At 49.3% G+C, this 57671-nt stretch carries 52 protein-coding genes, 2 tRNA genes and 1 riboswitch (1 of these 55 running past the window's edge); of the genes, 25 read left to right on the forward strand and 29 right to left on the reverse strand.

The window, feature by feature from the left end; genetic code table 11:
- From ACTHTU_RS05360 to ACTHTU_RS05405, 10 genes are all read right to left on the reverse strand, one after another.
- Nucleotides 1–2429 (reverse strand): ESPR-type extended signal peptide-containing protein (locus tag ACTHTU_RS05360; protein WP_440361986.1); only part of this gene is annotated, 2429 nt, incomplete at its 3' end.
- Nucleotides 2430–3194: 765 nt separating this feature from the next.
- Complete coding sequence (locus ACTHTU_RS05365) at nt 3195–3323, reverse strand: hypothetical protein (RefSeq protein ID WP_440361987.1); 129 nt, start codon at nt 3321–3323, stop codon at nt 3195–3197.
- A gap of 197 nt (nt 3324–3520) precedes the next feature.
- Nucleotides 3521–5101, reverse strand: coding sequence for a bifunctional phosphoribosylaminoimidazolecarboxamide formyltransferase/IMP cyclohydrolase (gene purH, locus ACTHTU_RS05370; RefSeq protein WP_440361988.1), 1581 nt, complete (start codon nt 5099–5101; stop codon nt 3521–3523).
- Nucleotides 5102–5546: 445 nt separating this feature from the next.
- Complete coding sequence (locus tag ACTHTU_RS05375; RefSeq protein ID WP_440361989.1) at nt 5547–6422, reverse strand: DMT family transporter; 876 nt, start codon at nt 6420–6422, stop codon at nt 5547–5549.
- A 181-nt stretch (nt 6423–6603) separates the two neighbouring features.
- A complete protein-coding gene (locus ACTHTU_RS05380) occupies nt 6604–6852 on the reverse strand; it encodes a Fis family transcriptional regulator (protein WP_440361990.1) in 249 nt (82 codons plus the stop codon).
- A 53-nt stretch (nt 6853–6905) separates the two neighbouring features.
- Nucleotides 6906–7910: a tRNA dihydrouridine synthase DusB gene (gene dusB / locus ACTHTU_RS05385; protein WP_440361991.1), complete on the reverse strand. Its 1005-nt coding sequence runs from the start codon at nt 7908–7910 to the stop codon at nt 6906–6908.
- A gap of 131 nt (nt 7911–8041) precedes the next feature.
- The gene (locus tag ACTHTU_RS05390; protein ID WP_440361992.1) at nt 8042–8692 is read right to left on the reverse strand and encodes a site-2 protease family protein; all 651 of its coding nucleotides are present in this window, start codon (nt 8690–8692) and stop codon (nt 8042–8044) included.
- Nucleotides 8693–8763: 71 nt separating this feature from the next.
- Nucleotides 8764–10008, reverse strand: coding sequence for a hypothetical protein (locus ACTHTU_RS05395; protein WP_293203641.1), 1245 nt, complete (start codon nt 10006–10008; stop codon nt 8764–8766).
- A 210-nt stretch (nt 10009–10218) separates the two neighbouring features.
- Entirely contained in the window at nt 10219–11637 is a 1419-nt protein-coding gene (gene glnA / locus ACTHTU_RS05400; protein WP_293203640.1) for a type I glutamate--ammonia ligase, read from the reverse strand.
- A 238-nt stretch (nt 11638–11875) separates the two neighbouring features.
- On the reverse strand, nt 11876–12262 hold the full coding sequence (locus ACTHTU_RS05405) for a surface-adhesin E family protein (RefSeq protein WP_293203639.1): 387 nt from the start codon (nt 12260–12262) through the stop codon (nt 11876–11878).
- A 191-nt stretch (nt 12263–12453) separates the two neighbouring features.
- On the opposite strand from ACTHTU_RS05405, the gene aroE reads away from it, so the two are divergent.
- Both aroE and mtgA read left to right on the forward strand, forming a co-directional pair.
- The gene (aroE, locus tag ACTHTU_RS05410) at nt 12454–13263 is read left to right on the forward strand and encodes a shikimate dehydrogenase (RefSeq protein ID WP_440361993.1); all 810 of its coding nucleotides are present in this window, start codon (nt 12454–12456) and stop codon (nt 13261–13263) included.
- Nucleotides 13264–13265: 2 nt separating this feature from the next.
- Nucleotides 13266–13967 (forward strand): monofunctional biosynthetic peptidoglycan transglycosylase, encoded by a 702-nt coding sequence (gene mtgA, locus ACTHTU_RS05415; protein ID WP_003684244.1) that lies wholly within the window; start codon nt 13266–13268, stop codon nt 13965–13967.
- 41 nt (nt 13968–14008) lie between these two features.
- On the opposite strand, the gene pncB is transcribed toward mtgA, so the two are convergent.
- Nucleotides 14009–15229, reverse strand: a complete 1221-nt coding sequence (gene pncB / locus ACTHTU_RS05420) for a nicotinate phosphoribosyltransferase (RefSeq protein WP_049332299.1) — start codon at nt 15227–15229, stop codon at nt 14009–14011.
- 92 nt (nt 15230–15321) lie between these two features.
- On the reverse strand, nt 15322–16617 hold the full coding sequence (locus ACTHTU_RS05425; RefSeq protein ID WP_440361994.1) for a M23 family metallopeptidase: 1296 nt from the start codon (nt 16615–16617) through the stop codon (nt 15322–15324).
- A 363-nt stretch (nt 16618–16980) separates the two neighbouring features.
- Between ACTHTU_RS05425 and ACTHTU_RS05430 the strand changes: the two genes are divergently transcribed.
- A complete protein-coding gene (locus ACTHTU_RS05430; RefSeq protein WP_440361995.1) occupies nt 16981–17961 on the forward strand; it encodes a hypothetical protein in 981 nt (326 codons plus the stop codon).
- Nucleotides 17962–17967: 6 nt separating this feature from the next.
- Here the strand turns inward: ACTHTU_RS05430 and rfaQ are convergent, their stop codons facing one another.
- Nucleotides 17968–19050 (reverse strand): putative lipopolysaccharide heptosyltransferase III, encoded by a 1083-nt coding sequence (gene rfaQ / locus ACTHTU_RS05435; RefSeq protein WP_440361996.1) that lies wholly within the window; start codon nt 19048–19050, stop codon nt 17968–17970.
- A gap of 146 nt (nt 19051–19196) precedes the next feature.
- Nucleotides 19197–19241, forward strand: a riboswitch (PreQ1 riboswitch).
- Between the two features lie 3 nt (nt 19242–19244).
- On the opposite strand from rfaQ, the gene queF reads away from it, so the two are divergent.
- Nucleotides 19245–19718 (forward strand): preQ(1) synthase, encoded by a 474-nt coding sequence (gene queF, locus ACTHTU_RS05440; RefSeq protein WP_003748427.1) that lies wholly within the window; start codon nt 19245–19247, stop codon nt 19716–19718.
- Nucleotides 19719–19818: 100 nt separating this feature from the next.
- Complete coding sequence (locus ACTHTU_RS05445) at nt 19819–20496, forward strand: 7-cyano-7-deazaguanine/7-aminomethyl-7-deazaguanine transporter (RefSeq protein ID WP_440361997.1); 678 nt, start codon at nt 19819–19821, stop codon at nt 20494–20496.
- 67 nt (nt 20497–20563) lie between these two features.
- On the opposite strand, the gene ubiM is transcribed toward ACTHTU_RS05445, so the two are convergent.
- From ubiM to rplU, 3 genes are all read right to left on the reverse strand, one after another.
- On the reverse strand, nt 20564–21748 hold the full coding sequence (gene ubiM, locus ACTHTU_RS05450) for a 5-demethoxyubiquinol-8 5-hydroxylase UbiM (RefSeq protein WP_440361998.1): 1185 nt from the start codon (nt 21746–21748) through the stop codon (nt 20564–20566).
- Nucleotides 21749–22022: 274 nt separating this feature from the next.
- Entirely contained in the window at nt 22023–22295 is a 273-nt protein-coding gene (gene rpmA, locus ACTHTU_RS05455; protein ID WP_002212328.1) for a 50S ribosomal protein L27, read from the reverse strand.
- Nucleotides 22296–22322: 27 nt separating this feature from the next.
- Nucleotides 22323–22631: a 50S ribosomal protein L21 gene (gene rplU, locus ACTHTU_RS05460; RefSeq protein ID WP_002216394.1), complete on the reverse strand. Its 309-nt coding sequence runs from the start codon at nt 22629–22631 to the stop codon at nt 22323–22325.
- 262 nt (nt 22632–22893) lie between these two features.
- Here rplU and ispB point away from each other — a divergent pair, with 262 nt between their 5' ends.
- The 3 genes from ispB (at nt 22894) to ACTHTU_RS05475 (ending at nt 24412) form a co-directional block, all read left to right on the forward strand.
- Nucleotides 22894–23868, forward strand: a complete 975-nt coding sequence (gene ispB, locus ACTHTU_RS05465) for an octaprenyl diphosphate synthase (RefSeq protein WP_440361999.1) — start codon at nt 22894–22896, stop codon at nt 23866–23868.
- Nucleotides 23869–23872: 4 nt separating this feature from the next.
- Nucleotides 23873–24319: a DUF441 domain-containing protein gene (locus tag ACTHTU_RS05470; protein ID WP_004518807.1), complete on the forward strand. Its 447-nt coding sequence runs from the start codon at nt 23873–23875 to the stop codon at nt 24317–24319.
- A gap of 18 nt (nt 24320–24337) precedes the next feature.
- A tRNA-Arg gene (locus ACTHTU_RS05475) sits at nt 24338–24412 on the forward strand.
- Nucleotides 24413–24514: 102 nt separating this feature from the next.
- Here the strand turns inward: ACTHTU_RS05475 and ACTHTU_RS05480 are convergent.
- Nucleotides 24515–25672 (reverse strand): NnrS family protein, encoded by a 1158-nt coding sequence (locus tag ACTHTU_RS05480; protein ID WP_440362000.1) that lies wholly within the window; start codon nt 25670–25672, stop codon nt 24515–24517.
- A gap of 86 nt (nt 25673–25758) precedes the next feature.
- Nucleotides 25759–26139 carry a hemerythrin domain-containing protein gene (locus ACTHTU_RS05485; RefSeq protein WP_440362001.1) on the reverse strand — a complete coding sequence of 127 codons (381 nt, stop codon included), beginning with the start codon at nt 26137–26139 and terminating at the stop codon, nt 25759–25761.
- 146 nt (nt 26140–26285) lie between these two features.
- Here ACTHTU_RS05485 and ACTHTU_RS05490 point away from each other — a divergent pair, with 146 nt between their 5' ends.
- Entirely contained in the window at nt 26286–26744 is a 459-nt protein-coding gene (locus ACTHTU_RS05490) for an RrF2 family transcriptional regulator (protein WP_004518811.1), read from the forward strand.
- A 598-nt stretch (nt 26745–27342) separates the two neighbouring features.
- Here ACTHTU_RS05490 and ACTHTU_RS05495 read toward each other — a convergent pair.
- From ACTHTU_RS05495 to ACTHTU_RS05530, 8 genes are all read right to left on the reverse strand, one after another.
- Nucleotides 27343–27418: transfer RNA gene (locus ACTHTU_RS05495), tRNA-Ile, on the reverse strand.
- Nucleotides 27419–27511: 93 nt separating this feature from the next.
- Nucleotides 27512–28366, reverse strand: coding sequence for a dihydropteroate synthase (gene folP / locus ACTHTU_RS05500; RefSeq protein WP_440362002.1), 855 nt, complete (start codon nt 28364–28366; stop codon nt 27512–27514).
- Nucleotides 28367–28450: 84 nt separating this feature from the next.
- A complete protein-coding gene (locus ACTHTU_RS05505; RefSeq protein WP_440362003.1) occupies nt 28451–30112 on the reverse strand; it encodes an electron transfer flavoprotein-ubiquinone oxidoreductase in 1662 nt (553 codons plus the stop codon).
- Between the two features lie 132 nt (nt 30113–30244).
- Nucleotides 30245–30682, reverse strand: a complete 438-nt coding sequence (locus ACTHTU_RS05510) for an ExbD/TolR family protein (RefSeq protein WP_063069342.1) — start codon at nt 30680–30682, stop codon at nt 30245–30247.
- A gap of 3 nt (nt 30683–30685) precedes the next feature.
- On the reverse strand, nt 30686–31345 hold the full coding sequence (locus ACTHTU_RS05515) for a MotA/TolQ/ExbB proton channel family protein (protein ID WP_049332314.1): 660 nt from the start codon (nt 31343–31345) through the stop codon (nt 30686–30688).
- 102 nt (nt 31346–31447) lie between these two features.
- Nucleotides 31448–32377, reverse strand: a complete 930-nt coding sequence (locus tag ACTHTU_RS05520; protein ID WP_440362004.1) for an energy transducer TonB — start codon at nt 32375–32377, stop codon at nt 31448–31450.
- Nucleotides 32378–32728: 351 nt separating this feature from the next.
- A complete protein-coding gene (locus ACTHTU_RS05525; protein ID WP_128581922.1) occupies nt 32729–33625 on the reverse strand; it encodes a tyrosine recombinase XerC in 897 nt (298 codons plus the stop codon).
- A gap of 1 nt (nt 33626) precedes the next feature.
- Nucleotides 33627–34055, reverse strand: coding sequence for an acyl-CoA thioesterase (locus tag ACTHTU_RS05530; RefSeq protein ID WP_049344503.1), 429 nt, complete (start codon nt 34053–34055; stop codon nt 33627–33629).
- A gap of 150 nt (nt 34056–34205) precedes the next feature.
- On the opposite strand from ACTHTU_RS05530, the gene fba reads away from it, so the two are divergent.
- Nucleotides 34206–35270: a class II fructose-bisphosphate aldolase gene (gene fba, locus ACTHTU_RS05535; protein ID WP_003686828.1), complete on the forward strand. Its 1065-nt coding sequence runs from the start codon at nt 34206–34208 to the stop codon at nt 35268–35270.
- Between the two features lie 128 nt (nt 35271–35398).
- Nucleotides 35399–36328 (forward strand): glycosyltransferase family 2 protein, encoded by a 930-nt coding sequence (locus ACTHTU_RS05540; protein ID WP_440362005.1) that lies wholly within the window; start codon nt 35399–35401, stop codon nt 36326–36328.
- Nucleotides 36329–36392: 64 nt separating this feature from the next.
- Here the strand turns inward: ACTHTU_RS05540 and ACTHTU_RS05545 are convergent, their stop codons facing one another.
- Entirely contained in the window at nt 36393–38069 is a 1677-nt protein-coding gene (locus ACTHTU_RS05545) for a formate--tetrahydrofolate ligase (protein ID WP_440362006.1), read from the reverse strand.
- Between the two features lie 178 nt (nt 38070–38247).
- Here ACTHTU_RS05545 and ACTHTU_RS05550 point away from each other — a divergent pair, with 178 nt between their 5' ends.
- The 3 genes from ACTHTU_RS05550 to ACTHTU_RS05560 all read left to right on the forward strand — a co-directional run bounded on the left by ACTHTU_RS05550 (nt 38248) and on the right by ACTHTU_RS05560 (nt 40241).
- Nucleotides 38248–38679 carry an EamA family transporter gene (locus ACTHTU_RS05550; RefSeq protein WP_003680126.1) on the forward strand — a complete coding sequence of 144 codons (432 nt, stop codon included), beginning with the start codon at nt 38248–38250 and terminating at the stop codon, nt 38677–38679.
- Nucleotides 38680–38809: 130 nt separating this feature from the next.
- The gene (locus ACTHTU_RS05555) at nt 38810–39613 is read left to right on the forward strand and encodes a hypothetical protein (protein WP_440362007.1); all 804 of its coding nucleotides are present in this window, start codon (nt 38810–38812) and stop codon (nt 39611–39613) included.
- A 34-nt stretch (nt 39614–39647) separates the two neighbouring features.
- Nucleotides 39648–40241 (forward strand): hypothetical protein, encoded by a 594-nt coding sequence (locus tag ACTHTU_RS05560; protein ID WP_107792108.1) that lies wholly within the window; start codon nt 39648–39650, stop codon nt 40239–40241.
- A gap of 74 nt (nt 40242–40315) precedes the next feature.
- On the opposite strand, the gene ACTHTU_RS05565 is transcribed toward ACTHTU_RS05560, so the two are convergent.
- Nucleotides 40316–41458: an extracellular solute-binding protein gene (locus ACTHTU_RS05565; protein ID WP_440362008.1), complete on the reverse strand. Its 1143-nt coding sequence runs from the start codon at nt 41456–41458 to the stop codon at nt 40316–40318.
- 308 nt (nt 41459–41766) lie between these two features.
- On the opposite strand from ACTHTU_RS05565, the gene rpsT reads away from it, so the two are divergent.
- From rpsT to lpxH, 6 genes are all read left to right on the forward strand, one after another.
- Nucleotides 41767–42030 (forward strand): 30S ribosomal protein S20, encoded by a 264-nt coding sequence (gene rpsT / locus ACTHTU_RS05570; RefSeq protein ID WP_002212556.1) that lies wholly within the window; start codon nt 41767–41769, stop codon nt 42028–42030.
- Between the two features lie 169 nt (nt 42031–42199).
- Nucleotides 42200–43339 carry a phospholipase A gene (locus ACTHTU_RS05575; RefSeq protein WP_440362009.1) on the forward strand — a complete coding sequence of 380 codons (1140 nt, stop codon included), beginning with the start codon at nt 42200–42202 and terminating at the stop codon, nt 43337–43339.
- Nucleotides 43340–43490: 151 nt separating this feature from the next.
- Nucleotides 43491–44192 carry a DUF502 domain-containing protein gene (locus tag ACTHTU_RS05580; protein ID WP_070585241.1) on the forward strand — a complete coding sequence of 234 codons (702 nt, stop codon included), beginning with the start codon at nt 43491–43493 and terminating at the stop codon, nt 44190–44192.
- A 66-nt stretch (nt 44193–44258) separates the two neighbouring features.
- Complete coding sequence (gene aspS, locus ACTHTU_RS05585) at nt 44259–46067, forward strand: aspartate--tRNA ligase (protein ID WP_440362010.1); 1809 nt, start codon at nt 44259–44261, stop codon at nt 46065–46067.
- A gap of 239 nt (nt 46068–46306) precedes the next feature.
- Nucleotides 46307–47692 (forward strand): PIG-L deacetylase family protein, encoded by a 1386-nt coding sequence (locus tag ACTHTU_RS05590; protein ID WP_440362011.1) that lies wholly within the window; start codon nt 46307–46309, stop codon nt 47690–47692.
- A gap of 153 nt (nt 47693–47845) precedes the next feature.
- A complete protein-coding gene (gene lpxH / locus ACTHTU_RS05595; RefSeq protein WP_440362062.1) occupies nt 47846–48556 on the forward strand; it encodes a UDP-2,3-diacylglucosamine diphosphatase in 711 nt (236 codons plus the stop codon).
- A gap of 71 nt (nt 48557–48627) precedes the next feature.
- Here lpxH and serB read toward each other — a convergent pair whose 3' ends face one another.
- The gene (serB, locus tag ACTHTU_RS05600) at nt 48628–49458 is read right to left on the reverse strand and encodes a phosphoserine phosphatase SerB (protein WP_440362012.1); all 831 of its coding nucleotides are present in this window, start codon (nt 49456–49458) and stop codon (nt 48628–48630) included.
- Between the two features lie 305 nt (nt 49459–49763).
- On the opposite strand from serB, the gene ACTHTU_RS05605 reads away from it, so the two are divergent.
- The 5 genes from ACTHTU_RS05605 to argC form a co-directional block, all read left to right on the forward strand.
- Nucleotides 49764–51977: a TonB-dependent siderophore receptor gene (locus ACTHTU_RS05605; RefSeq protein ID WP_440362013.1), complete on the forward strand. Its 2214-nt coding sequence runs from the start codon at nt 49764–49766 to the stop codon at nt 51975–51977.
- A 427-nt stretch (nt 51978–52404) separates the two neighbouring features.
- Nucleotides 52405–54612, forward strand: coding sequence for a TonB-dependent siderophore receptor (locus ACTHTU_RS05610; protein WP_440362014.1), 2208 nt, complete (start codon nt 52405–52407; stop codon nt 54610–54612).
- A 137-nt stretch (nt 54613–54749) separates the two neighbouring features.
- Nucleotides 54750–56453, forward strand: a complete 1704-nt coding sequence (locus ACTHTU_RS05615; protein WP_440362015.1) for an ABC transporter ATP-binding protein/permease — start codon at nt 54750–54752, stop codon at nt 56451–56453.
- A gap of 150 nt (nt 56454–56603) precedes the next feature.
- On the forward strand, nt 56604–56789 hold the full coding sequence (locus ACTHTU_RS05620) for a hypothetical protein (RefSeq protein ID WP_314460278.1): 186 nt from the start codon (nt 56604–56606) through the stop codon (nt 56787–56789).
- 47 nt (nt 56790–56836) lie between these two features.
- A protein-coding gene (argC, locus tag ACTHTU_RS05625) for an N-acetyl-gamma-glutamyl-phosphate reductase (RefSeq protein WP_440362016.1) crosses the window boundary here: on the forward strand, nt 56837–57671 show its 5' portion. 212 nt of this gene lie beyond the right edge of the window; the window shows 835 of its 1047 coding nt (coding positions 1–835); the start codon lies at nt 56837–56839; its stop codon lies beyond the right edge, outside the window.

A 57671-nucleotide genomic window follows, 5' to 3' on the forward strand; every position in this document is an offset into this window, starting at 1 on the left:
CCGGCTTCACCTTGGTCACCTTTGTCGCCTTTTTCGCCTTTAGCGCCGGCTTCACCTTGGTCACCTTTGTCGCCTTTTTCGCCTTTAGCGCCGGCTTCACCTTGGTCACCTTTGTCGCCTTTTTCGCCTTTAGCGCCGGCTTCGCCTTGGTCACCTTTGTCGCCTTTTTCGCCTTTAGCACCGGCTTCACCTTGGTCACCTTTGTCGCCTTTTTCGCCTTTAGCGCCGGCTTCACCTTGGTCACCTTTGTCGCCTTTTTCGCCTTTTTCGCCTTTAGCGCCGGCTTCGCCTTGGTCACCTTTGTCGCCTTTTTCGCCTTTAGCGCCGGCTTCGCCTTGGTCACCTTTGTCGCCTTTTTCGCCTTTAGCGCCGGCTTCGCCGTCTTTACCGTTCTTACCATCTTTTACGATAGTAGTAGTGATTGAACCATCATCTAAATTAGTAATAGTAATAGTGTGAGTACCGTTTTCGTTATTATCTTCAACTCCAACAGCTAAGCCGAGAGCGCTATCACCTTTTTCGCCGGTATCGCCTTTAGGGCCAGCAGGACCAGCATCACCTTTTTCGCCTTTAGGGCCAGCAGGACCAGCATCACCTTTTTCGCCTTTAGGGCCAGCAGGACCAGCAGGACCAGCATCACCTTTTTCGCCTTTAGCACCACCACCTACTACGCTCAGGGTGTATTCGTTAGTGCCGTTTGAAGTCATTTTCAGACCTTCACCAGCGATCAGTTTCAGGGTGTTATTGGCATTTGATTTAGGATCGTATCTGTATGTACCTGCAGCTGGTGAGCTACCGCTACCATCGTGGCCTTGGAATACAAATGGATTCAGATTTTCGATGCGGCTTGCTACGGCGAACAATTGAGAGCCGTTGATTGCATCGGTAGAAGTTTGAGAAATACGGCCTGCGGCAACGTTTTGGATTTGACGTTCTTTACCTGCAGAACCTACAGACAATACTGCGCCGTTATTTAAACCGCTGGTTGCGCCTGCGAAACCACCGTAAGTGTAGCCGCCAACAGTACCACTGTTGGTAGGTACGAATTTGCTGGTTGTAGAACCGTTACCCAGAGCTACGCTGTTTTCGATAGTAGATTTAGCTTCAGTACCCAAAGCCAGAGTGTTTCTAGCTGTTGCTTGAGCATCGTTACCCAGAGCAGTTGCATATTCACCGCCATTGGCTTGAGCGCCACGGCCTAATGCAATCGCTTGCGTAGAAGCAGCGTTACTTTGTACACCCAATGCTACCGCGTATTGAGCACTTGCTTTAGCAGCAGGACCGAAGGCAGAAGCAGAAATGCCGTCAGCGACAGAACCGCGACCGATTGCTACGTCAGAACCTTTTTTAGCTTGAGCGTCGCCACCCAATGCTACTGCACCGTTTTGCAGGGCTTGGGCGCGCTCACCGACAGCAATTGCTACGATACCAGTTGCTTGAGCTTCTGTACCGACTGCGATTGCCGAACCGGCATTGTTTACTGAGCCTTCCGCATTAGTACCGGCAGAAGTACCACTGGCTTTCGCACCATGGCCTACTGCAACGTCGGAAGCTTTTTGGGCATTTGACTTAGAACCTACTGCAATAGAGTTATTACCAACTGCTTGAGCAGCTTCAGCTGCCTCCATTGAACCACCGACTGCAACAGAGTTTACACCAGCAGCATTAGCCGATGTACCACCAGCAAAAGAGGCCGTACCGCTTGCTTTAGATGCTGCACCAACCGCAGTCGCACGTTCAGCAGAGGCTGCTGCATATCCACCCAATGCAGCTGCCGCACGACCAGAAGCATTAGATTGAACACCAACCGCAATGGCATTATCAACACTTGCAGCAGCGTTCTTACCTGTTGCAACCGTATTGGCTGCAGATGCATTTGCATTAAGACCAACAGCTACTGCTGCGGTACCAGGACCTTTATCAGCACCAGCTGGTACTTCACCACCAGCTTTTGCATTTTGACCAAGAGCAACTGCGGAATCCGCACTAGCGCTAGAGTATGAACCGATGCCAACAGATTGAATACCAATGGCTTTTGCTGACGTAGCCATAGCAAGCGCGTGGTCTTGGCTTGCTACAGTATCTTTACCAATAGAAATAGCATTGGTCCACTTGGCAGTAGCATTTCTACCAATCGCAATTGTGTGTTGATGTGAGGCAGTTGCGTTAGCGCCTACAGCGACAGCTTCGCGTCCAGCAGCAGGGTTTTTCACACCATTCGGCCAAAGATTAACTGCATCATTAGTAGCAAGATCAGAACCAGCAATTGCACTACCGGACGCCATCAAAGCACCTGCCGCTGCAACTGCAGCAGCTACGGCTTTACGCTTGTCAGAAGCGGATTTTTTGCCGTGCGCATGGCTGATCTCGGAAACCGCGGTCCATGTCTGGGTCGCGTGGTTCCAAATGACTTTAAAGACTTTATTCATATCGATTTTCCTGTAAGGGGTTTGATTTCTTTTGGGACGTGTTGCTCGGCTGTAAACTGCCTGTCCACACATTTGCCGCATTTCAGAGTTTCCCCTTTATGCGGTTTCATGCCGTAATCTCGTGTATGCAATTCCCGTGCCAAAAGTCTCTACTCGGCCGAATAGCAGCTAAAAGCCTGTTTTATGGGATTTTATGCTGATACATTTCCAGAAGCTTGTGAAGTTTGGGAAACGATGTGCCGTTTTTTGTCAGCTTGTTTCTTAACAAGTCACTTTTTGTCAACTTCCTTCAATGCATTCGGAATCCTTGTCCAAATTTTATATGCGTTTGGTTTCGCAAATCAACTCTTCCGATAAAGTGTTATTTTTTCGCTCTCAACGGTCATCCCCGTTAGATTTACTTGTTGCTTTATTTAAACGCTTTTTCTAGCTATTTGATTTTACGTTTTTATTCTTAAACAATAATGATTATTAAATAATATATAATTTAGATAGTTTCTGTTGTAATAGATTTGAATATTGGATTTATTTAGGTAATTAATGAAATTTGTATTGAAAATTGGTTTGAAACGTGTAATGGCTTTGCATAGCCTGTTTTTAGACGGCCTTGACCTTTCCTAACATATAAATAGTGCGCAAATGACACGAATTTATGCGCTATTAAGCCGATAGATAACATTAAAAAGGCAAGTGTAAAACTTGCCTTTACGTTTGGAATTTAGTTGTTTCTCTATCGTAGAAAACTATGTTGTTTTTTCAGACGGCCTACCAACGGAACGTTTGGGTCACGCCTGCGGAAGCGCCGTTGTTGCCGGCATAGCCGTAGCCACCGGTATGACTGGAGGCGCAGGCGGTGAGTGTGGCGAGGGCGAGGATGAGGAAGATGTGTTTCATGTTTTTTCTCTGAGTGGATTGGTTTGAGACTTGGGGTGTTGTGTTGCTGCATGAATCGGACAGGCTGGGGCTTGGTTGCTTTGTCTGATTTACAGTTAGTCCGCTAAGTTGTTTGATGATTGAAAAAGGCCGTCTGAAAACGGGTTTCATGATATTGAAACTTTGTTTTCAGACGGCCTTTATTTTATATCAGCTTATTAGTGGCGGAAATGGCGGATGCCGGTGACGACCATGGCGATGCCGTGTTCGTCCGCTGCGTCAAAGACTTCTTGGTCGCGCATGGAGCCTGCGGGATGGATGATGGCTTTGATGCCCTGCTCGGCAATGACATCTACGCCGTCGCGGAATGGGAAGAAGGCATCGGAAGCGGCACATGCACCGTTGAGATTGAGATTGGCATCTTGCGCTTTGCGGGCGGCGATGCGAGTGCTGTCCACGCGGCTCATTTGGCCTGCGCCGATGCCGTAGGTTTGACCGCCTTTACCGAAGACGATGGCGTTGGATTTGACGTATTTTGCGACGTTCCAAACAAACATCAGGTCGTTCCATTCTTGCTCGGTCGGTTGGCGTTTGGAGACGACTTTCAAATCGGCGCGGCTGATGCGGTGGATGTCGGGGGTTTGCACCAATAGTCCGCCGCCGACGCGTTTGAGTTCGAAGCGGTTGGCACCTGCTTCAAGCGGCACTTCCAATACGCGCACGTTTTTCTTGGCTGCGGCGATTTCGAGGGCTTCGGCGGTGAATTTCGGCGCCATGAGGACTTCCATAAATTGGTTGTCGGTAATTTGTTTGACGGTTTCGCCGTCGACTTCGCGGTTGAAGGCAATGATGCCGCCGAATGCGCTGGTGGTGTCGGTGGCGTAGGCGAGTTTGTAGGCGTCCAAGGTATTGGAGGCGATGGCTACGCCGCACGGATTGGCGTGTTTCACAATCACGCAGGCGGGCGCATCGAAGGATTTGACGGCTTCCCATGCGGCATCGGCATCGGCGATGTTGTTGTAAGACAATTCTTTGCCTTGCAGCTGTTTGTAGGCGGAAAGGCTGCCTGCGGCTGGGTAAATATCACGGTAGAACGCGGCGCGTTGGTGTGGATTTTCACCGTAGCGCATGTCTTGTACTTTAATCCAGCTTTGGTTGAACTGACTGGGAAATTCGCCGATTTCGGGCTGGCCGCTCAAGACGTCGTCTGAAAGCGAGGTTAAGTAGTTGGAAATCATACCGTCGTATTGGGCGGTGTGGCTGAATGCTTTGCGTGAGAGGTTGAAACGGGTTTTGTCACTCAATGCGCCGTTGTTGGCTTCGAGTTCGGCAGCGATGGCCGGAAAATCGGCGGTATCGGTAACGATGGCGACGTGTTTCCAGTTTTTCGCGGCAGAGCGCACCATGGTTGGGCCGCCGATGTCGATGTTTTCAATCGCGTCTTCCAGTGTGCAGTTTGGTTTGGCGATGGTGGCGGCGAAGGGGTAGAGGTTGACGCACACGAGGTCGATGTTGCCGATGTCGTGTTCTTCCATCTTGGCGACGTGTTCGTCCAAATCGCGACGGCCGAGGATGCCGCCGTGGATTTTCGGATGCAGGGTTTTCACGCGGCCGTCGAGCATTTCGGGAAAACCGGTATAGTCGGCAACTTCGATAACGGGAACGCCTGCATCAGCCAAGAGCTTTGCTGTACCGCCGGTAGAGAGGATTTCAACACCGAGCTTGGTCAGGGTTTGGGCAAATTCGACTGCGCCTGTCTTGTCGGATAGGCTGATCAGGGCGCGTTTGATGGAAGACATTTGGATTTCCTTTGTTGAAGGTTTAATCAGTATGGGATGAATTTTCAGGGCGCTATTATCCCCCAGTTTCGCATTTTTGGCAGTAGGTTTTTGCAAATATTGTTAACAATTTTATTGTAAAAGGCCGTCTGAAACTTGGTTTCAGACGGCCTTTTGTTTTTGCCTATTTAAATCCCATTTTCTTAGCCACCCATACTGCGCCCGTCATGCCTGTGCATCATGGCATGAGTAAGGCAACGGGGGCGTAGGTTAGCTGGCATTTGTGCGCGGCAAGCGGTCGATTGTAATACTTGGCAATGACGGCCTGTACAGCGGCTTTGTCGTTATCGGGGGCAGCCGACGCCAAGATAGGGCAGGCAAGCAAAAGCAATGCGTTTCATGGAAATTTTCCCAAAATGTTTTATTAAAAATGATACTGCTTACTTAAGGCCGTCTGAAACCGTTTTCAGACGGCCTTTTTGTGTTTGTTGCTCACACGTGTCAGCATACCGGCGACAAAAGTGGACGCAATAACGACGGTAATGCCCATCGCAGACATGGTACTTAAATGTTCGCCCAAAATTAACACCGCCATGATAACGCCGATGACCGGCTCAAGCGAGATCAGCAGGCCGGAGACGTTGGCAGGGACTGTGTTCATGCCTTTGTTCCACAACAGATAGGCGAGCCAACTACAGCCAATCCCCATATACAAAACCGACAGCGTACCGCCCCATGACCAATTGATTTGATAACTGTCTGCCAACACCAGCGAAAACGGCAGGCACAACACCGCCGCTACCGCCATGGAAGCCGCGGTAAATGCAGGCGCACCAATACGGGCAACCATCTGCTGGCTCGGACGTATCACACCTGCAAAACCGAATCCTGCAAGCAAAATCAGCAGACAGCCGAACCAGTCAATCGTACCGCCCTCTTCTGCACCGCCCATTACCATCATGCCCACGCCGGCAAACGCCACTGCGCAGCAAATCCAGTGGTAAAGTTTGGCTTTGTCGTTGAAGAAGAAATGACCGACAAAGACGACCAGCAAAGGCTCCAGCCCCACCATGGTAACCGCGCTGGCAGCGGATGTATATTTCAAACCGATAAACTGGAGCATCAAAACGACAACGTAGTTGACAAAGGAAATCCACAACAACGGCTTCCACTCGCTCCGCGGAATCCTGCCCAAATGACGGCGGCACGACGGCAGCACCATCAACGCGGCAATTAACAACCGCGTCTCAACCATCAACGTCGGGTCGATCATCTCGTAGGAATACTTGGCAGCGATAAACGAGCTGCCCCAGATTAACAGTGCGAGTATTTGGTAAAGCATGGTTCAACTCATGGTAAAAAATTAATCGTTTCTTCTCTGGTTTTCAGACGGCCTGAAGCCTTTTCAAGCTGTTTTTATTTTGATTGTGTCAACGAATCCAAAAAATATCTAACTGATGGATAAATGACATGGCCGGTTCTTTCATGATAGGCAGGCAGAAATGTCCGTCCTATCCTCCCTATTACAACAAACCATGCTGCTGCAGCTTTTTGCGCAAGGTATTGCGGTTTAACCCCAAAATAACCGCCGCTTTAGATTGGTTGCCGCCGCATTGTTCCATCACGCAAATCAGCATCGGTTTTTCGACTTGGTGCAACACCATATCGTACACGCCGCAAGGTTCCGTGCCATCTAAGTCTTTGAAGTATTGTCGTAAGTTTTGTTCAATACATTGCGCAATGTCAGTAGTCGTTTGATTCGTTTGATTCATCGTGATGTCTTTCTTTGGATTTGTTTTTAAATGATGAGGCCGTCTGAAACTCTTCAGCCTTCCCGATAGCGGCATACCCAACGGTCGGCTTTCTCTGAAAGCGTCTCAAGATAGGCGGCAAGGGTGTCGTATTGTGCCGCGGCGCTGTCCAAGCGGTTGATTTCCCGGCGTGTCTGTTCGCCGTCGGGCATTTCATCGATATACCAGCCGATGTGTTTGCGAGCGATGCGCACGCCGGCAATTTCGCCATAAAATTCTTGCATGGCGCGGATGTGGTTCAAAATGGTGGCGTTGCATTCTGCCAAGCTTAAGGCCGGCGGCAAGACGCCGTGTTCGGCGTAATATTTTAAATCACGGAAAAGCCACGGCCTGCCTTGTGCGCCACGCCCTATCATGATGCCGTCGGCGGCGGTTTGCTTGAGGACGGAGGCGGCTTTTTGCGGCGAAGTAATATCGCCGTTGACCCAAACGGGGATGTTCAGACGGCCTTTGGTTTCGGCAATCAGTTCGTAACGCGCTTCGCCTTTGTACATCTGCGTGCGTGTGCGGCCATGGATGGCAAGGGCTGCGATGCCTGATTCTTCGGCGATTTTGGCGATGGTCGGTAAGTTTTGATGTTCGTCGTGCCAGCCCAAACGGGTTTTGAGGGTAACGGGTACGTCCACCGCGTTGACAACGGCTTCCAAGATTTCGGCAACCAAAAGTTCATTTTGCATCAACGCGCTGCCTGCCTGCACATTGCAGACTTTTTTGGCTGGACAGCCCATATTGATGTCAATCACCTGCGCACCTAAGCCGACGTTGTAACGCGCGGCTTCCGCCATCTGCTGCGGATCGCTGCCGGCAATCTGCACTGCCACAACTCCGCCCTCACCTTCAAAATCGCTGCGGCGCAAGGTTTTTTTGGTATGGCGCAAGCTCGGATCGCTGGTCAGCATTTCGCATACCGCCCACCCTGCACCAAACTCGCGGCAAATCCGGCGGAACGGTTTGTCCGTAATGCCTGCCATGGGGGCGAGTGCGATGGGGTTGTCAATGAAATAGCCGCCGATGTGCATGATGTGTGTGCCAAATTGAAAGGGCTGAAATTGTACAATTTTTAAGCAACTTTTCCAATCGTATTTACACGTTGCACAATGAAAAAGGCCGTCTGAAACTGAGTTTCAGACGGCCTTTTCAGCCACAACATTTAAATAAACAGCATGACCACCATCTGCACTGCTGTCTGAATCATGGCAATAATCGGCCAAATCAGTTTGGCCAGCAGGCCGGTAAACAACAGGATCAGGATAATCCATGTACCGTATGGCTCGATTTTACGGAACTGCATGGACTGTTTGGCGTTAAGGAAGGTATCGAGAAAAATACCGCCGTCCCAAGGCAATATCGGAATCAGGCTAAATGCGACCCAAATCGAGTTTACCATCACGCCGTAACCTGCCATCTGCACCAACGGCGCTTGATAAGACTCAGGCACATACGCGGAAAATACGACGACAAAACCCCAAAAGAACGCCAAAATCAGATTGGCTATCGGGCCTGAAATCAACACCCACCGCCACGCGCGGCGCGGATCGCGGAAATTGCGCGAATCGATGGGCATAGGGCGCGCCCAGCCGAACAGAAAACTGCCTATCATCAGACACACCAGCGGCACGACAATCGTACCGACAGGGTCGATGTGCGGCAGCGGATTAAGGGTCAAACGCCCGAACTGCTCGCCGGTATGGTCGCCCCAATACCGCGCCGTATAACCGCGTGCCACTTCGCGCACGGTAATGGCCAACAACACGGGCAATACTGCCAGCAAAAATACGCCTAAATCAAAATTTGCAAACATGGTTTTCCTTATCAAACATGCCGTCTGAAAACAAAAATATCCTTAAATATCCTTTCAGACGGCCTGAGGCTTTAATCTTCCTGTTTTTTGTCCGAACCGAAAAACTCTTTCAGCTCTCGCCAAGTAATGCCTTTACCTTGCGGATTAAATTTGAAGACTGGTTTGCCGTAATTGCTGTACACGTTGTCGCCGATAATATTGATGGCCTTATGCGTACCGTTAATTTGTATATACATGCGGGAAGCCAAAATACGGCCTTTGCGGTCAAGATAATAGTCGACAACAGGATTGTTACCGGATATACGCTGGAAGCTAAGTGGCTGGTTATCACTTATGCTGACAAACATACTGAAAAATTCCCGCGCATTTTTATAATCTTCTTCTGTTGACCCTGGTTGAGGCGTTTTCTGTAATTTCGACAATTCTTCATCAAAAGCCTTAGCCATTGCCTTCATTACGACAGAATCATACTCCGGTTTCATGACATGACGTACACGATAGCGTGCATGCTTTGCCTTACCAAAGGCATCCATTTCTTTAAATACATATGCATTGGCAGGCATAGCCTTATTGGCACTCAAAAAAGCACGTACTCCCGCCTCTGCAATATGATCAAAAGGCATACGTTTCGAATCACCGATTTCTTTCAAACTCAATTTTAAAGGTTCTTTGATTAAACGTTTACCGATTTTCTCATCGGTGTACACACTAATAATGGCAGCAGCACTGGCAGGCGGATCCATATAAATTTCCCATTTTTCCGCATCCAGTTTCATAGGAAGTTTGATACTAAGTTTTTCATTGTGGTTGTTGATGGCCAATTCAGGAATCATCTCAAACTGACGCGTTGATAAGTCAACAGCTACCTCATAATTCAGATGAACCCCTTCCATGTAACTGGATATGGCAGGATATTTATCCAGATAATCAACGGCAACTTGTGCGATATTGCCGTCCGGCAAGGCATCAAGCATTGCATTGCGGAACTCAGCCTCTTCTCGTTCAGAAAACTCCTGCTTCAAAGCAGCGTCGTCTTCTTGAGCAACCTCCATAGAGGCTGCCGCCTCCCCCTCTTTGGCTTTGGCATCCTCTGCTTTCGCTTCGGTTTTCTTTTCCACCTTTTCATCTGCCAATACAGCTTCAGCCAATGGGCTGATATATACTTGAGAGCTGCCTGTGATGTTAAAGCTGTGGTCTTCTTTTAAAATACGGTCATTGGAAATCGACATGACCTCGTGCGCGGTTTTGTGATCCAAATTACTGCACGCGCTCAAACCAAATGCCGCAGCAATGGCCAAACCAATTATCTTCTTCATTCTGCCCAACCTTTTTGACGAAATGATTTTATTAGCACAATTTAACACAAGGCACCGATTCCATAAAGGCTTTCAAACAGCATGATTCATTGCTTCTCACTATCATGCCCAATTCGATCGCCCTATCTATTTTAAGCCTAAAGGCCGTCTGAAACTTCAAATCCAGTTTCAGACGGCCTTTGATTTCCTATTTAAAATGTTTCAGCTGTTTTACAGGCTGTAATACATTTCAAATTCCAGCGGATGAGGTGCCATGCGGATACGGCGGACATCTTCCTCTTTAAAGGCAATGTAGCTGTCGATCCAGTCTTTGCTGAATACGCCGCCGCGCAGGAGGAATTCGTGGTCGGCTTTGAGGGCGGCCAGTGCTTCTTCCAAAGAAGCGCAAACGGTTGGCACCAATGCATCTTCTTCCGGTGGCAGATCGTACAGGTTTTTATCGGCAGGGTCGCCCGGATGGATTTTGTTTTGAATACCGTCCAAACCGGCCATCAACAAAGCGGCAAACGCCAAGTATGGGTTGGCGGTCGGATCAGGGAAACGCGCTTCGATGCGGCGTGCCTTGCTGCTGTTCACAGACGGAATACGGATGGAAGCGGAACGGTTTTTGGCGGAATAAGCCAGTTTGGTTGGTGCTTCAAAGTGCGGCACGAGGCGTTTGTAGGAGTTGGTGGACGGATTGGTAATCGCGTTCAGGGCTTTGGCGTGTTTGATGATGCCGCCGATGTAATAAAGGGCAGTATCGGACAAACCGGCATAGCCGTCGCCTGAGAACAGGTTTTGACCGTCTTTCCAAATGGATTGGTGAACGTGCATACCGCTGCCGTTGTCACCCATAATCGGTTTGGGCATGAAGGTGGCGGTTTTGCCGAAGTTGTGGGCGACATTTTGAATCACGTATTTCATGTCTTGGGTTTGGTCGGCACGTTTAACCAAAGTAGCAAAACGGGTACCGATTTCCATTTGGCTGCCGGTACCGACTTCGGCGTGATGAACTTCCACTTCGATGCCGAGTTCTTCCAAAACATTGACCATGGCAGAACGCAGGTCTTGACCGCAGTCAATCGGCGCAACAGGTGCGTAACCGCCTTTGACGGTCGGACGGTGGCCGGTATTTTGACCGTCCATGTGCAGGCCGCTTGACCATGCGCCGCTTTCGGAAGTGATTTCGTAACGGGTTTTGTGCATGTCAGTTTCGAATTCTACGCCGTCAAAAACGAAGAATTCAGGCTCAGGACCGAAATAGGCGGTGTCGCCGATGCCGGAAGATTTCAAGTAGGCTTCGGCGCGGCGTGCGATAGAGCGGGGGTCGCGGTCATAGCCTTGGCCGTCGGCCGGATCGATAACGTCGCAGGTAAAGACAACGGTGGTATCGTCGTAGAAAGGATCAACGAAGGCTGTAGACGCATCGGGACGCAACTGCATATCTGAAGCCTGAATACCTTTCCAACCGCCGATGGACGAACCGTCAAACGCTTGACCGTTTTCGAACCATTCTTCGGGATCGTCGAGGACGATGCGGGAGGGGATAGTAAAGTGGTGCTGCTTGCCTTTGGTATCGGTAAAGCGCAAATCTACGAAGCGGGCTTCGCTTTCTTCAATCAGTTTTACAGCGTCTTTGATGGACATCTTCAGCTCCTGAGGGAATGGGTTTAAGTTGTTATTCTACCACGGTAAGGCCGTCTGAAATACATCAGGGCACCCGTTTTTACGCAATGAAATATAGTTTCAGACGGCAAGATTGTCAACAATATGCTTCGGTTTGTCTGTTCAAAAGCGGAATGCCCGCTCTTTTGTCCGAATGCCGACAAAACAGATGCCGTCTGAAAGCAGTTCAGACGGCATCTGTTGTTTGATTTGAAAACGGTCAGCGAGGATAGCGGTTGCAGACAAATTTGTACATACTCTCTCCAACCGTACCGGGAATAACATAATCCCATTCGGCATAGGATCGTGTATCAGAGCCGATAGGGTTTCCCGATTTGGAATACGCCGTTACTGTCAACATCCTAAAACGTTTACCACTGCAATCCATTTCTCTCAACGTTTTAGTTGTATTAAAAAATTTTCCATCGCCAATCTTTTGCGGCTTTGCGTACCTATGTTCAAACCATGCTCTATTGTCCGTACGGCTGTCTGCATCACCAAACGTGGTATTATTGTCATTGTCAATATCTACCAACACCCAATCCGCCGCCACCGCCGGCGTTGCCAACCCTAATGCAAATACTGCCAAGCACAACATCTTTTTCATGTCCGTCCCTTTCGTCCTTATCAACAAAATAAAGTTAAATTGTAAAAAAATAAAGTTAAATTGTAAAAAAATGACTTTTTTTTCAAGAAACAAATATTCCATCATGCTACCTGACAACCGTTTCAGACGGTATCGTTTCCATCTGTACGCCGCCGTTATAAAATAGCCGTCCCGTCTTTTGGAACACGACCATGACTACCCTCCCCCGTTACGCCGTTTTCGGCAATCCCGTTGTACACAGTAAATCGCCGCAAATCCATCAGCAGTTTGCGCTGCAGGAAGGCGCGGCCATTGAATATGGGCGCATTTGTGCCGAAATCGGCGGTTTTGCCGAGGCTGTTGCGGCGTTTCGTGCAGAGGGCGGGCAAGGTGCGAATGTAACCGTTCCGTTCAAGCAGGAAGCTTTTGCGCTGGCGGACGAGCATTCTGACCGCGCTTTGGCTGCCGGCGCGGTCAATACGCTGGTGTGGTTGGAAGACGGCAGAATACGCGGCGACAATACCGACGGTATCGGTTTGGCCAACGACATCACGCAGGTTAAAAATATTGCCATCGAGGGCAAAACCATTTTGCTTTTGGGCGCAGGCGGTGCTGTGCGCGGCGTGATTCCGGTTTTGAAAGAACACCGCCCTGCCCGTATCGTCATTGCCAACCGTACCCACGCCAAAGCCGAGGAATTGGCGCAGCTTTTCGGCATTGAAGCCGTCCCGATGGCGGATTTGAACGGCGGTTTTGATATCATCATCAACGGCACGTCCGGCGGCTTGAGCGGTCAGCTTCCTGCCGTCAATCCTGAAATTTTCCGCAACTGCCGCCTTGCCTACGATATGGTTTACGGCGAAGCGGCACAGGCGTTTTTGAACTTTGCCCAAAGCAACGGCGCGGCCGAAGTTTCAGACGGCCTGGGCATGCTGGTCGGTCAGGCTGCCGCCTCCTACCATATTTGGCGCGGATTTACACCCGATATCCGCCCCGTTATCGAATACATGAAAGCCCTGTAACCATGTTCCGCATCATCAAATGGCTGATTGCCCTGCCCATCGGCATCTTCATTTTCTTCAACGCTTATGTGTACGGCAACATCATTACCTACCGCGCCGTCGCACCCAGCAAAACCGCCTTCATGTCCATGCGCATGAGCCAGTTTGCAAAAGAAGGCCGCGATGTCGAGCTGGATTACCGCTGGGTGCCTTACGACCAAATCTCCGTCAACCTCAAAAAAGCCCTGATTGCTTCCGAAGACGCCAACTTTGCCGAACACAGCGGCTTTGACTGGAACGGCATCAAATACGCCATGAAACGCAATAAGCAAAGCGGCGAAGTCAAAGCCGGCGGTTCGACCATCAGCCAACAACTGGCGAAAAACCTGTTTCTCAACGAAAGCCGCAGCTACATCCGCAAAGGCGAAGAAGCGGCAATTACCGCGATGATGGAAGCGGTTACCGATAAAGACCGCATTTTTGAGCTGTATCTGAACTCAATCGAATGGCACTACGGCGTATTCGGCGCGGAAGCGGCATCCCAGTATTTCTACAAAAAACCTGCCTCCGCCCTCACCCGCCAACAAGCCGCCAAGCTCACGGCGCGCGTTCCGGCTCCGCTGTTTTACGCAGACCACCCTAAGAGCAAACGGATGCACAACAAAACCAATATCATCCTGCGCCGCATGGGTTCGGCAGAATTGCCCGAAAGCGATATGGATTAATTTAAAAGGCCGTCTGAACATTTCAGACGGCCTTTGTTTTTTTAGGCTTTCTCTTCCGGCTCCGGTACGTCAAACACTTGGCGCAGGTAAGCGAGGAAGGTGTTGTTGGTGGTCATGGTTTTGCCCGGGGAGTCGGAGAGCTTAGCGACGGATTGGCCGTTACACTCGACAAGTTTCAAAACAATGTTTAAAGGCGTGTGTCCCAAGTCGTTGGTCAGATTGGTACCGATACCGAAACTGGTTTTGAAACGGTCTTTGAAGTATTGGTGCAACGCCCATGAACGCTCAATATCGAGGCCGTCTGAAAAGGTCAGCATTTTGGTGCGGCTGTCGATTTTGAGTTTTTTGTAATGCTCGTAGGCTTTGTCGCCCCAAACATAAGGATCGCCGCTGTCGTGGCGCAGGCCGTCGAAGAGTTTGGCGAAGTAAAGGTCGAAGTCGCGCAAGAAAGCATCCATGCCGACTACGTCGGTCAGGGCGATACCGAGGTCGCCGCGGTATTCGTGTACCCAGCTTTCCAGCGCGGCTTTTTGGAAATTACGCAAACGTACGTCCAAGGCTTGAAAGGCTTGGAGGAACTCGTGCGCCATGGTGCCGATTGGTGTGATGCCGAGTTTTTTGGCCAGATAAACATTGCTGGTACCGCGCACGATATCGGGAGCGGCTTCCAGCAAGGTGCGGATAACGTGTTCCTGCCATGCAAGGGTGTAGCGGCGGCGCGTGCCGAAATCGGAAATAAGGAACGGCGGATCATTCGGATTTTGAGTGGCCGCGATTTCTTTCAGCTGTTGCGCTTTGGCCTGCAAACGGCGCTCGCCCTCTTCGATGACGGCAGGCGTTTCCAAGCGGCGGAAATAGAGTTCGTTGACGATGGCAAGAATGAAAATCTCGAAGAACATCGCCTGTATCATCGGGCCTTCGATGCGGATGTTCAGACGGCCTTGATCGTCGGGGCTGACTTGGACAAAGCGGCGTTGGAGTTGGAAAAGTTCGAGATAATCGACAAAGTCGCTTTTGATAAAGCGCAGGCTGCGCAGATAGTCGAGTTCGTCATGGGTAAAGCGCAGCTGGCACAGGGAATCGAGTTCGCGTTCCAAGTCTTCTTGAATATCGGCCAGCGGATACACCATCTCTTTGTTGCGGCAGCGGAATTCGTAGAGGCTGTGGGTTTGCGGGAATTGGTGCAACACGACTTGCAGCATGGTGAATTTGTACAGGTCGGTATCAAGCAGGGATTGGATAATGGGCTGATGAGCAGACATAAGCTTTCTCTGAGTAAACGTGGGCGTTGAGGTATCGATTTTAATAGGAAAGGCCGTCTGAAAGAAACCTTATTCAGACGGCCTTTATCTTATTAATCCAGCTGCGCTACGGAAACCGGCAAAGAGCGGATGGTAGACAACATCGTGCTGGCATCTTTTTGCTGTTTGCGGAACGCGGCCATATTGGTCGGGGTCAATTTCGGCGTCGGCAGGGCGACGGTAGTCGGGTTGACCGGCTGGCCGTTGACGCGTGCTTCGTAGTGCAGGTGCGGACCGGTCGAACGGCCGGTTGTACCGACAAAACCAATCACTTCGCCGGCGCGGACTCTGCCGTCGGCAGGGCTGAACGCGCTCATGTGGCCGTACAGGGTTTCCACACCGTTGGCATGGCGAATCATCACGGTATTGCCGTAGCCGCCTTTCCAACCTTTGAAAATCACTTCGCCGTCGGCAGCGGCCTTAATCGGCGTACCGGTCGGCGCGGCATAGTCGATACCGGTGTGCATACGGACAGTATGCAGAACCGGGTGGACACGGTAGCCGAACGGGGAAGAAATGCGCGTGTATGCAACAGGTTCGGTATTAAAGCCTTCTTTTTGTTGCAGGGACTTACCGTTTTGGTCGTAGTAGCTACCGCTTTCTTCGTCGCCTTTGCCTTGGCTGTAATAATAAGCTTGGTAGGTTTTACCGTCTTTAACCACTTCAGCCGCCAAAATATCGCCAACCGCCATTTGCTGGCCGCGGAAATACATGCTGTTGTACAAAAGACGCACGATATCGCCTTCTTTCAAATCGCTCATATTGAATGAGTCGGCAAAGATTTCTTTGAGCTGGATATACACTTCGGAAGGGATTTCGGCACGGAGCATATCGCCGATGGCAGAAGTGCGGATTTGCACGGAGCGCAGGGTCGGCATGGTTTTCATGTCGATTTCGGCATTGGAGATGCGCCATTTGCCTTTGACTTTTTCCAAAGCCACCAAGTTGCGTTCCAATTCTTCATCGGTAAAGAATTGAACGTCGGTCACTTGGCCTGAAGAATCGATGCGGATGTTGACGGATTGGTTGGTCCGCAGGTTTTTCATGTCGAGGTTGGCATTGTTTTTCGCCATGATTTGCTTGATGTCTTCTTGGTTGACACCCATGCGCGTCAAAACGTCTGCCAAAGAGTCGCCGGCTTGGACGACTTCTTGCACCCAATAGCTGGATTGATAGGTATTGGTTTCCACATAAACGGCAGGCAGCTCTTCGGAAATACGCTCGACTTTGAAATCGGTTTGTGCTGGTTGAGGGTCGGTAATGGCGTATGCGGTCATGATGCCTGAAGCCGGCAGCAGAAACGCTAAGAGGGTTGCTTTGAATCGAGTGGAATATTTGTTTTTAATCACGCGTTATCCTTAATGGGGCGGTCTGTTTTTTTAGGTTTGCAGAATGCCGGCACATCCGGCCTGCCGCGACCGCCTGCTGGTTTAAACAGTTTTGGGGATAAAGGACTTGGAGTCTTTTTTCCGATCTGAAAATCAGGTTTTCATTCGGAATGAATGAGGTCGTGTTTGAGATTGACGTTATTATCAGGGCTATTGTGTTGATTTACACCCTGTTTTTCTGAAATTTACGCCACGCATTTTAACATGACAGCCCGTTTTTTCCAAACTGGCCGTCTGAACGGCTCTTTTTGAGTACATGAGGGCAAGGTTCCGAAACGCATCATTTGTCGCGTAAAATAACGGTTTTTCTATCCATTTGCGCTTATGAAGCTGACCCTCGCCCTCCCCTCGCTCAACCGCTTTGCCGACGAATCCGTCCCTGAACTTGCCTTACCTGCTTTTAACCGTCTTTTGCGTTACGGCATATTACGCAAAGAAACACTCAGGCCGTCTGAATTTTACGGATGCCATTTGTGGAACGGCAGCCTCATTACCCAAGTGCAACGTTTACGCCACACAAACCAAAAACGCGCGGCCGCTTTTGCCTCTCCGGTTTGGCAACAGATGGGCATGCACCATGTCAACATTATCAGCGGCGAGTTTATCGGCATCCAAAAAGAAGAGGCGCAACGGTTATGTGCGGATTTGTCGGCGTTTTATCAAGATAAAGATTGGCAATTCGAGCCGCTTTGCGAAAGCATGTGGCTGCTCAGTATGCCGACGATAGAAGATTGGGGGGAGGAATGTGTTTTGGATGTGTGCGGACAGCCGGAAATGGACGGTCAGGCGCACGGACAAGATGCGGTGTCTTGGTTGGCCATGCAGACGGAAATCCAAATGTTTCTCCACTCGCATCCGATTAACCAAGCGCGTGAGCAACAAGGATTGCCGGAAATCAACGGTTTGTGGCTGTGGAATGATGCGGACGGTACACAGTCTGCGGATATTGTCGCCTCAGACAGCGCATGGGCGCGTTTTTCAGATACGCCCAAACTCGATGCGCCGTATGATTTAAAGGCTTGGTTTGAGATGGTTCAAGAAACAGGCAACACGGTTTCAGACGGCCTTATCTTTTTGGACGACTTGGTTTCCACCTTACAAACAGGCGATGTTTGGGCATACAAAGATATTTTGGAAAGCTGGGAAACCCGTTGGTTTGCGCCTTTATGGGACGCACTCGCTTCAGGCCGTCTGAAAACCGTGTGCATTGCCACAGACGGCGAAAACGGCGGCACGCTGGAAATCGGCCGCCGTTCCAAATGGGCATTTTGGCGCAAAGCTAAAACGTTTAACGGATCGTGGTAAACGGTTTTAAGCCTCCAACGCTTCCAATTTGGCAGAAATTTTGTCCCACACATCCTGCAACGGAATCGCTTTCAACAGACGTGTCGGATCGTTGGTATCGATACTGTCAGGGTGAGGCAGTTCTGCATAATCGCCGGCATAAATGACTTCCGCCTGCTCGGAATACGGACGCCATTTATCCACCCATGACGCGCCAAACAAAGCGATTTGCGGTTTATCCAAAGCAGCGGCGATGTGCATCGGTGCAGAATCAACACCGACAAACAGCTTCGCTCCCTCAATGGCCGCCGCCAATTCACGCAGGCTCAAGCATCCGGACAACACATATACTTTTCTGCCCTCCGGAATATTCAGACGGCCTATAATTTCCTGAAGCATGTATTGCTCGACAGTGTCGGGAGAAGCAGTCAATACGACATTCTGCCCGCTGTTGAGCAGAAGCTGTACGATGGCGGCGTTTTTGCCGTCTTCCCAACATTTGAAATGCCAACGCGCACCCGGGTGTAGTAACACATAATCTTCGCCGTTCCAACCCTGTTCACGCAATTTCTGCCGCATGCTTTCCCTTGCATCTTGTGCCACCCAAAGGCGTACCTTCGCATCGGCCACGTCTTTCGGCTGGATAAGCGGCGCAAGGATATTCAATTGGTTTTCAACGATATGATGGCTGGTATCAAGCTCATGGTTGATAAAATCATGACAGAAACGCCACCAGAAACCGTCGCGCTTGATGCAGTCCAAACCCACGCTGCAACGGGCGCACAGTTTGGCAATGACAGCCGCGCGCCATTGGTCGGACAGATTGAAAGCCCAGTCGTAATCGCGTGCCTTCAGCTTAGACAAAAGGTTTTTCTCACACGCCAACTGCTTGAATACGCCCAGCTTCTTCCAATTTCGATTAATGGTAAAAATCTGCGCAATCTGCGGATTGTCGGCAATCAGCTGCTCTGTACCGGCATACACCAGCATATCGATTTCGCAATCGGGGAAACGGGTTTTCAGCGCATCGACCACCGGCGTGCTCAAAAGCACATCGCCATGATGGCGCAATTTGATGATCAGAATACGTTTGGGTTGGGCTAAAGACATACAAAACTTTCAGACGGCCTGTTGATTGGCTGCTATTGTAAAGCGGAAAACAGGTTTCATAAAATACAAAACAGGCCGTCTGAAACCTATCCTGCTGATTCATCGCTATAAAATCCGCACAAGCCATTCAATTTATATTACAATCCGCACCCGTGGTTCGAAAACCTCCCACATTAAAAAACTAAGGAAACCTCATGTCCCGCAACAACGAAGAGCTGCAAGGCATCTCCCTTTTGGGCAACCAGAAAACCCAATACCCGAGCGAATACGCGCCTGAAATTTTGGAAGCGTTCGACAATAAACACCCCGACAACGACTATTTCGTCAAATTCGTCTGCCCCGAGTTCACCAGCCTCTGCCCAATGACCGGCCAGCCCGACTTTGCCACCATCTACATCCGCTACATCCCCCATATCAAAATGGTGGAAAGCAAATCCCTGAAACTCTATCTCTTCAGCTTCCGCAACCACGGCGACTTCCATGAAGACTGCGTCAACATCATCATGAAAGACCTCATCGCCCTGATGGATCCGAAATACATCGAAGTATTCGGCGAATTCACACCGCGCGGCGGCATCGCCATTCATCCGTTTGCCAACTACGGCAAAGCAGGTACAGAGTTTGAAGCTTTGGCACGCAAACGCCTGTTTGAGCACGATGCACAATAATCCTATTCAGACGGTCTAACGCACTTTTCATTGCAAGACTTTCTCTATTGCACAGTCTTGCAAGGCTTCATGCCGTCTGAAAAACTTCCGAAAGATTTCCATGTACGAATTTACCGCTGCACAGCAGAAGAAAGCGCTCTTCTGGCTGGTGCTTTTCCATATTTTTATTATTGCCGCCAGCAACTATCTGGTGCAGTTCCCCTTTCAAATTTTCGGTATCTTTACCACTTGGGGCGCATTTTCCTTTCCCTTTATCTTCCTCGCTACCGACCTGACTGTACGCATTTTTGGCGCGCCGTTGGCGAGACGGATTATTTTTTGGGTTATGCTCCCGGCCCTGCTGCTCTCTTACGTCTTCTCCGTCCTCTTTCATGACGGCAACTGGACAGGCTGGGTATCTTTAGCCGAATTTAACACCTTCGTCGGCCGTATCGCATTGGCCAGCTTTTCCGCCTATGCGCTCGGGCAAATCCTCGATATTTTCGTGTTCAACAGATTACGCCGTCTGAAATCATGGTGGATTGCCCCCACAGCTTCCACCGTTGTCGGCAACGCTTTGGACACGCTGGTGTTTTTCGCCGTTGCCTTTTATGCGAGCAACGATGAATTTATGGCGGCAAACTGGCAGGGCATCGCATTTGTCGATTATCTGTTCAAACTCGCCATCTGCACCCTCTTCTTCCTGCCCGCCTACGGCATCGTATTGAGCATCTTGACCAAAAAACTGACTTCCTTAAACGTCCGTCAAGAAATGCCAGAATCGGTTTTAGCCAAATAAGCAGTAGATAAAAAACAAGGCCGTCTGAAACTTTAATCGTTCAGACGGCCTTTTATGTTTTAAACAATTAACCGGTCAATTGTTTGGTAATCAGTTTTTTCAACGGCGGGAAGTTATTGCTTGCACGCAATACCAAACCGCGCAGCAGTTTCGCCGGAGCAGTTTCATTGGTAAAGAGTTTCAGCAGCATATTGGTGCCGTGGTAAATCGGATGGGCGTGGAGCATATGCTTGGTGCTGTATTTTTCCAGCAGGCTCTTCGCACCAATATCCTGACCGCGTTGCTCGGCTTCAAGCACCAATTTAGCCAAAAGATCGGCACTTGCCAGACCCAAGTTGAAACCGTGCGCAGTAACCGGATGCATACCGACTGCGGCATCGCCGATCAACGCGCTGCGTTTGCCGTAGAAACGTTGTGCAATCATGCCGACCAAAGGATAATTGTGAATGGTGCTGGCCAATTCCATATCGCCCAAACGGCCTTTGAGTTGCTCTTTCACGCTGGCCGCCAATTCTTCCGGCGACATATTTTTAATCGTTTCGGCTTTATCGCTGTCCACCGTAATCACTGTATTGGTCAAATGCTCTTCCAAAGGCAGCAACGCAATGGTGCGGCCGTAGTGGAAGCATTCATATGCGGTATGCAGGTTGGACAGAGTATGCTTCATGCGGCACACAAACATAGTGCGGCTGTAATCGTGCATATCGGAAGAAATGCCCAATTGACGGCGCGTTTGCGAGAAGCGGCTATCGGCGGCCAACAACAGACGGCCGGTCAATACTTCGCCACTTTCTAAAATAACTTGCGCCTCATCGTCAGAAGTTTTGACTTCTTTAACATTGGTGCCGGTCAGAATTTTCACGTTGTCCAATTTGGACACGACTTCATAAGCGGCTTTGCGGATATTGTGGTTGGAAATCAAATAGCCCAAGCAGTCCGCAGGCTCGCCGCGCGCCTGAGTCGGTTGCGGGAAGTGGAGCTGGTAATCGGAATGGCCATTCAACACTTTGGCATCGCGCAAAGGATAAATTTCGTCTTTTGGAATCAAATCCCACATACCCAATCGCTGCATGATTTCGCGCGACAAGTGTGTCAGTGCGATTTCACGGCCGTCATACGGCGGATTTTGCAACACTTCTAAAGGACTTCTTTCAATCAGGGTTATGTTCAAACCGCTTCCGGCCAACTCTGCAGCAAAACTTAATCCGGCAGGGCCTGCGCCGACGACGAGAATATCACTGTGTAAGCTCATGGGAGGAATTCCTTGTATTCAACTGATACGGATTTTTTCAGACGGCCTTAAGTTTACTGTGTTTAGCTACATGAGGGTAAATCAAAGGCATTTGATAGATTATATAGAAATAGTCGATAGAATAAAACAAAGACCATCGATTGTAAGCACGTTTTTACTTTGGCCTTAATATAAATCAAGCTTCACGACATACGGATTTTATCAAACAGACAAAACAGTCTGACAAACAAAAACCGCATTCCGAAAAGGAATGCGGCTTTCAATCGTAAAACGATTATTCTTCAGAACCGGTGTAAGGACGAATGCTGACTGTTTTACGGTTCAGCGCGCCTTTGGTTTTGAATTCAACATAACCGTCGACTTTAGCAAACAAAGTGTGGTCTTTGCCCATGCCTACGTTGTCACCTGCGTGGAATTTAGTACCACGTTGACGAACGATGATAGAGCCTGCCGGAATCAGCTCGTTGCCGTAGGCTTTAACGCCCAAGCGTTTGGCTTCTGAATCGCGACCGTTGCGGGTGCTACCGCCTGCTTTTTTACTTGCCATTTGTAATACTCCTGAACTTACTTGAAATTAGGCGATTGCCACGATTTCGATTTGGGTGAAATTTTGGCGATGGCCTTGGCGTTTTTGGTAGTGTTTGCGACGACGCATTTTGAAAATGCGTACTTTCTCGCCACGACCATGAGCAACGACTTTAGCTGTTACTTTTGCGCCTTCGATAAAAGGTGCGCCTACTTTTACAGATTCGCCGTCAGCAATCATCAAAACTTCAGTCAGTTCGATTTGGCTGTCGAGTTCGGCTGGTATCTGTTCTACTTTCAATTTTTCGCCAACGGAAACTTTATATTGTTTACCGCCGGTTTTTACGACCGCGTACATACTCAACTCCATGAGAATTAGGTTAACTTTCCGCACACCATGTGCGAAACGAGCTATTCTATTTCTATTTGCCTGTTTTGTCAAAATTTATTTTATTTACAAGTGAAAAGGCCGTCTGAAAGATATGTTGCATGCTTTTTAACTGATATAATCACGCGCTGGATTGCTGATATCTTTATGCAACGTTATTACCCCGACCGAATGTACGGGTTTAAACAGATTCATTGGAGCCCCGCTCCGTTTTGTCAACAGAGAATGTTTTATGCTCGAAAACCTGCCTTACTTCCAACGCCACCTGCCCGATGACCTTGCCAAAGTTAATGCGGTCATCAACCAAGCTGTTCAATCCGATGTCGCGCTGATTTCGCAAATCGGCACATACATCATCAGCGCGGGCGGTAAGCGCCTGCGTCCGATTATTACCATTTTGGCAGGCAAAGCAGTCGGGTATGACGATGAAAAACTGTACTCGCTGGCAGCGATGGTGGAATTCATCCACACCTCCACCCTCCTGCACGACGATGTTGTCGATGAAAGCGATTTGCGCCGCGGCCGTAAAACGGCAAACAACCTCTTCGGCAACGCGGCGGCTGTTTTGGTCGGCGACTTCCTATATACACGCGCCTTCCAACTGATGGTTGGTTCGGGCAGTATGCGTATCTTGGAAGTGATGGCAGATGCGACTAATATCATCGCCGAAGGCGAAGTCATGCAGCTGATGAACATCGGCAATACGGATATTACCGAAGAGCAATACGTCCAAGTTATCCAATACAAAACAGCCAAACTGTTTGAAGCAGCCGCTCAAGTCGGCGCAATTTTGGGCAAGGCTTCCCCCGAACACGAACAGGCCTTGAAAGACTACGGCATGTACGTCGGTACGGCTTTCCAAATCATTGACGATGTATTGGACTATTCAGGCGAAACCGAAGAAATCGGCAAAAACGTCGGCGACGATTTGGCCGAAGGCAAACCTACCCTGCCATTGATTTACCTGATGCGAAACGGCTCCGAGCAAGCAGCAAACGATGTGCGCCATGCTTTGGAAAATGCCGACCGCAGCTATTTTGAAAAAATCCACGACTATGTCGTTAACTCCGACGCTTTGCCATATTCGATTTCCGAGGCGAAAAAAGCTGTCGACAAAGCCATCGCTTCATTGAACGTATTGCCTGACAGCGAAGTCAAAGAAGCCATGATCCAACTGGCAAAAGAATCCTTGGCCAGAGTATCTTAATCCGATGAATTTCAGCTTTGTCCCTTTGTTTCTGGTTACGCTGATTTTTTTGGGCGTCGTCAGCAACAACAACTCGATTACGATTTCGGCAGCGGTATTGCTGCTCATGCAGCAGACGGCCTTGTCGCAATATCTTCCCTTGGTGGAAAAACACGGGTTGCATCTGGGCATCATCCTGCTGACCATCGGCGTATTGAGCCCGCTGGTTTCCGGTAAAATTCAAATTCCGCCGGTTTCCGAGTTTATCAATTTCAAAATGATTGCCGCCGTCCTTATCGGCATTTTGGTTGCCTGGCTTGCCGGACGCGGCGTTCCATTAATGAGCGAACAGCCAGTTTTGGTAACCGGATTATTAATCGGCACGGTCATCGGCGTTGCCTTTGTCGGCGGCATTCCGGTCGGCCCTTTGATTGCCGCCGGCTTATTGTCTTTTTTTGCTGGAAAGGTTTAAAATCCCCTCCTTTACCGCCTCGCCATAGTTCAACGGATAGAACGTATGCCTCCTAAGCGTAAAATACAGGTTCGATTCCTGTTGGCGAGGCCACAGTTTCAATAAAAGCCTTTCATATTCTGAAAGGCTTTTTTTATTATCAATAATAAAGGCCGTCTGAAACTTTTCAGACGGCCTTCTCATTTTGCCAAACCGTTAACCCGGACGACCATCCGAACGCGGACGAATCAACCAAGGAATATATTTCCATGCGTACAACAGCAAAGAAGCGGCAAACAAAGCGGCGGAGCAACGGATACTATGCGTGTATGCCGTACCGCTCACAAAGGTAGCTAAAACACGGACAACCGTTGCGGCTATCATCAACCAAAAGGCGACAGGAACCACTTTAGGCGGCGGATAAATGGAGTTGCCGGTATGGCCAAGCGCGGTTCGTGCCATCATGCCCAAAGTCAGCACGCCGATACCGCCAACGCCGATAAGGTGTACGCCCAAATTCAGGAAACTTGAAATCCAATAGGAAAGACCGACCGCAATCAAACCCAAGCCGGTAAACAGATAGCCGGCAAACAAAATCCAAAGCATAGGCTCTTTCAGCACGGCTTTATACCACCAGCGGTACACCTGCACGGTAAAAATCACACCGGCAGCCAGAGCAAACAACGCGGCCAGTCCCGGCAAAATGTTATGCGCCATCAGCATGGCGGTCAGCATAGGCAGCCAAAGTGAAGCGTGCGCCACCCATTGAGGGCTGGGAATTTGCGGTACGTTCAGGCGCTTGGACGTAAAGAACGAGATAATCCGCATACCGATCAAACCGATAAATCCGGCCACCATAATCAAACCGGATTGCAAACCGGTCATCAGCGCAATGGCATCAAACGGCTGCACTTTCAGATGGAAGGCGAAATGGGTGCCACCCAAAACAAAAATAGCGAACACGGCAACATAGTTGCGCTTGTTTTGAGAACGAATTACCGGCAAAGCCATGCATACCGCGCCATACCAGAAAAAGATCGTACCGAATATGCCGCTTGCCGTTACCCCCCAACCAGGAATAAACATACAAATGCGGGCCAACAGCCAAAATGCGGTCAAACCGGCCAACGCCTTACCGCGTGTGGGCGGCTGGCCTGTCCAAGTCGCCACGGCCGTCAATAAGAATGCAATGACAACCAATCCGGCATAGCCCCAAATCATTTCATGGGCATGCCAATAAAAACCCGACAATTCAGGCGTACCCTGATAGCCGAAGCCCCAAAGCAGTATAGACAATGCGCCATACAAAGCCGCCAACGAATAAAACGGGCGGAAGGCCATTGCCCAAACCGGGTGTTTGAACAAATCGGTCATGGTGGTTCCTTCAATTTTTATATCATCATAAAACAGCAACAGAGGCCGTCTGAAACTTTTCAGACGGCCATCGACTCCTTTCCCTGTTACACATTTTCAGGTAAAGGCAAAAAAGGTTCGATCGCTGGGAAAAGCTCGCGCTCCTCAAAGCGCGCATGATCGCGCAAAGTGACAGCAAACTCCTTATTCCATGATTCATTCATATATTCAGGATGCACCATCATCGCGCGTAATTTGGCATGATCGCCTTCAAAACGCTGCCGCAACGCAGGGTCAATTTTATCCCAATACGGCGCAAACATGGTTTCCTCTTCCAAAAAATGTGGCTCAAGCTCAATAAAATGAGGCTCCAGCTCCGCCTGATGGCTTTGATCGGGCGTACGCAGAAGACGGACGCACAACGACAGCGAGCCATGATGTTCGCGGGAAAGTTCTATTAAGGCAGGATGGCGTTTCAAGGGCTTCATAAGTTCGTTATAATGGTAACAGTTTGTCAAACTGGATTAATTCAAATGTTTCAGATATTATGAAACCCAACCCCACATAAAGTCAAACAGCCCCTCTCCAAACACTACGCTTTTGACATATAATAAAAATATCTAAAGAGCCAGCCATGTATCTGACCCAACATACCGATTACGGATTGCGCGTATTGGTTTATACCGCCATCAACGACGATACCCTCGTCAATATCGGCACCATTGCCGAGACTTACAATATTTCCAAAAGCCATTTGATGAAAGTGGTTACCTCATTAGTCAAAGGCGGTTTTCTGGTCAGTGTGCGCGGCAAAGGCGGCGGTTTACGCTTGGCAGACAATCCTGAAAACATCAATATCGGTGCAGTGGTACGCCATCTTGAGCCGATGCAGGTCGTCGAATGCATGGGCGATAACAACGAATGCCTCATCACCCCATCCTGCCGACTGACCGGTATCATCACCGGCGCCATCAAAGCCTTCTTTAATCATTTAGATCAATATTCACTACAAGATCTGCTGGACAAGCCGACTTACGACATACTTTATACACCGCGCATCCCAATCAACGAAATACGCGGAACGGCCGACTAAATCTTCAGGCCGTCTGAAAACAATCCAGCCATACTGAAATGGTATTACTTAAATAATTAAAAATACCGTCTGAAATGACGATTTTCAGACGGCATTGGTTTACAAAACACTCTACAGCTTAAATAGCTGACTTTCATTCGATAGGTTAATTTTTATACTAAATATGTCGAATATAAGACAATAGAAAAACCTAAAATAAGAATAATCATAGCAACCGTAAAATTTATTCTTAATATTTTCAGATAAAATTTATTGGATATTTTTTGCATTCCAAACAGTATCTTGAAAAATTTTAATTGCATACTTCTATGAGTAAATAGATATTCAAAAAAACCTATATCCATCCCTTCTGATTTTAATATTTTATATAGCATTACTAGATTAATTATAATTGCAATAAAATACAAAAATACTAAACAAAACAGAAAATAAGGCAATAACTCCACCAAACTACTCCTTCTTTTTTAAAAAGAATTTTCCCTAAAAAACATATTGGACGACATAACCAATTGCTATTGTCGACATTATATTCCAATCTTTCGCAAACCAATAAATACAAAAATGCCCGAAGCCAAAAGCCTCGGGCATTTTTAATATTTGGTGGGTCCGGTGGGTTTCGAACCCACGACCAAGGGATTATGAGTCCCCTGCTCTAACCCCTGAGCTACAGACCCGTCAAGAGTAGATGCGGATTATAGCATAACTTGTTTCTTGTTCAAGATACCGGGCCAATGTTTCAGACGGCCTGTTGGTTTTCTATTCGGGTATTATGCCGATATGCCCAATGCTTCCCAAACTTTCAAAGCGTCCGATGTTGCTTTGACATCGTGAACACGGATGATTTGCGCTCCTCTAGCCACTGTGGCCAAAGCGGCTGCGACGCTGCCGTGTACGCGTTTGGCGGCATCTTGTTCGCCTGTCAGCTCGCCAATCATACTTTTACGCGATACGCCGATCAGAAGGGGGAATCCGGTTGCGTCCATCAACTCAGGCAAATGTTTTATCAGTGTGATGTTGTGTTGCAGGTTTTTGCCGAAACAGAAGCCGGGGTCTAGCGTGATACGTTCAGGGGCAATGCCTGCTTGAACGCATTCTGCCGCGCGTGCTTTTAAATAACGCGCGACTTCTTCGACGACATCTTGATATTGCGGATTAAGCTGCATGGTTTTGGGCAAACCCTGCATGTGCATGAGACACACGCCTGTATTAGGCTGTTGCGCCAGCAATGCGACTGCGCCTTCATCACTCAATGCGGCAACATCGTTGATAATATCGACGCCGCCTTGCGCCAAGGCTTTTTCCATGATTGCCGTGTGGCGCGTGTCCAAGCTGATGGGAACATTCCACTTGGCGACTTCCGCCAAAACCGGCTGTACCCTGGCCCATTCTTCTTCTCCGAGAGAAACATCATCCGAACCCGGGCGCATAGATTCGCCGCCGATATCGAGAATATCCGCACCGTCTTTCAGCAGTTGCTCGGCATGTGCCAATGCTATTTGGACATTTTGCGAATAGGTGCCGCCATCGGAAAATGAATCGGGGGTCAGATTGACGATGCCCATGATTTTCGGTTTGTCTAAGGCGATTTCAAATCGGCCTGCCTGCCAAATGTGCGTGTTCATAATGCTTCCATTGATGAAATAATAGGATAGAGGCCGTCTGAAACTTTTCAGACGGTCTTTAGGTTTTGACTTCAAAACAGTAAATTACATTCCGCCGTAATTTGGTCCGCTCGCGCCTTCGGGACAAATCCAAGTGATGTTTTGCGTCGGGTCTTTGATGTCGCACGTTTTGCAGTGAACGCAGTTGGCGGCATTGATTTGCAGACGCGGGCTGCCGTTTTCTTCGACGATTTCATATACGCCGGCCGGACAATAGCGGGTTTCGGGCGAGGCGTATTCTTTGTAGTTTACGTCTATCATGACTTGCGGATTTTTCAGCACCAAATGGTCGGGCTGGTTTTCTTCGTGCGCGAGATTGGCGAGGAAGACGCTGCTTAAGCGGTCGAAGGTTAATACGCCATCGGGCTTCGGATAGTCAATCGGCTTGCATTCGGCGGCTTTTTTGAGCTGCTCGTTGTCTTTGCCGTGATGTTTCAAGGTCCACGGGGCTTTGCCTCTGAAAATCATCTGGTCGATGCCGGTATAGATTGAGCCGAGGTAAACTCCCCATTTAAATGACGGACGGACATTGCGCGCGGCGTAAAGCTCTTGATACAGCCAGCTTTGTTCAAAGCGTTGCTGATAATCGGCCGCTTCTTTGCCGCTGTCGAAGCTTTCCACTTCTTCGAGGTTTTCCAACATAGGGAACACGGCTTCTGCGGCGAGCATGGCGGATTTCATCGCGGTATGAATACCTTTGATACGCGGCATATTGAGGAAACCCGCCGCATCGCCGACCAAAACGCCGCCTTTAAACGAGAGTTTCGGCAGGCTTTGCAAACCGCCTTCAATCAGCGAACGCGCGCCATAAGCGATACGGCGGCCGCCTTCAAAGGTTTTGCGGATTTCAGGATGGGTTTTGAAACGTTGGAACTCTTCAAACGGCGACAGATAAGGGTTTTGATAATCCAAACCGACCACAAAGCCGACAGCAACTTTATTTTCGTCAAAGTGATAAATAAACGAGCCGCCATAGGTTTTGCTGTCCAACGGCCAGCCTGCGCTGTGCATGACCAAACCGGGCTGATGTTTTTCAGACGGCACTTCCCAAATTTCTTTAATGCCCAAGCCATAAGTTTGCGGCTCGCTGTTTTGGTCGAGTTGGAAACGTTCGATGACTTGTTTGGAAAGCGAGCCGCGGCAGCCTTCGGCAAATATGGTTTGTTGCGCCCAAAGCTCCATGCCGGGCTGGAATGAATCGGTCGGTTCGTCGTCTTTGCCCACACCCATATTACCGGTCGCAATGCCTTTGACCGAACCGTCTTCGTGATACAGCACCTCGGCAGCGGCAAAGCCCGGATAGATTTCCACGCCCAAATTTTCCGCCTGCTCCGCCAGCCAGCGCACGACTTCGCCCAAGCTGGCAATATAGTTCGCATGGTTGTCGAAATTCGGGGTAACCGGCAGGTTGAACGCTTTTTTCTCGGTCAGGAACAAAACCCTGTCCTTCGTCACTGTACGCGTCAGCGGCGCGCCTTTTTCTTTCCAATCAGGAATCAGTTCATTCAAAGAAATCGGATCGATGATGGCACCGGCAAGCGAGTGCGCACCGGCCTCCGAACCCTTCTCCACCACGCAAACGCTGATTTCGCGTCCATTCTTTTCGGCAAGCTGCTTGAGTTTGATGGCGGCAGACAAACCCGACGGGCCTGCGCCGACAATCACGACATCGTATTGCATACTGTCGCGTTCGATGGTTTCTGTCATAGCGGTTCCTGTATTGTCATTATTCAATTTAATCCGCTAATTATACAGCCTGGACATATAGTTACCAAATACAACAAAAGGCCGTCTGAAACTTTACTCAAATTTCAGACGGCCTTGACTGTATTCAAAAGATTACTGCGCTTTGGTTTCCGTTACAAAACCGATTTTGCTGATACCGGCTTCGCGCGCCGCTTGCAGGGCTTGGTTGACGTAATCGTATTCAACCGCTTTATCCGCCGCAATCGCCACAATCACATCTTCGTTTTTCGCTTTGGCTTCTTTCAGCTTGGCAGTTACCGTTGCCAAATCCACTTTGGTATCGGAATCGCCGCCAACGATATAAGCACCACTGGCATCAATGCTCAAACGCAAAGGATCTTTAGGCTGCTGCTTATCCTCTTTCGCCGCTTTTTCCGAAGCAGTCGGCAACTCCAAAGGAATCGAGTGGGTCAGCACCGGCATGGTAATCATAAATACAATCAGCAACACCAGCATCACGTCCACCAAAGGTGTAACGTTGATATCCGACATCGGCGCATCATCGCCGGAATTCATTGATCCGAAAGCCATGATTTAATCCTTTTGGTTCAGAAGGCGGACATGCAGGTCATGTGCAAATGCGTCCATATCTTGCGCGATGGTTTTTGTACCGCGATTGAGGAAGTTGTACGCCAATACAGCCGGAATCGCCACAAATAGACCGACAGCAGTTGATACCAAAGCCTCACCAATCGGACCGGCTACCGCAGCAATGCTCATTTGACCGCTTTCGCTGATGCCGATCAGGGCATGGTAAATACCCCAAACAGTACCCAACAGGCCGATAAACGGAGCGGTTGCGCCGATAGAGGCCAATGCAGTCATACCGTAGTCGAACTGACGCATGGTTTGTGACATGCTGTTGCGGATGTGAACGACCAAGTATTCATTCAAAGGCAATTCGTCAATCAGCGATTTGCTTGTCGTTTGGCGGTAGTTTTGGTATGCGCGCAGAGACTCATCGGCAACATTGCTCATCGGTGCTTCTACCGCTTTGGCTTTTTGTACGGCATCGGCCAGCGTAAACGCATTCAGCATCAACTCTTTTACCTGAGCATTGCCTTTTTTCGCTTTGCGGTATTTGATGCAGCGGATCACGATAACGCTCCAAGTCACTACGCTCATCAACAACATCAGGACAAATACACCAATCAGTACCACATCACCTGATTTGAAAACTAAACTTAAATCCATAATCTTTCCAAGTTAAAAATAAAATTAAAATTTCTATCGGGTCATTTAAAAATATTTCCCAACAGCATATATTTTCCAATCAATCAGCTTAGTCCTAGATACTTATTCAAGCGTGAATTTGACAGGTACTTTAAATTCAGTCCAAACACTTGCATGACAGCTACCATCTTTAACGGCTTTACGCGCTGCATTATCCAGACGACTATAACCACTTGATTTATTCACACTAATTGAATCCACTTTACCGCCGGGACCAACCAAGACTTTCAAAACGACCAAGCCCTCTTCACCATTTTCAGTGGACAGTGAAGGATACGGAGGTCTTGGAATATGGCAGGTTCCTTTTGCCGGATTGCCTTTACTGCTGCCGGCACCTGTACCGCTGCCACCACCTCCGCCACCGGTACCGGAGCCATGTTCGCCTTTCGCACCACCGCTGCCGGATCCGCTGCCTTCGCCACGGCCGCTGCCTGTACCTTTCGTACCGCCGCCGTTGCCTTTTCCCTCTCCGCCCAAGGCTTTTCCTTCGCCGTTGCCTTTACCGTTTTCAGCAGTATTCGGCCCGGTTTTGTTTCCTGAGTATTCAGATGCTTTGGGAGATGGTTTAGGTTCTGCCTTCGGCTCTGGTTTCGGTTCAGGTTTTGGCTCGGGCTTCGGCTCAGGTTTGGGTTCCGGCTTAGGCTCGGGCTTAGGTTTCTCGATAGGTTTCGGTTTTTCCTTTTGCTGTACGATATCCGCTTTTTCTTTTTTCGTTACCACAGGTTTGATAACAGGTTTGGGCGGCTCGACAGGCTTAGGTTTGGGTTTCGGCTTGGGTTTCGGTTGTTCTGGGGTAGGCTCGGGGGCGGCAGGTGCGCCTTCACCCTCAGGACTACCGTCGCCACCGCCGAAATCGCCCAAATCGACAAATTCAATATTCGCCATTTCGACAGGAGGCGGTTTGTGCGCGTGCCATAAAAGTGCAACCAGGCCGACGTGAATCAACGCAACGGAAGTCACGACGGCTGGAGTTAAAATTCGTTTTTTATCCATAATTCCGTTATGTTAATAGCAACAATTCCCGTTTGCAAGTCGTTTTACAGTCAAAATAAGCATTAATGCTTATATAGAAAGTTTATAGACCTGCTGTTTTAAAGGCTGCATATCATAATATGATATTAGCTCTCATTACTAATATTATCAGACAAAAGGTCGTTTTAAAAGATAAGCGGTAAGACAGAACAGCCTATTCTTCCGGCGTTTATGCTATCCGCACATCAAACCAATATCGAAACCTCATCAGACCGATCAAAATTCAAATGGTTTCAAATCATCTGTATTTTTTATCCATAAAGCATCAGGCCGTCTGAAAACATTCTTTCAGACGGCCTGATTCAAACAAAATCATTTTTTCCGTTTCGCCCTTGGGTGCGCCTCATCATAAACGCGCGCCAAATGGTCGAAATCCAGCTTTGTATAAACTTGCGTAGCAGAAAGGTTGCTGTGCCCCAACAATTCCTGTACGGCACGGATATCGCCCGATGCCTGCAAAAGATGGGTTGCATAGCTGTGGCGCATCATGTGCGGCGAGATATGGCTGGCACTGCCCACGCGCACTGCCCACGCCTGCAGGCGTTTTTGGATTTGACGTTGCCCCAGCCTGCCGCCATTTTTATTAGTGAACAAGGCCTGCTCGCCCTCTTTGGCAATACGCACTGCCAAATAATCACGCAATGCCGCAATGCTTTTAGCCACCAAAGGCACTTGCCGTTGCTTGCCGCCTTTACCATTCACACTGACCCAACCTTCGTCCAAAACGATACCGTCCAGATTCAAACCTTGTATCTCGCTCAGGCGTAAGCCGCTGCCATACATCAATTCAAACATGGCCTTATCGCGCACGTCCAACTCGTCATCAACCGGCGCATGGTCAAGGATATGGTTTAAAGGTTCTTGCGGCAGCGCTTTGGGCAGGCGTTCGGGCAGGCGCGGCGCTTTCATATTAAATGTCGGGTCGCTTTCCATAACTTCTATCTGCACCAGCCAACTGCAATACTGCCGCCACACCGACAATTTCCGCGCCAAGCTACTTTCGCTTAAGCCCTTTTGCGACAGTTTTTTCAATACCGCCACGAAATCACGGCGCGTCGGCAGGCCGTTTTCAAGATTATCGGGCAACAGACGCATCAATTCACTCAAATCGCGCCGATAAGCGGAAACGGTATGCTCCGACTTACCTTGTTGCAGCAAGGTTTTTAGATAGCGTTCAAGATGAAGCGCAAAATGGTTTGATTCCGCCATTTCAGACGGCCTCCAATGCCGTTTTCAATGCCGAAGGCAAACGGCAGACACGCTGCTTGCCATAATCGAAACACACCATGCCTGTCTGCACTTTCGCCAGCACAAGGCCGTCTGAAATCCTGCGGATACGGTACAACAAAGAAAATCCCACTCCGGCCACGCCCGCCGCCCCCATTTCTACCGACAGCTCATCGCCATGATGACCTTGCGCCAAATACTGCACCGCCGCATCCGCCATAATCAGGCCTGCCCCTCCGGCATCCATTTCACTCCAACCCAGCTTCGCCAGCCAACGCATCCGTACTTCATGGCACAAACGCAACACCGCATCGTTCGCCAGATGGCCGCCATAGTTCACATCGCCCACCTGCACCGTCAAGGCCGTCTGAAACAAAGGCTTATCACACTCGGCCACCGAAATCCTATCCATTTTGCACACCCGTTTTCAATACTCTCCCATTATAAACCGAGACCCTGTTCGTTAATATATAAAAACAATGTAACAGCTTGTAGTCTTTCATTTCAAAAAACATTATAATTTATCGGATAAATTTACCCTTCACTACCTCAGGAGCTCCTCATGGCACTCGTATCCATGCGCCAATTATTGGACCATGCTGCCGAAAACAGCTACGGTCTGCCCGCATTCAACGTTAACAACCTCGAACAGATGCGCGCCATCATGGAGGCGGCCGATCAAGTCAACGCCCCCGTTATCGTTCAAGCATCCGCAGGCGCACGCAAATACGCAGGTGCCCCATTCCTGCGCCATCTGATTTTGGCCGCAGTCGAAGAATTCCCGCACATCCCTGTCGTGATGCACCAAGACCACGGCGCATCTCCTGATGTGTGCCAACGCTCTATCCAACTGGGCTTCTCCTCCGTGATGATGGACGGCTCGCTGATGGAAGACGGCAAAACCCCTTCTTCTTACGAATACAACGTCAACGCCACCCGTACCGTCGTTAACTTCTCCCACGCTTGCGGCGTGTCCGTTGAAGGCGAAATCGGCGTATTGGGTAACCTCGAAACCGGCGAAGCCGGCGAGGAAGACGGTGTCGGCGCAGTGGGAAAACTTTCCCACGACCAAATGCTGACCAGCGTTGAAGATGCCGTACGTTTCGTTAAAGATACCGGCGTTGACGCATTGGCTATTGCCGTCGGCACCAGCCACGGCGCGTACAAATTCACCCGTCCGCCCACAGGCGATGTATTGCGTATCGACCGCATCAAAGAAATCCACCAAGCCCTGCCTAACACCCACATCGTGATGCACGGCTCCAGCTCCGTTCCGCAAGAATGGCTGAAAGTCATCAACGAACACGGCGGCAAAATCGGTGAAACCTACGGCGTACCGGTTGAAGAAATCGTCGAAGGCATCAAACACGGCGTGCGCAAAGTCAACATTGATACCGACTTGCGCCTCGCCTCTACCGGTGCCATCCGCCGCTTCATGGCAGAAAACCCATCCGAATTCGACCCGCGCAAATACTTGAGCAAAACCGTCGAAGCCATGAAACAAATCTGTCTTGACCGCTACCTCGCATTCGGTTGCGAAGGCCAGGCTGACAAAATCAAACCGATTTCTTTGGAAAAAATGGCAACCAAATACGCCAAAGGCGAATTGAACCAAATCGTTAAATAATCCGTATCTCGGATTCACACTAAGGCCGTCTGAAAACTTGACAATAAGGTTTCAGACGGCCTTAGCTTTTTGGAAATTTATAGTAAAATCTTCCACCGACTACACATCAAAACACATCGAAAGCAAACATGAAACTCGCCGTTATTTTGCCGGCCTATTGTGCCGAAGCTTATTTGCCCGAATGCTTGGATTCGGTATTGAATCAAACATTCCGCGACTTTTTCGTCATCGCCATCAACGATGCTTCAACAGACAAAACCGGTGAAATCCTCGAGGCTTACGCAGCCAAAGATTCACGTTTGCAGGTTTTCCACCTTCCTGAAAACAGGGGCGAGCCGTTTGCCTGCCAATTTACCATGGATATGCTCAAAGACGTAGAAGTCGAATATGTGGCACGAATGGATGCGGACGATATTTGCGCCTTGGATCGTTTTGAAAAACAAATTCAATTCTTAGACAGCCATCCCGAAATCGATATTGTCGGCAGCCAAGCCACCGTCTTTTTTGATGACCAAACCGGAAGAGAACCTGTTTTAAGCGACCTCCCCCTGCTCGACAAAGACATTAAAGCCTTTCTCTCCTTTGCCGCCCAAAACATGTTCAACCCCACCACCATGTGGCGGCACGACAGCATTAAAAACCTCGGGATAAACTACACCGCAACAGAAACCGCGCCCGATTTCCATATGTGGGTGCAATGCGCCCTACATGGCAAAACCTTTGCCAACCTGCCCGAATCTTTGTTGTCTTACAGGATACACACAACTCAAGAAAGCAAAAAAAGAGACAAAATCAACCGATCCGTCCAATACACCATGGAGTTGTGGATCAGTCATCTCTTCCCTGATTTGAACGCGACGGAAGTAACGCTCTTAAGCCGCATCTTGTACGAAAAGCAACTGCGCTTGACCACTGAAGAGCTGAAAACCATTTTTGCCGCTTATGACAGAATCAGCAAAGACCGCAGCATTTCATTGTTTGGCGAAGACCGCAATACGATGTTCGACATGATAGACAATTTCTTCAATTTCTTAAAAAGCCGGTTGAAATTCACTTAAATTATAAAAGGCCGTCTGAAACCTCGTTTCAGACGGCCTTTATCTATTTCAATATCAATCTAAATCAGAACAAGCCGTGAATCACGCCTTCTGCGTCCACATCAATTTTCTCGGCAGCCGGAACTTTCGGCAGACCCGGCATCTTCATCATATTGCCGCACAAGGCAACAATGAAGCCCGCACCGGAAGAAACGGTAATGCCGCGCACGGTAATGCGGAAGCCTTCAGGGCAGCCCAACAGTTTGGCGTTGTCGCTCAAAGAATATTGGGTTTTCGCCATGCAGACCGGCATTTTGTCCAAGCCCAGTTTTTCCAGTGAAGCGATTTCGGCAGACGCTTCCGCGCTGAAATCAACATCTTCCGCACCATACACTTTTTGGGCAATCGCACGGATTTTGTCTTTAATGCTCAACTCAACATCGTAGGCAAACTTGAAGTTATTCGGTTGATTTTCGATGGCGTTGACGACTTTGTGCGCCAAGTCTGCACCACCCGCGCCGCCTTTGCCCCATACTTCGGTCAGAGAAACTTCAACTCCGTGTTCCGCACAGGCTTTTTCAATCATGGCCAACTCGGCATCGGAGTCGGACACGAAGCGGTTGATGGCAACCACCACAGGCAGGCCGAATACGTTTTTCAGGTTGGAAATGTGTTTCAAGAGATTAGGCAGACCTTTTGCCAAAGCGTCGAGGTTTTCTTCGCCGAGGTTGGCACGTTCTACGCCGCCGTTGTATTTCAACGCGCGGACAGTGGCGACAACGACAGCCGCATCAGGTTTCAAATCAGCCAGACGGCATTTGATGTCGCAGAATTTTTCCGCACCCAAATCCGCGCCGAAGCCTGCTTCGGTTACGGCATAATCAGCAAGGTGTTTCGCCAAACGGGTGGCCGTTACGGAGTTACAGCCGTGGGCGATGTTGGCGAACGGGCCGCCGTGTACAAAGGCCGGAGTGCCTTCGATGGTTTGCACCAAGTTAGGCTTAATCGCATCTTTGAGCAATGCCGCCATCGCGCCATTCGCTTTCAAATCTTTGGCATAAACAGGACTGCCGTCTTTGGCATAGGCGACAAGGATGTTGCCCAAACGCTCTTTCAAATCGCTGATGTCTTTGGCAAGACAGAATACCGCCATCACTTCGGAGGCAACGGTAATGTCGAAACCGTCAGGACGCATCACGCCGTCAATAGGTTTACCCATGCCGTCGATGATGTTGCGCAACTGACGGTCGTTCATATCGACCACGCGACGCCACAGCACACGTTTCGGATCGATGTTCAACTCATTGCCTTGATAGATATGGTTATCAAGCATGGCGGCGAGCAGGTTATTTGCCGCACCGATGGCGTGAAAGTCGCCGGTAAAGTGCAGGTTGATGTCTTCCATAGGCAAAACTTGGGCATAGCCGCCGCCTGCCGCACCGCCTTTAACGCCAAACACCGGACCCAAAGAAGGCTCGCGCAGGGCAATAACCGAGTCTTTGCCGATATGGCGCAATGCGTCCGCCAAACCGATGGTTACAGTGGTTTTACCCTCACCCGCAGGAGTCGGATTAATGGCGGTCACTAAAATCAGACGGCCTTGTTTTTGCGGCAGCTTGAATGCCTCGGCAGGATTGATTTTGGCTTTGTAATGACCATAGGGCTCGATGTTGTCAACGTTCAAACCCAGCTTGGCGGCAATTTCACCAATCGGGCGCATGGTGGAAGACTGGGCAATTTCAGCATCGGTTTTGAAGCTCATGATTTTCCTTTATTGAGAGAGGGAAAGGCCGTCTGAAACAATATAATAAAGACGGCTGGAAGAAAAAGAATATTAGTTCTATTATAGCGTTTTCCAAAGACAAACCGCAGTGAAAATTTCGATATCTCATCAACAAGCGGATTCATATTGTCAACAATTTGAAACAAAGGAATAAAACATGAGCAGCAACGCATGGCTGTTTTGGGCATTGGCATCGGCAGGCTTCGCCTCATTGACCGCCATTTTCGCCAAAATGGGTTTACAGGGTATAGATTCAGATTTCGCCACCTTTATCCGCACCTTGGTCATCCTCGCCGCTTTGGTATTGTTTTTAACCTACACCGGCAAATGGCAGGGCGTGAACGGCTTTACCGGCCGCAACTGGACATTCCTCATCCTATCCGGCCTCGCTACCGGCGCATCTTGGCTCGCCTACTTCAAAGCCCTGCAACTGGGCAACGCCTCGCAAGTCGCACCCGTCGACAAATTCAGCCTGGTCCTGGTCGCCCTAATGGCCGTTGTTTTCTTAGACGAACGCCCAAGTACGCAGGAATGGATAGGCTTAGGCTTGGTAACGGCAGGTGTATTGACTTTGGCGTTGAAGCGATAATATATTGATATTTAATAAAAAATTTAAAACAACTACCCAAACGCATACAGATGATCTGATACGATGGCAACATTAGCCTAACAAAAACTAAGCAGGTTCCTAACTTTCCAGCATCTCGGAGAGAATTAATATGAAAAAAATTATACTATTAGTCTTGATGTGTATTCCTTATTTCACCCATGCTGCACTACCTGATAGAAGCAATGCCAAACATAACGGACTCAATATTCAAGAACTATTTGATAAACTTGATATTCAATTTAAAAAATCTACAGATCTAAACAACATTAGAGTAGATACATATACTTACAAAATAAATGCGTTTTTTGATAGGGACAACAAGAGTTATCGACTTCTCCACTACCATTTACGAAATTGGTGTGAACAAAACCACGGAGTTTGGTCATCTGACCTCCCAAATATAGAGACCTACCCAAACTCTGAAGCAGTGGTTTTCCCATCTTTAACTTTTACAGGATATAACTCTTTCGTAAATGTTTCTTGCTCAGGCATAGATAATACCTCTATAACTATTTCTTTTAACACTCAAGAAATCCATATGACCGAACAAGGAAATAATTTGCTAGAAGCCAGAAAGAATCTAAAGTTACAAGAAGAAAAAGAACAGCAGCGTATTTATCAAGCAAGGGAAGAGTGCATCAGAGAACCCCAGCTAAAAATTGAAAAACTTCAAGAGCGGTTAATATCCTCATGGAGGAAAAACCTTAAGATTGGTGATACTATCAACGGTATCAACTTAATCATCAATACAAAAGGTAAGGATTTAGTTGAGATACAAAATCGCTCTAGTGGTAAAAATTACTGGTTTAAACGAACTGAGATACATCCATCAAGACAAATACAAAATGAAATAGACAAACTAACCCTACCTTTCAAAAACGCAATTGCTGATTGCAAGAAAAATCTCTACTAACCCTATTCTTCTATAATTCTTTTAGAGGCACATAATGAGAACCATTAAATTTGTTTCCCTATCTATTTTTAGCATTATGCTTAGTGCTTGCTCGGCTACGGATCCTGGATTATTTAAAACAAACCAACCTTTAACGCTTGAACACAGTGAACTTCACGATAATCTGCATTTACCATTTGGCGAATTTAGCAATAAATGGCTGCCGATTGGTGCTGTAAACCAAACCGCACAGCAAATCTCGAAAGCTTTATCATACCTATCCACAAGCAGAGAAACCCTGGGAGTAAAAAATGGAGAGCGGCTAGAGAACTATGCCGCAACAGATAGTTATGGAAATGACCGACATATCATTCAAAAAGCAAAAGACACCTTTCAGGCATGGTGTACACATCATTCGGGTGAAATTGGCACACCTAACACCTACCAAGAAAATTATATAAACCAGGTAATGGTAAGTAAAAATACCCCATCATCAGGAATGTATTACGAACTTAGCGATGCCTATAGTTGCACCAAAAATGGAAAAGTTGTTGCCACACTAGCTTATTCTGAAGGTGAAGTACAAGGTCTTTCCAGTAATTATACTTTCCCTAGTGTCTTGATTTTTGTAAAAGACTGGAATAAATAACCCGCCAATAACAAAAAAGGCTGTCTGAAAAATTTCAGACGGCCTTTGCTTTGCTTCAAACAATCAGCTCACAATTAATTTGAACCGACTTTGATTTTTTGCCACAAGTTGACGGACAGTTTTTTCGCATCCGCGCTCATTTGAGGCATGACGAAACCGTCTTTCATGTCTTGCTCGTTCGGGAAAATAGAACGTGTGTTCACCAGCTCGGCAGGCATTTTTTCGCGTGCAGGTTTGCTGGCGGGCGCGAAGGTTACGGCAATACCGTTTTTCGCAGCCACTTCGGGATCGAGCGTGTAGTTGATGTATTTGTGGGCATTGGCGATGTTTTTCGCATCGGCCGGAATCAACCAAGATTCAATCCAGAAGCCCATGCCTTTCGGAGTCAACACTTCAACGCCGACATTGTTTTTCACTTCTTCAGAACGCGCTTTGGCCAAGTTCAAGTCGCCGCCGTTACCTGCCGCCAAGCAAATGTCGCCGCGCGCCAATTCGTCAATGATGGAAGGGCTGAAACGTTTCACGTCAGGACGGATGGTTTTCAAAACTTCCGCCGCCGCTTTCAAATCTTCAGGATTCGAGCCTTTAGGATCTTTACCCAAGTAGTTCAACAAGATTGGGAACATTTCGCTCGGGGTATCCCACAAAGCGATGCCGCAAGATTTCAACTTGTTGGTGTATTCAGGTTTGAACAGCAAATCCCAGCCGTTTTCAGGCAATTTTCCACCCAAAAGCTCCCTGCCCTTCGCCGTAATCGCAATCGTATTCACACCGGAGAAGTATGGAACGGCGTATTGATTGCCCGGATCGGCGGTTTCCAACATCTTCAGCAATTCAGGGTCGATGTTTTTATAGTTCGGAATCAGATCCTTATTGATTTTCTGGTATGCACCTGCCTCAATTTGGCGCGGCAGGAAGGCAATACCGGGCACAACCAAGTCATAGCCGGATTTACCGGTCAGCATTTTGGCTTCCAGTGTTTCGTTGTTTTCATACAAATCGTAAGTCAGCTTCAAATTGTTGGCTTTTTTGAAGTCTTCGACTGTACTTTCGTCAACGTAGTTTGACCAGTTGTAGATATTCAAAGTATCGGTAGCGGCTGCCTCGGCATTGGCAGCAGGCGCGCTGCCTGCTTGAGGTTGCTCGGCTTTTTTCTCGCCACCGCCGCACGCGGCCAAAGACAATGCGGCCAATACGGCTAATACAGATTTTTTCATACGGGCAGATTCCTGATGAAAGAGTGGTTAATGTCAATAAATAAGAAACCCTGCACCCCATAAACACCTCGGCGCAGAGTTAGGCTATTGTAATGGAAACGTAAGCAAACGCAAAGCAATATCCATCTGATTTTTATTGAAATAAGGCAAAGCAACATCATCTTTTTCCCAAAAGCGTTGCACCGGCTGTCGTTTTTGGGCAAAATACGGCTGATTTGCGCGCGTTTATAGAGAAAAAGCTTGCATATAAGGAAATCTGTCTTTAAAATTGCGCGTTTACAGAATTTATTTTTCAGGAGATATTCAATATGGCAAACAGCGCACAAGCCCGCAAACGTGCCCGCCAGTCGGTTAAACAACGCGCCCACAACGCCAGCCTGCGTACTGCATTCCGTACCGCTGTGAAAAAAGTGTTGAAAGCAGTTGAAGCCGGCGACAAAGCTGCTGCTCAAGCAGTTTACCAAGAATCCGTTAAAGTCATCGACCGTATCGCTGACAAAGGCGTATTCCACAAAAACAAAGCAGCCCGTCATAAAAGCCGTCTGTCTGCTAAAGTAAAAGCTTTGGCTTAATACTGACGCAGATGCCGGAAATCCTGACAATCAAAACAGGATGAATCAAGCTGATACGATGCCCCTGAGGTCCTGCCTTTCAGGGGCATTGCCGTATTCACCACCCAAACCGACTGAATAAAACCATTTACCCTTTCATCAGGCCGTCTGAAAAACAACGGAAACTCTCATGAACAAGATGTTGAAACATTCCCTAAGTATCGGATTCATTGCCGCCGCCCCGCTGGCCGCCGCCGATACCGCCCTACACTGCACCACCATTCAAGACAACGCCACCCGTTTGGCGTGTTACGACAACATCTATTCGGCGCAACTTCCCCCTCAAGCCCCACTGCCGCAAGCGCAAACTGAAACTGCCAAAACACCGGTTGACCTCGAACAAAGCGTCCGCAAGAGCATTGAGAAAAAAGAAGCGGCCATCGTATTCGACAACCCTACCCATCCGAATATTTCAGACGACGTATTAAGCGAAACTGCCGACAGCTACACACCTTTGAGCCTGATGTACGATTTGGATAAAAACGACACACGCGGCCTGTTGAGCGTACGCGAGCACAACCCTATGTACCTCATGCCCGTTTGGTACAACAGCAGCCCCAACTACCACCCGGAATCCCCCAGTCGCGGCGTAACCACGCAGGAAAAATTCAGTGAGCAAAAACGCCTCGAAACCAAAATGCAGGTTTCCTTCAAAAGCAAGATTGCCGAAGATTTATTCAAAACCCGTGCCGACGTATGGTTTGGCTACACCCAAAAATCCGACTGGCAAATCTTCAACCAAGGCCGCAAATCCGCACCGTTCCGCAACACCGACTACGAGCCTGAAATCTTCATTACCCAACCCGTTAAAGCAGACCTGCCTTTCGGCGGCAAGCTGCGTATGGTCGGCGCAGGTTTTGTTCACCAATCCAACGGTCAAAGCCGCCCGGAATCGCGATCATGGAACCGCGTTTATGCCATGGCCGGCATGGAATGGGGCAAGCTGACCGTTATTCCTAGAGTTTGGATGCGCGCCTTCGACCAAAAAGGAGATGACGACGACAATCCTGACATCAACAAATACATGGGATACGGTGACTTGAAAGTCCAATACCGCTTCAATGACAAACAAAATGTTTATTCCGTCCTGCGTTACAACCCGAAAAGCGGACGCGGTGCCGTTGAAGCTGCTTATACCTTCCCGCTCAAAGGCAAACTCAAAGGCGTTGTCCGCGGTTTCCACGGCTACGGCGAAAGCCTGATTGACTACAACCACAAACAAAACGGCATCGGCTTCGGCCTGATGTTCAACGACTGGGACGGAATCTGATTCCCCCATATTGTTTCAGACGGCCTGTGCAATCAAAGCGGCCGTCTGAAACAATAAAACAAAACAAGCCATTCGTTTAAAATACTCGTTTCCTAGCGCCCAAACGCGTATAATGCAAAGTTTGGGCAAAACTTGCCGGAATGAAACAAAGATGACAGAAGCCGCAGCCGAAAGCGGAAAAATCGCCAAGGCTTTAAAGAAATACCTGATTACAGGCGTACTGGTTTGGTTGCCGATTGCCGTAACCATCTGGGCGATGACCTACATCATATCCGCCGCCGACAGGCTGATCAGCCTATTGCCGGAAAGCTGGCAGCCCCAGCATTTCTGGGGATTCAACATACCCGGCTTGGGCATTGTTGCCGCCACCGTTGTCTTGTTTGTTACCGGCGTATTCGCCGCCAACGTTTTAGGCAGACGGATTCTCGGCGCATGGGACAGCCTTTTGGGACGCATTCCCGTCGTCAAATCCATCTACTCCAGCGTTAAAAAAGTTTCCGAATCCCTGCTCTCCGACAGCAGCCGCTCGTTCAAAACCCCCGTACTGGTTCCCTTTCCACAACCGGGCATTTGGACGATAGCCTTTGTTTCCGGCCATATCCCCGACAAACTCAAAGGCAGCCTGCCGCAAGATGACGACTATATTTCCGTTTACGTCCCAACCACACCCAACCCGACCGGCGGCTATTACATCATGGTTAAAAAAAACGACGTTCGCGAGCTGGACATGAGCGTGGATCAGGCATTGAAATATGTAATTTCACTGGGCATGGTCATGCCGGACGACTTACCGGTTAAAGCCCTATCTGCCCAAAAACCGTCAGAAGACGGTGATACCGAACATAACAATTAAGGTCTTCTTTTTTTTCAGACGGCCTTTCCTTCTTTTTTAAATTGAACAATATAAAAAGGTGATTTTATGCGTACCAACTATTGCGGCCTTATCAGCGAGCAATACTTAGACCAAACCGTTACCGTCAAAGGCTGGGTACACCGCCGACGCGACCACGGCGGTGTGATTTTTATCGACCTGCGCGACCGCGAAGGCATCGTTCAAGTCGTTATCGACCCTGACACTCCGGAAGCATTTGCCGCTGCCGACTCTTCCCGCAACGAATATGTTTTGAGCATTACCGGCCGCGTACGCAACCGTCCTAAAGGCACAACCAACGACAAAATGATTTCCGGCAAAATCGAAATCCTTGCCAAAGAAATCAAAGTTTTGAACGCTGCCGCTACGCCTCCGTTCCAAATCGACGACGAAAACATCAGCGAAAACGTTCGCCTGACCAACCGCGTTATCGACTTGCGCCGTCCTGCCATGCAACGCAACCTGCGTCTGCGTTACCAAGTCGCCATGGGCGTTCGCCGCTACTTGGACGCGCAAGGCTTCATCGACATCGAAACACCGATGCTGACCCGCTCCACTCCGGAAGGCGCACGCGACTACCTCGTACCAAGCCGCGTTCATCCGGGCGAATTCTTCGCTCTGCCGCAATCTCCACAATTGTTCAAACAACTGTTGATGGTTGCTGGTTTCGACCGTTACTACCAAATCACCAAATGTTTCCGTGACGAAGACTTGCGTGCCGACCGTCAACCTGAATTCACGCAAATCGACTTGGAAACCTCGTTCTTAAACGAGGATGAAATCATGGACATCACCGAAGGCATGGCCAAACAAGTCTTCAAAGATGCCTTGAATGTAGATTTGGGCGACTTCCCACGCATGCCTTACTCTGAAGCCATGTTCTACTACGGCTCTGACAAACCGGACATGCGCATCAACTTGAAATTTACCGAATTGACCGATCTGATGAAAACGGAAGAATTCAAAGTCTTCCGTGGTGCAGCCGACATGAAAGGCGGCCGCGTAGTCGCTCTGCGCGTGCCTAACGGTGCAAAATTCAGCCGCAAAGAAATCGACGAATACACTAAATTTGTCGGCATCTACGGCGCGAAAGGTCTGGCATACATCAAAGTAAACGATGTGAGCAACCTCTCCAACGGCGAAGACAGCGGCCTGCAATCTCCAATCGTCAAATTCCTGTCTGAAAACGCCCTGAAAGAAATCATTGCGCGTACCGGCGCGCAAAACGGCGACATCATCTTCTTCGGAGCAGACAAAACCAAAGTCGTAAACGAAGCCATCGGCGCATTGCGTATTAAAGTCGGTTTGGAACACGGCAAAGACAACGGCTACTTCGTAGACGAATGGAAGCCTTTGTGGGTTGTCGATTTCCCAATGTTCGAATACGACGAAGAAGCTGACCGCTACGTTGCCGTACACCATCCGTTTACCGCACCAAAAGAAGGTCATGAAAACCTGATGGTTTCCGACCCTGCAAACTGCTTGGCCCGTGCCTACGACATGGTATTGAACGGCTGGGAAATCGGCGGCGGTTCTATCCGTATCCACCGTGCAGACGTACAAGAGAAAGTGTTTGCCGCGCTGAAAATCAGCCCTGAAGAGCAACAAGAGAAATTCGGCTTCCTCTTGGACAACCTGAAATTCGGTGCGCCTCCTCACGGCGGCCTTGCATTTGGCCTCGACCGTCTGGTTACCCTGATGACCGGTGCAGAATCTATCCGCGACGTGATTGCCTTCCCGAAAACACAACGTGCACAATGTCTGCTGACCAATGCACCTAATGTGGTCGACGACAAGCAACTTCGCGAGTTGAGCCTGCGTCTGCGTCAGAAAGCAGTTGAAACAAAAGAAGCATAATTTACCGGCTTAACCTTTAAAATATCAAGGCCGTCTGAAATTTTTGAAATTTCTTTCAAATCTTTCAGACGGCCTTTCTACATTTTGGTCGTTTATATATAATCAACCCGCAAACTGTTTTATTTTAAACGTTTTCTTTAATGACGTTAGAGTACAAAAAACAACCGTTTGTAAGAAAAACAAACAAATAGACTTCGCAAGCAATATCATAGCTGTTATAACAATAAAGGAACCTGACAATGTTTCTGATACTAATTGGGCTGATACTGATTTTTTTTGTTACTTTGTTTATTATTACTTCTATTATTCATAAAAAACAGTTCGCCTACGACACACACCAAGATTATAACTATCCCTCCCTTCCCTCTACCGCGCATGCCACCCTCAAAGGTGGCAGCCTGACTTTGCCCGCCACTATCAGCGGGCAAGATACCGTTATTGCCAAAATCCGCATCAAATCGACTTGGGCAGGATTGCTGATACTGCCTTTTGTTGAAACCATTTCATCTAAAGGCAGATGGAAGCAATATTTCGAATACGGCGCAAAAGGCGTGCGCTATATCAATCTGAGCGACACCTTCTCCGACAGCGACAAAACCATCCGCCTGGAAGGCAAATACCTGTCCTTGCCAGATCAAGAAATCGAACTCTCTGTTTATCCGCGTGAAAACCTCGACGGCAAAAAAATCCTTGTCCTCGCGCCTCATGCTGACGATGCTGAACTCAGCGCATACGGCTTGTACGAAAAACACGCCGCCAATTCAATGATCTGCACTTTAACCGCCAGCGAAGGCGGCAGCTTCCACTATGGCAATCTTTACAGCACATGCGACTTCGACACCCAGGCACAATATCTGCAAAAAGGCCGGATGCGCGTTTGGAACAGCCTAGCCGTTCCCCTTTTGGCCGGCGTGCCGTCTGAAAACATCCTGCAGCTGGGCTACTTCGACAGCACATTGACCGCCATGCGCCAAAATCCGGAAAAAGAGATTAAATCGACCAAAATCGATACGACCGATGTCGATATTTTCCGCAGTGCCAATACCTCCCCATTGGCGAAACATCTCAAACCCGGCTCGACTTGGAACAGCTTGGTAGACAACCTTGGCTATCTGATAGAAACGTTCCAGCCGGATATTATCGTGACGCCGTCCCCAAATATTGATACGCATCCCGACCATCAACATACTGCGCTGGCCGCCATCGAAGCCCTGCGTAAAATCGATTACCGCCGCGGCAATCTGTTTTTGCACACCATACATTATCTGAGCGACGACTTCCCTATCGGCAAAGTAGGGTCTTCCCTCAGCCTGCCGCCGCCCTCCGAGCAACCGTTTTACTTCCAAAGCATCTATTCCCATCCTTTGGATAAAGAGGAGCAAAACCGCAAACTCCTCGCCCTTGATGCCATGAACGACATCCGTCCCAATTCAGACGGCTATATGCGTTGGAGCACCATGATATTCAAAGGCTTAAACAAACTGCGACACCATGTCCTCCATCTCGACAAAGACTTGGTCAACCGCTTTGTTCGCAGCAACGAATTCTTCTATACCGTCCCCATTAGCGACTTGTACCAAGAAGAGACGCTGAAACAAATCACTTATCAGGGCAAAGCCCAATAAGCCACAAAGGCCGTCTGAAAAGATGTTTCAGACGGCCTTTATCGCACCAAATCAAAACAATAAAATCACTGCATTACAAACGAAAAACACCAAGCCCAAATCCAAATGCGGCAACCCAAGTTATAATAAAACCCTTCCCACACGTCCCACATCATCATGCCGATTTACTTCATCGCCGATTTGCACCTGAGCGAATCCCATCCTCAACTGACCGCACTCTTCCAAAAATTTATCCAAGAAAAAGCCGTTCACGCCCAAGCCGTATACATCCTTGGCGACCTTTTCGATTTTTGGATCGGCGATGACGAAAACAGCCCTTTGGTTCACACCATCAAGCAAACCATCCGCAGCCTGACCGAGCGCGGCATTGATTGCTATTTCATCCATGGCAACCGCGACTTCCTCATCGGCAAAACCTTCGCCCGCGATACCGGCATGACCTTACTGCCCGAGTACGCCGTTATCGACCTGTTCGGCACACCCACCCTGCTCTGTCACGGCGACACCCTCTGCACCGATGACCATTCTTATCAAAAATTCCGCCGTACCGTCCATCAAAAATGGCTGCAACGCCTGTTCCTGCTCCTTCCGCTCACACTTCGGCTGAACATCGCCACCAAAATCCGCAAGCAGAGCAAACAGGACAAACAACACAAAACTGCCGACATCATGGACGTCAATCCAACCTTTACCCACGAAACCGTCCAACGCTTCCACACGCCCCTGCTCATCCACGGCCATACCCACCGCGAAAATATCCACCGCAACGCCGATTACACCCGCATCGTACTCGGTGACTGGCGCGACAATTACGCCTCCATTCTCGAAGTCGATGCCGAAGGCTACCGTTTTATCGCCTTATAAAACATCAGGCCGTCTGAAAACCGGTTTCCCGATTGTTCAGACGGCCTGACTGATAAACATCCTCAAACCGTTTACGCAAACCAACCGCGTATCCGTTCCAAACCACCAAAGCGCACACACGCATCTGCATTCGCTTCAGTTTTCGGTTTCGCCCGATAAGCAATGCCGAATCCCGCCTCCCGTATCATCGGAATATCGTTCGCACCATCACCCATCGCCACTACCTGCCACGGAGCCAAACCCAGAAGCTCACGGTATTCACGCAGCAAATCCGTCTTAGCCTGCGCATCGATAATCCGCCCTTTCAGACGGCCTGTCAGCTTGCCGTTTTCCACTTCCAACACATTCGCAAAATGGAAATCCAAGCCTAAACGCTGTTGCAGGCGTTCCGTAAAGAACGTAAACCCGCCCGACACCAGCATAAACTTCACATCATTCCGTTTGCACTCTTCCAACAAAAATTCCGCGCCCGGCGAGAGCTGCAACACATTCTCGTACACCTCTTCCAACACGCGCTCGTCCAAACCGGACAGCAAAGCCACACGCTTACGCAAAGACTGCTCAAAATCCAGCTCGCCGCGCATCGACTGCTCCGTAATCTTGGCCACCTCATCCTTCAGCCCGACACCGGCCGCAATCTCATCCACACACTCAATCGTAATCAGCGTCGAATCCATATCACTGACAATCAGTCCCAAATCAGCAAAAGCCACATCCGGCAACACCGCGCCATCTATCTGCTGCGCAATCAACGCCGCACGCATCTCGTCCGTCAATTCAAAATCATCATCAACCGGCACACGCAACACCGACTTTTCTGATAACGCAGACACCAAACTGCCAAATGCCGACCAGTCGCAAGCGCCCAAATTCCCATGTTGCAACACCAAAACTTTCTTCATCTCATTCTCCTCATACCCCAAAACCTTTGCAAACATATCGGGTACACATTCAGCCTAAAACCCCGAAACCGTATTTTTGCGAAGGCCTTAAAAAACCAAAACAGCATTATAGCCGAACAACCCCGAAAATTTTCAGACGGCCTGTCGCTTGATTCCCTTAGCTAGTTTAATTTCAAAAACACCTTCAAAAACCATAAAAACAACATAAATCCGCTAAAAACCCTCAAAATCTTGTTCTTAAATTACAAAACAACAAAATTATCGTAAAATATAATTATTATTATTTTAATTATAGAAAGACGTTCATGAACGCCCCAACCCTTAAAACATTAGCACTCATTATTGCCACTCTGCCTTATGCAGCCTTAGCAGAAAACACGGCAACACCCCGGCCCGAACAAACTGCCGAGCTGCAAACCGTCAACGTAACCGGCAAAAACCGTTCCACCCGCACCGAAAACCGCGACTCCTACACAACTTCAGCCATGCGTACCACCACCGGGCTTGCCTTGTCTCCGAAAGAAACGCCGCAGTCGGTAAGCGTGATTACCAAGACACAAATCAATGAGCAGGGGATTACCAACTTGGTTGATGCCCTAAAAACCACCACCGGCGTAAACGTCATCCGTGATGCCGGCATTCCGCGCTTCCAATCGCGCGGGTTCTATATCGACCAAATCGAAGAGGACGGAATCTCATCTACCGTCCCCGGCGCCATCAACAATCCGATGTATGACGCGCAAAGCATGAACGACATCGCCGTTTACGACCATATCGAAGTCGTGCGCGGTGCGACCGGGCTGACGCAGGCAAACGGCGAGCCGGGCGGTACGTTGAACGCCGTACGCAAACGCCCCACCGGCGAACGCATTATTCAGAGTGAAGCCCAAATCGACCGCTTCGGTAAAGTCCGCACCACGGGGGACTTTTCAGGTCGTCTGAACGATGAAAGCACTTTGCGCGGCCGCGCTGTCGTCGCATTGGAACGCGACAAAAATTTCAAAGACCGCGTCAAAGGCGGCAATGCCACGCTTTACGGCGTGATGGACGCATCTGTCGGCGACAACACCAAAATCACTTGGGGCAGCCTCTATCAACGCAAACACACCAAGCCCGACGACTGGGGCGTGGCATTGAACCTGCCGCGCGATACCTATCTGGGCTACAACTGGAACAAAGGCATTTACGACAAGGCGAACGCATTCGCTGAAGTAGAACACTATTTCAACGACAACTGGCGTTATACCAGCAAGCTGGATTACAACTACAACGAAAATACCAAGAAAAACAGCGGCATTTACAATACGTCCACGTCCTACGCAGGCTACATGCCCGGCAGCACATTGGCTTCGGGCTGGTTGAGCCGTTACGACAATGACGAAAAACAACTGACCTTCAAAAATAATTTGAACGGCAAATTTGAAATTGCGGGCGTGCCGCAGGAAATCTTTACCGAATACACTTACACGCACACAAAAAACAACGGCCGCCGCCGCCAATACAACCCTCGCGTTTCCTTTGACCCCATGACCTTTACCGGCAACGAAATCTCCGAACCCGCCGACTGGTACGCCACTCCTTATCAGATGTATTGGGAAACCCATTCCAAACGCACCACCCACGCGCTGCTTTTGGGCTTCCGTTTCAATATGTTGAAAGAAAAACTGCACATCATGGCAGGGACGCGTTGGAACCACATCAAATCGAAATACATAACCGACTATTTCTACACAGGCGGCAGCATAGACAACGATCCCGATTCGGTTACCGACCGCAAAACCGTCCGTTTCAATCCTTATTTCACCGTTACCTACGATTTGACGCCGAACCAAAGCCTGTATGCCAGCTACACATCCATCTTCAAACCGAACAGCAATCAGCGCAAAGACAAATCCTATCTTGACCCTGTTACCGGCGCGAACTACGAAATCGGCTGGAAGGGGGAATGGTTCGACCGCAAGCTGAATACCTCGCTTGCCCTGTTTGACATCGAACAGAAAAACCGCGCGGTGCAGGTTTGGGATACGGCAGACCAAAAATGGTATTGGGAACCCGTCGGCAAAGTCCGTAGCCGCGGCATCGAAGCCGAAATATCCGGCAACCTGAGCGAAGATTGGAAATTGTTTGCAGGTTATACGTTCAACCGGTCCAAATATCTTGAAGCGGAAAGCAAAGGCACCGTCCCCGCAGGCACCAATTTCAGCCTGCACACGCCCAAACACATGCTGCGCCTCCACACCAGCTACAACCTGCCTTTTAACGGCAAAAAATGGACCATCGGCGGCGGCGTAACCGCACAAAGCAAAACCGCCAGCCTCTACGGCGTGAAGCGCGGCGGTCATGCGGTATTCAGTGCCAACATTGATTATCAGGCATCGAAAAACCTGAAACTTGCACTGATTTCGACCAACCTGTTCAACCGTTACTACTACGAGAACAACAAAGTCAGCAGCAAAGGCGCGAACAACTACTATGGCCAACCGCGCAACGTCATGTTCAAAGTCGATTACAAGTTCTAATCCCACTTGATTCAAAGGCCGTCTGAAACCGATTCTTTCCGTTTTCAGACGGCCTTTTCCAATCAAACTCTTTTAACCTTGATATAAAGCAAACAGTCTAAAAAATTTTCTCAACCGAAAAAAATTCCTGTTGATTTTTTTCACCGTTTCGATATAGTTATTTATGGCTAGTTTGATACTACCCTTTGTATCTAGCTTTCATTGCATTACCACCTCCATTCGTTGCCAACGGCTCCCTTTCCGGCGGCAACCTTTTTTTGACCCGATGGTTTGGAAAAATCGAAATTGAATCAAATAAAATGATTCGGAGATTTAAATTTAATTTTTAAAGCAAAACGGATTATAAAAAATAACTGCTCAATTTAAACAGATATTGCCGCCAATATTTAAAAACAAACAGATCTTTCTTTATCAAGGACCTCATCAAATGCATCATTCTGAGAAACTATTCAAACTGAGCACACTTGCTCTCTGCCTTGCCGCATTGCCCCAAGCCGCACAAGCTGCCGAAGAGGTACACCAGGCTGAAGTGGAACAAGTTACCGTAGTGGGTAAAAACAAAAGCCTGCGCACTGAAAGTCAAAACAGCTACACAGTATCCGCCCTGCGCTCAACCACAGGGCTGGTTCTCTCTCCGCGGGAAATTCCCCAATCCGTCAGTATCATTACTAAAAAACAAATTGAAGACCAAGGCATCACCGACTTAGAAGGTGCGTTGCAAAACGCTACGGGCATCAATGTTTTCAAAAGCGGCGGACGCACGCATTTCATGTCGCGCGGCTATTTTATCGAACAGTTTGAAGAAGACGGCATTGCCACGCAACTCGGCTCACCCGGCGGATTCGGCTTAGGCGGCCCGGCCGGCGACCCGACCAGTGCAACCGATATGGCAATGTACGACCACATTGAAGTGGTGCGCGGTGCGGCAGGTTTGACACAGGCAAACAACGAACCCGGCGGCACGGTAAACGCCGTCCGCAAAAAGCCGACTGCAAAACGCCAGCTTTCCGCCGATTTGACGGCAAACTCATGGGGCAAAGTAAACAGCGTCTTTGATGCATCCGGCACCTTAAGCCAAGAACACGGCCTGCGCGGACGCTTTGTCGGCTCGGTTGGCAGTAACAAAACTTTTAAAGACCAATTCGGCGGCCGCGACATCCTGCTTTACGGCGTGATGGACAAAGACATCGGCGACAACAGCAAACTTACCTGGGGTGCAAGCTATCTCAACCAAACCGAAACACCCGATCCTGACGGCCTGCCTATGCGTGCAGACGGCAAAGAGTGGAAACGCAGCCGCTATCTTGGTGCGGATTGGAACGAAGCCCGCCTGAAAAAATACAATCTCTTTGCCGAGTTTGAACATTATTTCAACGACAACTGGAAACTGAGCAGCAAGTTGGACTGGCGCAAGAACACCAGTTCAAAAGAATATTACACGCTGGGCGGCACGGGTAACGGCATCAGCACAGACGGCCTGGGAACCACATACAGCTTCGACCGTTACGATGCAGGCAACCGCCAGTTCACTTTCCAAAACAACCTGACCGGCCGCATCTTCGCTTTCGGCCAAAATCACGACCTCTTCTTCATGCATAGCTATTCCAAAGAGAACGTGAATTCAAGCAACCGCTGGCTCAACGACAGCAGCAACTATGACGCAGATGCCTTTAACGGCAGCGAGAAAGCCAAACCCGATTGGGATTCTGCCACAGCCAAAGCCCGTGGCGGCGACGGCCGTTATACTACCCATGCCTTTGGTTTGGGCGCGCGCATCAATCCTACCAAAAAACTGCACATCATCGCAGGCGGACGCTATACCAGCTGGAAACGCGACTACTATTGGGATCGCGACCTCAAAGACGGGGCAGCAGGTTCCTCAGACTCGCTCAAACGCAACCGCTTCGTTCCTTATGCCGGCATCACTTACGATATCACGCCTAAACAAAGTATTTACGCCGCCTATACGTCCATCTTCAAACAAACGATGAACCGCGACTACAACGACAACCTGCTGCCGCCGATTATGGGACGCAACTACGAACTCGGCTGGAAAGGCGAATGGAACGAAGGTCGTCTGAATACTTCCGTCGCCCTCTACCGCACCGACAAAGACAACAACAACCAACGTGTCAATGCCAAACCGCACTCCTACTGGGAACCGCTCAACCAAAGCAGCCGCGGCCTGGACGCCGAAATTTCCGGCAGCCTGACCGACCGTTGGCAAGTTTACGCAGGCTACACCTTCAACCGCAGCACCAACCGCAGCAGCGTTACCGGCAATGTTGAATCGCGCCAAAAAGGCTACAACTTCAGCAGCCATACGCCGAAGCATATGTTCCGCCTCTACACTAGCTATGTCCTGCCGGTGGATGACGGCAAATGGACAGTCGGTCTTGGCTTGAAGAGCAGCAGCAAAACCGCCAATTCCTACGGCTCCATCAAGCAAGGCGGCTACACTATTTGGAATACAAACGTCCAATACCGTCCGAGCAAAAACCTGCAACTGGGACTGGCAATCAACAACCTGACCGACAAACGCTACTACGAAAACCAATACAGCCGTGCCGCCAACAGCGGCAACTTCTACGGCGAACCGCGCAATGCCGTGTTCAGCCTGAAGTGGAAGATGTAAATAGCGGCAAACCGAAAGTAGATTTTCCTCTACTCTTCAAAAGCATATAAAAACCAATCATTGCTTATAAACAAGGCCGTCTGAAAACCAAATTCTGTTTTCAGACGGCCTATCACGCACATTCACAAGCATTCATTATGAATACGCTCAAAAAATTCTTTTACCTTGCCCGCCCTTTTTGGTCGGGGGCACACAGTCGCCTCCAATGGCTGATGCTCGCCGTTTTAATAGGGTTTACCCTATTCTCCATCACCATCAGCGTTTGGATTGCCGCATGGGACAAACGCTTCTACGACGCGCTGGCCGCGTTTGACGGCGCATCCATGCCTTCACTCATTGTCGAATACCTCGGCTATATGGCGATGGTTATCGGCTGTATCGTTTGCGCCGACTGGCTGCAAAAACGCCTCATCTTCCGTTGGCGCACCCATCTGACCGAGCAATTTCAAAAAAACTGGCTCGAAGGCCACAAACACTACCATCTGCGCCTGACAGGCGAACCGGACAACCCCGACCAACGTATCGCCGAAGACATCTACCTGCTTGCCGACAAAAGCATCGGCCTCTTTCGCTCCTTCATCAATAATATTGCCAAATTCAGCGCGTTTGTCGTCGTACTGTGGACGCTCTCCGGCGTACAGACTTTCAACATCGGCGGATACAGCATTACCGTTTACGGCTATCTTGTCTGGGTTGCCCTGATTTATTCCATCTTCAGCACCATCATCGCCCATCTTGTTGGCCGCAAACTAAAAAACCTCAACATCGACCGCCAGCACCGCGAAGCCGACTACCGCGCAGCCCTTTTACGCGTACGCGACCATGCCGAACAAATCGCCTTCTACAACGGCGGCGAAGCCGAAACAGGCCGTCTGAAACAACGTTACCTCCGCATCCGCGACAACTGGCGACGGCTGACCAACTGCGAATTCCGCCAAGAAACCTTTTGGGCGACCTATGTCCGCATCAGCATCTTCATCCCCATCCTCGCCACACTGCCCATGTACCTCGCCAAAACCATGACCTTCGGCGACATAATGCAGACGCGCACATCGTTTGCCCGCGTTCAAGACAGTTTTGGCTGGTTTACTGACGCATACCGCCGCCTGATTGAATGGGCGGCAGTCATCGAACGGCTTTCCGGTTTTCAGACGGCCTTAGAACAAGCAGAACACAAAAGCACCGTCCTTCAGCCACACCAAGCAGATTTGCCGCATCATCGCGGCAAGGCAGTCCTGCACAACCTTACCGTCCACACCCAAACCGGCACCCCCATGCTCTCCGGCATCAACCTCGAAGCTCATGCCCCTGAATGGCTATTGCTCGAGGGCAAAAGCGGCATCGGCAAATCTACGCTGTTGCGCGTGCTGGCCGGTTTATGGCCGTATTATCACGGCAGTTTTTCCCTCGAAGGCAACCGCCTGTTTTTCCCGCAACACCCTTACCTGCCTGCGGACACATTGCGTCAAACAGTCAGCTATCCCTATACTGCCTGCCAAGACGACCATTTGATTCAAACCGTTTTGAAACAAGTTGGCTTAAGCAATCCCGCGGGGAGACTGCACACGTTGATGAACGATTTGGACACTTCATACGAATGGCACGGCATCCTCTCCGGCGGCGAACAGCAACGCCTCAGCCTTGCACGCGCACTGTTGCACAAACCGCAAATCCTGTTCCTAGATGAAGCCACCAACCAGCTTGATGACGAATCTGCCCTGATGTTGATGCAGACCCTCAAGCAACATTTGCCCGATACTTTGGTCATCGGCATCAGCCACCAACCCAAGATTCAAGCCCTGTTTGATAGTTCCCTGAATTTGAATGAAAAAATTATTTAAATGTTAAAATGTGCAAAGCACTTGCTTTCAACTCTAACAAGGGATATAGTGCCAAGTAACTAGTTCTTATTGATGAGAGCTACTCCTTGGATACTTGCCTCCGGTCCTCCAACCCGGGGGCATTTTTTTACATTTTTATTGTGTATTCGTATGGATAGGATAAAGACGAAACACCCACCACAAATCAACAGACAAATCGAACCGCAAACTGCGTTTTCCAAACGCTCAGGCCGTCTGAAACCCGCTATCGAATATTATTCATGCCATATTTCAGACGGCCTGTTTAACCCTCTATTGCAAAGCTTGGCACAAGCACCGCTGACCGACGGCAATTAATTACTATATAATCAAACGCATTGTTACCCCTACAAAGGAGCCACACCATGACCACAAAAATTAAAATTGGTATCGTCGGTGCAACCGGTTACACAGGCGTTGAATTGTTGCGCCTGCTCAGCAGCCACCCCAACGCAGAAGTCACTGCCGTCACCAGCCGAAGCGAAGCCGGTATTGCGGTTGCCGACTACTTCCCCAGCCTGCGCGGCATTTACGACCTTGCATTCCAAACGCCCGAAGATGCCGGACTTGACCATTGCGACCTCGTGTTCTTTGCCACGCCCAACGGCGTGGCCATGAAAGAAGCACCGTCCCTTATCGAAAAAGGCGTACTCGTGATTGACCTGTCTGCCGACTTCCGCATCCGCGACATCCCCACATGGGAACAATGGTACAAAATGACCCATGCCGCGCCGCAACTCGTTTCCCAAGCAGTGTACGGTTTGTGCGAACTTCACAAAGACGACATCGCCAAAGCCATGCTGGTGGCCAATCCGGGTTGCTACCCTACCTGCGTTTCTCTGCCCTTATTGCCACTGCTTCAAGCTGGCCGTCTGAAGGCCAATGCGCCGCTGATTGCCGACTGTAAATCCGGTGTTTCCGGTGCGGGTCGCAAAGCCAGCACCCATGCCCTATTGTGCGAAGCAGGCGACAACTTCAAAGCCTACGGCGTCGGCGGCCACCGCCATCTGCCTGAAATCCGACAAACCCTGTCCGGACTGCAAGACCATGTTTCAGACGGCCTGATTTTCGTACCACACCTTGTTCCGATGATACGCGGCATGCATGCCACCCTGTATCTGCACCTGCAAGAACATACCGATCCTGAAGCCTTACTGCGCGAATACTACCGCAACAGTCCTTTTGTCGATGTCCTGCCTT

It is taken from the genome of Neisseria sp. P0020.S005, from assembly GCF_051957055.1.
Taxonomy (GTDB): Bacteria; Pseudomonadota; Gammaproteobacteria; order Burkholderiales; family Neisseriaceae; genus Neisseria; species Neisseria subflava_A.

Bases quoted from the DNA above. Each gene is read 5' to 3' on its own strand.
- serB (WP_440362012.1), bottom strand. From the start codon at position 49,458: ATGAAGAAAGTTTTGGTGTTGCAACATGGGAATTTGGGCGCTTGCGAC.
- ACTHTU_RS05430 (WP_440361995.1), top strand. From the start codon at position 16,981: ATGAAGCTGACCCTCGCCCTCCCCTCGCTCAACCGCTTTGCCGACGAA.
- aspS (WP_440362010.1), top strand. From the start codon at position 44,259: ATGCGTACCAACTATTGCGGCCTTATCAGCGAGCAATACTTAGACCAA.
- ACTHTU_RS05490 (WP_004518811.1), top strand. From the start codon at position 26,286: ATGTATCTGACCCAACATACCGATTACGGATTGCGCGTATTGGTTTAT.
- mtgA (WP_003684244.1), top strand. From the start codon at position 13,266: ATGTTCCGCATCATCAAATGGCTGATTGCCCTGCCCATCGGCATCTTC.
- ACTHTU_RS05480 (WP_440362000.1), bottom strand. From the start codon at position 25,672: ATGACCGATTTGTTCAAACACCCGGTTTGGGCAATGGCCTTCCGCCCG.
- ACTHTU_RS05575 (WP_440362009.1), top strand. From the start codon at position 42,200: ATGAACAAGATGTTGAAACATTCCCTAAGTATCGGATTCATTGCCGCC.
- dusB (WP_440361991.1), bottom strand. From the start codon at position 7,910: ATGCACATCGGCGGCTATTTCATTGACAACCCCATCGCACTCGCCCCC.
- ACTHTU_RS05380 (WP_440361990.1), bottom strand. From the start codon at position 6,852: ATGAATCAAACGAATCAAACGACTACTGACATTGCGCAATGTATTGAA.
- ACTHTU_RS05540 (WP_440362005.1), top strand. From the start codon at position 35,399: ATGAAACTCGCCGTTATTTTGCCGGCCTATTGTGCCGAAGCTTATTTG.
- rpmA (WP_002212328.1), bottom strand. From the start codon at position 22,295: ATGGCAAGTAAAAAAGCAGGCGGTAGCACCCGCAACGGTCGCGATTCA.
- ACTHTU_RS05560 (WP_107792108.1), top strand. From the start codon at position 39,648: ATGAGAACCATTAAATTTGTTTCCCTATCTATTTTTAGCATTATGCTT.
- purH (WP_440361988.1), bottom strand. From the start codon at position 5,101: ATGTCTTCCATCAAACGCGCCCTGATCAGCCTATCCGACAAGACAGGC.
- ACTHTU_RS05395 (WP_293203641.1), bottom strand. From the start codon at position 10,008: ATGAAGAAGATAATTGGTTTGGCCATTGCTGCGGCATTTGGTTTGAGC.
- ACTHTU_RS05550 (WP_003680126.1), top strand. From the start codon at position 38,248: ATGAGCAGCAACGCATGGCTGTTTTGGGCATTGGCATCGGCAGGCTTC.
- ACTHTU_RS05520 (WP_440362004.1), bottom strand. From the start codon at position 32,377: ATGGATAAAAAACGAATTTTAACTCCAGCCGTCGTGACTTCCGTTGCG.
- ACTHTU_RS05565 (WP_440362008.1), bottom strand. From the start codon at position 41,458: ATGAAAAAATCTGTATTAGCCGTATTGGCCGCATTGTCTTTGGCCGCG.
- ACTHTU_RS05525 (WP_128581922.1), bottom strand. From the start codon at position 33,625: ATGGCGGAATCAAACCATTTTGCGCTTCATCTTGAACGCTATCTAAAA.
- ACTHTU_RS05605 (WP_440362013.1), top strand. From the start codon at position 49,764: ATGAACGCCCCAACCCTTAAAACATTAGCACTCATTATTGCCACTCTG.
- ACTHTU_RS05615 (WP_440362015.1), top strand. From the start codon at position 54,750: ATGAATACGCTCAAAAAATTCTTTTACCTTGCCCGCCCTTTTTGGTCG.
- ACTHTU_RS05470 (WP_004518807.1), top strand. From the start codon at position 23,873: ATGAATTTCAGCTTTGTCCCTTTGTTTCTGGTTACGCTGATTTTTTTG.
- rfaQ (WP_440361996.1), bottom strand. From the start codon at position 19,050: ATGTCTTTAGCCCAACCCAAACGTATTCTGATCATCAAATTGCGCCAT.
- fba (WP_003686828.1), top strand. From the start codon at position 34,206: ATGGCACTCGTATCCATGCGCCAATTATTGGACCATGCTGCCGAAAAC.
- ACTHTU_RS05610 (WP_440362014.1), top strand. From the start codon at position 52,405: ATGCATCATTCTGAGAAACTATTCAAACTGAGCACACTTGCTCTCTGC.
- ACTHTU_RS05580 (WP_070585241.1), top strand. From the start codon at position 43,491: ATGACAGAAGCCGCAGCCGAAAGCGGAAAAATCGCCAAGGCTTTAAAG.
- ACTHTU_RS05545 (WP_440362006.1), bottom strand. From the start codon at position 38,069: ATGAGCTTCAAAACCGATGCTGAAATTGCCCAGTCTTCCACCATGCGC.
- ACTHTU_RS05530 (WP_049344503.1), bottom strand. From the start codon at position 34,055: ATGGATAGGATTTCGGTGGCCGAGTGTGATAAGCCTTTGTTTCAGACG.
- ACTHTU_RS05390 (WP_440361992.1), bottom strand. From the start codon at position 8,692: ATGTTTGCAAATTTTGATTTAGGCGTATTTTTGCTGGCAGTATTGCCC.
- rplU (WP_002216394.1), bottom strand. From the start codon at position 22,631: ATGTACGCGGTCGTAAAAACCGGCGGTAAACAATATAAAGTTTCCGTT.
- ACTHTU_RS05375 (WP_440361989.1), bottom strand. From the start codon at position 6,422: ATGCTTTACCAAATACTCGCACTGTTAATCTGGGGCAGCTCGTTTATC.
- ACTHTU_RS05365 (WP_440361987.1), bottom strand. From the start codon at position 3,323: ATGAAACACATCTTCCTCATCCTCGCCCTCGCCACACTCACCGCCTGC.
- aroE (WP_440361993.1), top strand. From the start codon at position 12,454: ATGACTACCCTCCCCCGTTACGCCGTTTTCGGCAATCCCGTTGTACAC.
- ACTHTU_RS05405 (WP_293203639.1), bottom strand. From the start codon at position 12,262: ATGAAAAAGATGTTGTGCTTGGCAGTATTTGCATTAGGGTTGGCAACG.
- ACTHTU_RS05620 (WP_314460278.1), top strand. From the start codon at position 56,604: ATGGATAGGATAAAGACGAAACACCCACCACAAATCAACAGACAAATC.
- pncB (WP_049332299.1), bottom strand. From the start codon at position 15,229: ATGTCTGCTCATCAGCCCATTATCCAATCCCTGCTTGATACCGACCTG.
- glnA (WP_293203640.1), bottom strand. From the start codon at position 11,637: ATGTCCATCAAAGACGCTGTAAAACTGATTGAAGAAAGCGAAGCCCGC.
- ACTHTU_RS05485 (WP_440362001.1), bottom strand. From the start codon at position 26,139: ATGAAGCCCTTGAAACGCCATCCTGCCTTAATAGAACTTTCCCGCGAA.
- ACTHTU_RS05555 (WP_440362007.1), top strand. From the start codon at position 38,810: ATGAAAAAAATTATACTATTAGTCTTGATGTGTATTCCTTATTTCACC.
- queF (WP_003748427.1), top strand. From the start codon at position 19,245: ATGTCCCGCAACAACGAAGAGCTGCAAGGCATCTCCCTTTTGGGCAAC.
- ubiM (WP_440361998.1), bottom strand. From the start codon at position 21,748: ATGAGCTTACACAGTGATATTCTCGTCGTCGGCGCAGGCCCTGCCGGA.
- folP (WP_440362002.1), bottom strand. From the start codon at position 28,366: ATGAACACGCACATTTGGCAGGCAGGCCGATTTGAAATCGCCTTAGAC.
- ACTHTU_RS05505 (WP_440362003.1), bottom strand. From the start codon at position 30,112: ATGACAGAAACCATCGAACGCGACAGTATGCAATACGATGTCGTGATT.
- ACTHTU_RS05590 (WP_440362011.1), top strand. From the start codon at position 46,307: ATGTTTCTGATACTAATTGGGCTGATACTGATTTTTTTTGTTACTTTG.
- ACTHTU_RS05445 (WP_440361997.1), top strand. From the start codon at position 19,819: ATGTACGAATTTACCGCTGCACAGCAGAAGAAAGCGCTCTTCTGGCTG.
- ispB (WP_440361999.1), top strand. From the start codon at position 22,894: ATGCTCGAAAACCTGCCTTACTTCCAACGCCACCTGCCCGATGACCTT.
- rpsT (WP_002212556.1), top strand. From the start codon at position 41,767: ATGGCAAACAGCGCACAAGCCCGCAAACGTGCCCGCCAGTCGGTTAAA.
- ACTHTU_RS05510 (WP_063069342.1), bottom strand. From the start codon at position 30,682: ATGGCTTTCGGATCAATGAATTCCGGCGATGATGCGCCGATGTCGGAT.
- ACTHTU_RS05515 (WP_049332314.1), bottom strand. From the start codon at position 31,345: ATGGATTTAAGTTTAGTTTTCAAATCAGGTGATGTGGTACTGATTGGT.